Origin of the sequence: Streptomyces sp. NPDC058052 (assembly GCF_042885515.1) — a bacterium.
Taxonomy (GTDB): Bacteria; Actinomycetota; Actinomycetes; order Streptomycetales; family Streptomycetaceae; genus Streptomyces.
Genome location: NZ_JBHVRX010000006.1, coordinates 252,399 through 302,462, shown reverse-complemented (window position 1 = coordinate 302,462; position 50,064 = coordinate 252,399). Strand labels below are relative to the sequence as shown.

48 protein-coding genes, 1 tRNA gene and 1 pseudogene are annotated in these 50,064 nt (G+C 73.7%); 27 read left to right on the top strand and 23 right to left on the bottom strand.

Going from position 1 to position 50,064, the window contains the following annotated elements:
* Positions 1-363 precede the first annotated feature (363 nt).
* On the top strand, positions 364-612 hold the full coding sequence (locus ACFVU3_RS12000; protein ID WP_390065745.1) for a hypothetical protein: 249 nt from the start codon (positions 364-366) through the stop codon (positions 610-612).
* Positions 613-654: 42 nt separating this feature from the next.
* Here ACFVU3_RS12000 and ACFVU3_RS11995 read toward each other — a convergent pair whose 3' ends face one another.
* Positions 655-1,308, bottom strand: coding sequence for a hypothetical protein (locus ACFVU3_RS11995; RefSeq protein WP_390065744.1), 654 nt, complete (start codon positions 1,306-1,308; stop codon positions 655-657).
* Positions 1,309-1,591: 283 nt separating this feature from the next.
* Between ACFVU3_RS11995 and ACFVU3_RS11990 the strand changes: the two genes are divergently transcribed.
* The gene (locus ACFVU3_RS11990) at positions 1,592-2,020 is read left to right on the top strand and encodes a hypothetical protein (protein ID WP_390065743.1); all 429 of its coding nucleotides are present in this window, start codon (positions 1,592-1,594) and stop codon (positions 2,018-2,020) included.
* 2 nt (positions 2,021-2,022) lie between these two features.
* Complete coding sequence (locus ACFVU3_RS11985; RefSeq protein WP_390065742.1) at positions 2,023-6,513, top strand: caspase family protein; 4,491 nt, start codon at positions 2,023-2,025, stop codon at positions 6,511-6,513.
* A gap of 61 nt (positions 6,514-6,574) precedes the next feature.
* On the opposite strand, the gene ACFVU3_RS11980 is transcribed toward ACFVU3_RS11985, so the two are convergent.
* The 3 genes from ACFVU3_RS11980 to ACFVU3_RS11970 all read right to left on the bottom strand — a co-directional run bounded on the left by ACFVU3_RS11980 (position 6,575) and on the right by ACFVU3_RS11970 (position 8,515).
* Entirely contained in the window at positions 6,575-7,048 is a 474-nt protein-coding gene (locus ACFVU3_RS11980; protein WP_390065741.1) for a hypothetical protein, read from the bottom strand.
* Between the two features lie 100 nt (positions 7,049-7,148).
* Positions 7,149-7,757 (bottom strand): Fic family protein, encoded by a 609-nt coding sequence (locus ACFVU3_RS11975; protein WP_390065740.1) that lies wholly within the window; start codon positions 7,755-7,757, stop codon positions 7,149-7,151.
* Positions 7,712-8,515, bottom strand: coding sequence for a hypothetical protein (locus ACFVU3_RS11970; protein WP_390065739.1), 804 nt, complete (start codon positions 8,513-8,515; stop codon positions 7,712-7,714). Before ACFVU3_RS11970 ends, ACFVU3_RS11975 begins: the two co-directional genes overlap by 46 nt.
* Before the next feature lie 148 nt (positions 8,516-8,663).
* Here ACFVU3_RS11970 and ACFVU3_RS11965 point away from each other — a divergent pair, with 148 nt between their 5' ends.
* Positions 8,664-9,179 carry a GNAT family N-acetyltransferase gene (locus tag ACFVU3_RS11965; RefSeq protein WP_390065738.1) on the top strand — a complete coding sequence of 172 codons (516 nt, stop codon included), beginning with the start codon at positions 8,664-8,666 and terminating at the stop codon, positions 9,177-9,179.
* Between the two features lie 183 nt (positions 9,180-9,362).
* A complete protein-coding gene (locus ACFVU3_RS11960; RefSeq protein ID WP_390065737.1) occupies positions 9,363-11,120 on the top strand; it encodes an alpha/beta fold hydrolase in 1,758 nt (585 codons plus the stop codon).
* A gap of 208 nt (positions 11,121-11,328) precedes the next feature.
* On the opposite strand, the gene ACFVU3_RS11955 is transcribed toward ACFVU3_RS11960, so the two are convergent.
* Both ACFVU3_RS11955 and ACFVU3_RS11950 read right to left on the bottom strand, forming a co-directional pair.
* Positions 11,329-12,216 (bottom strand): alpha/beta fold hydrolase, encoded by an 888-nt coding sequence (locus ACFVU3_RS11955; RefSeq protein WP_390065736.1) that lies wholly within the window; start codon positions 12,214-12,216, stop codon positions 11,329-11,331.
* On the bottom strand, positions 12,213-12,806 hold the full coding sequence (locus ACFVU3_RS11950; protein ID WP_390065735.1) for a TetR/AcrR family transcriptional regulator: 594 nt from the start codon (positions 12,804-12,806) through the stop codon (positions 12,213-12,215). Before ACFVU3_RS11950 ends, ACFVU3_RS11955 begins: the two co-directional genes overlap by 4 nt.
* 187 nt (positions 12,807-12,993) lie before the next feature.
* On the opposite strand from ACFVU3_RS11950, the gene ACFVU3_RS11945 reads away from it, so the two are divergent.
* Positions 12,994-13,632, top strand: a complete 639-nt coding sequence (locus tag ACFVU3_RS11945) for an ArsR/SmtB family transcription factor (RefSeq protein ID WP_390065734.1) — start codon at positions 12,994-12,996, stop codon at positions 13,630-13,632.
* A complete protein-coding gene (locus tag ACFVU3_RS11940; protein WP_390065733.1) occupies positions 13,629-14,906 on the top strand; it encodes an MFS transporter in 1,278 nt (425 codons plus the stop codon). The genes ACFVU3_RS11945 and ACFVU3_RS11940 overlap by 4 nt, the downstream gene beginning before the upstream one ends.
* Before the next feature lie 274 nt (positions 14,907-15,180).
* Here the strand turns inward: ACFVU3_RS11940 and ACFVU3_RS11935 are convergent, their stop codons facing one another.
* Both ACFVU3_RS11935 and ACFVU3_RS11930 read right to left on the bottom strand, forming a co-directional pair.
* Entirely contained in the window at positions 15,181-16,761 is a 1,581-nt protein-coding gene (locus tag ACFVU3_RS11935; RefSeq protein WP_390065753.1) for an MDR family MFS transporter, read from the bottom strand.
* A gap of 166 nt (positions 16,762-16,927) precedes the next feature.
* A complete protein-coding gene (locus tag ACFVU3_RS11930; protein ID WP_390065732.1) occupies positions 16,928-17,710 on the bottom strand; it encodes a TetR family transcriptional regulator in 783 nt (260 codons plus the stop codon).
* 140 nt (positions 17,711-17,850) lie between these two features.
* On the opposite strand from ACFVU3_RS11930, the gene ACFVU3_RS11925 reads away from it, so the two are divergent.
* Positions 17,851-18,582, top strand: coding sequence for a class E sortase (locus ACFVU3_RS11925; protein ID WP_390065731.1), 732 nt, complete (start codon positions 17,851-17,853; stop codon positions 18,580-18,582).
* Positions 18,583-18,674: 92 nt separating this feature from the next.
* Here the strand turns inward: ACFVU3_RS11925 and ACFVU3_RS11920 are convergent, their stop codons facing one another.
* A complete protein-coding gene (locus ACFVU3_RS11920) occupies positions 18,675-19,247 on the bottom strand; it encodes a TetR/AcrR family transcriptional regulator (protein WP_390065730.1) in 573 nt (190 codons plus the stop codon).
* 98 nt (positions 19,248-19,345) lie between these two features.
* Between ACFVU3_RS11920 and ACFVU3_RS11915 the strand changes: the two genes are divergently transcribed.
* From ACFVU3_RS11915 to ACFVU3_RS11900, 4 genes are all read left to right on the top strand, one after another.
* The gene (locus tag ACFVU3_RS11915) at positions 19,346-19,963 is read left to right on the top strand and encodes a DUF2867 domain-containing protein (protein WP_390065729.1); all 618 of its coding nucleotides are present in this window, start codon (positions 19,346-19,348) and stop codon (positions 19,961-19,963) included.
* A 156-nt stretch (positions 19,964-20,119) separates the two neighbouring features.
* The gene (locus tag ACFVU3_RS11910; protein ID WP_390065728.1) at positions 20,120-20,557 is read left to right on the top strand and encodes a nitroreductase family deazaflavin-dependent oxidoreductase; all 438 of its coding nucleotides are present in this window, start codon (positions 20,120-20,122) and stop codon (positions 20,555-20,557) included.
* Between the two features lie 266 nt (positions 20,558-20,823).
* Positions 20,824-21,516, top strand: coding sequence for a hypothetical protein (locus tag ACFVU3_RS11905; RefSeq protein WP_390065727.1), 693 nt, complete (start codon positions 20,824-20,826; stop codon positions 21,514-21,516).
* A gap of 83 nt (positions 21,517-21,599) precedes the next feature.
* Positions 21,600-22,337 carry a VOC family protein gene (locus ACFVU3_RS11900; protein WP_390065726.1) on the top strand — a complete coding sequence of 246 codons (738 nt, stop codon included), beginning with the start codon at positions 21,600-21,602 and terminating at the stop codon, positions 22,335-22,337.
* A gap of 77 nt (positions 22,338-22,414) precedes the next feature.
* Here ACFVU3_RS11900 and ACFVU3_RS11895 read toward each other — a convergent pair whose 3' ends face one another.
* A complete protein-coding gene (locus ACFVU3_RS11895; RefSeq protein WP_390065725.1) occupies positions 22,415-22,831 on the bottom strand; it encodes a hypothetical protein in 417 nt (138 codons plus the stop codon).
* A 438-nt stretch (positions 22,832-23,269) separates the two neighbouring features.
* Here ACFVU3_RS11895 and ACFVU3_RS11890 point away from each other — a divergent pair, with 438 nt between their 5' ends.
* Positions 23,270-23,992, top strand: coding sequence for an SMI1/KNR4 family protein (locus ACFVU3_RS11890; RefSeq protein ID WP_390065724.1), 723 nt, complete (start codon positions 23,270-23,272; stop codon positions 23,990-23,992).
* Between the two features lie 123 nt (positions 23,993-24,115).
* Here the strand turns inward: ACFVU3_RS11890 and ACFVU3_RS11885 are convergent, their stop codons facing one another.
* Both ACFVU3_RS11885 and ACFVU3_RS11880 read right to left on the bottom strand, forming a co-directional pair.
* Positions 24,116-25,099, bottom strand: a complete 984-nt coding sequence (locus tag ACFVU3_RS11885; protein WP_390065723.1) for a hypothetical protein — start codon at positions 25,097-25,099, stop codon at positions 24,116-24,118.
* Positions 25,100-25,372: 273 nt separating this feature from the next.
* Positions 25,373-25,876 carry a hypothetical protein gene (locus tag ACFVU3_RS11880; RefSeq protein ID WP_390065722.1) on the bottom strand — a complete coding sequence of 168 codons (504 nt, stop codon included), beginning with the start codon at positions 25,874-25,876 and terminating at the stop codon, positions 25,373-25,375.
* A 23-nt stretch (positions 25,877-25,899) separates the two neighbouring features.
* Between ACFVU3_RS11880 and ACFVU3_RS11875 the strand changes: the two genes are divergently transcribed.
* On the top strand, positions 25,900-26,532 hold the full coding sequence (locus ACFVU3_RS11875) for a hypothetical protein (protein ID WP_390065721.1): 633 nt from the start codon (positions 25,900-25,902) through the stop codon (positions 26,530-26,532).
* 180 nt (positions 26,533-26,712) lie between these two features.
* Here ACFVU3_RS11875 and ACFVU3_RS11870 read toward each other — a convergent pair whose 3' ends face one another.
* The 3 genes from ACFVU3_RS11870 to ACFVU3_RS11860 all read right to left on the bottom strand — a co-directional run bounded on the left by ACFVU3_RS11870 (position 26,713) and on the right by ACFVU3_RS11860 (position 29,765).
* A complete protein-coding gene (locus tag ACFVU3_RS11870; protein ID WP_390065720.1) occupies positions 26,713-27,450 on the bottom strand; it encodes a hypothetical protein in 738 nt (245 codons plus the stop codon).
* Positions 27,451-27,529: 79 nt separating this feature from the next.
* The gene (locus ACFVU3_RS11865) at positions 27,530-28,516 is read right to left on the bottom strand and encodes a sigma-70 family RNA polymerase sigma factor (RefSeq protein WP_390065719.1); all 987 of its coding nucleotides are present in this window, start codon (positions 28,514-28,516) and stop codon (positions 27,530-27,532) included.
* Between the two features lie 19 nt (positions 28,517-28,535).
* Positions 28,536-29,765 (bottom strand): NAD(P)/FAD-dependent oxidoreductase, encoded by a 1,230-nt coding sequence (locus ACFVU3_RS11860; protein WP_390065718.1) that lies wholly within the window; start codon positions 29,763-29,765, stop codon positions 28,536-28,538.
* 355 nt (positions 29,766-30,120) lie between these two features.
* On the opposite strand from ACFVU3_RS11860, the gene ACFVU3_RS11855 reads away from it, so the two are divergent.
* Positions 30,121-30,651, top strand: a complete 531-nt coding sequence (locus ACFVU3_RS11855) for an RICIN domain-containing protein (RefSeq protein WP_390065717.1) — start codon at positions 30,121-30,123, stop codon at positions 30,649-30,651.
* Positions 30,652-30,737: 86 nt separating this feature from the next.
* Here the strand turns inward: ACFVU3_RS11855 and ACFVU3_RS11850 are convergent, their stop codons facing one another.
* The 4 genes and pseudogenes from ACFVU3_RS11850 to ACFVU3_RS11835 all read right to left on the bottom strand — a co-directional run bounded on the left by ACFVU3_RS11850 (position 30,738) and on the right by ACFVU3_RS11835 (position 34,549).
* Positions 30,738-31,139 carry a VOC family protein gene (locus ACFVU3_RS11850; RefSeq protein WP_390065716.1) on the bottom strand — a complete coding sequence of 134 codons (402 nt, stop codon included), beginning with the start codon at positions 31,137-31,139 and terminating at the stop codon, positions 30,738-30,740.
* Positions 31,140-31,600: 461 nt separating this feature from the next.
* Positions 31,601-31,804, bottom strand: a pseudogene (locus tag ACFVU3_RS11845) (TetR/AcrR family transcriptional regulator); the annotation flags it as partial.
* A gap of 28 nt (positions 31,805-31,832) precedes the next feature.
* Positions 31,833-33,554: an MmgE/PrpD family protein gene (locus ACFVU3_RS11840; RefSeq protein WP_390065715.1), complete on the bottom strand. Its 1,722-nt coding sequence runs from the start codon at positions 33,552-33,554 to the stop codon at positions 31,833-31,835.
* On the bottom strand, positions 33,551-34,549 hold the full coding sequence (locus tag ACFVU3_RS11835) for a diacylglycerol/lipid kinase family protein (protein WP_390065714.1): 999 nt from the start codon (positions 34,547-34,549) through the stop codon (positions 33,551-33,553). The genes ACFVU3_RS11840 and ACFVU3_RS11835 overlap by 4 nt, the downstream gene beginning before the upstream one ends.
* A gap of 454 nt (positions 34,550-35,003) precedes the next feature.
* On the opposite strand from ACFVU3_RS11835, the gene ACFVU3_RS11830 reads away from it, so the two are divergent.
* From ACFVU3_RS11830 to serS, 11 genes are all read left to right on the top strand, one after another.
* Positions 35,004-36,524, top strand: a complete 1,521-nt coding sequence (locus ACFVU3_RS11830) for an aldehyde dehydrogenase family protein (RefSeq protein ID WP_390065713.1) — start codon at positions 35,004-35,006, stop codon at positions 36,522-36,524.
* A 61-nt stretch (positions 36,525-36,585) separates the two neighbouring features.
* On the top strand, positions 36,586-37,725 hold the full coding sequence (locus ACFVU3_RS11825; RefSeq protein WP_390065712.1) for an acyl-CoA dehydrogenase family protein: 1,140 nt from the start codon (positions 36,586-36,588) through the stop codon (positions 37,723-37,725).
* 81 nt (positions 37,726-37,806) lie between these two features.
* The gene (locus ACFVU3_RS11820; protein WP_390065711.1) at positions 37,807-39,105 is read left to right on the top strand and encodes an aspartate aminotransferase family protein; all 1,299 of its coding nucleotides are present in this window, start codon (positions 37,807-37,809) and stop codon (positions 39,103-39,105) included.
* 2 nt (positions 39,106-39,107) lie between these two features.
* Positions 39,108-39,596 carry an SRPBCC family protein gene (locus ACFVU3_RS11815; protein WP_390065710.1) on the top strand — a complete coding sequence of 163 codons (489 nt, stop codon included), beginning with the start codon at positions 39,108-39,110 and terminating at the stop codon, positions 39,594-39,596.
* 26 nt (positions 39,597-39,622) lie between these two features.
* Positions 39,623-40,171 carry a hypothetical protein gene (locus ACFVU3_RS11810; protein WP_390065709.1) on the top strand — a complete coding sequence of 183 codons (549 nt, stop codon included), beginning with the start codon at positions 39,623-39,625 and terminating at the stop codon, positions 40,169-40,171.
* Entirely contained in the window at positions 40,168-40,758 is a 591-nt protein-coding gene (locus tag ACFVU3_RS11805) for a flavin reductase family protein (protein WP_390065708.1), read from the top strand. The genes ACFVU3_RS11810 and ACFVU3_RS11805 overlap by 4 nt, the downstream gene beginning before the upstream one ends.
* Positions 40,755-41,744: a VlmB-like protein gene (locus ACFVU3_RS11800; protein WP_390065707.1), complete on the top strand. Its 990-nt coding sequence runs from the start codon at positions 40,755-40,757 to the stop codon at positions 41,742-41,744. The genes ACFVU3_RS11805 and ACFVU3_RS11800 overlap by 4 nt, the downstream gene beginning before the upstream one ends.
* Complete coding sequence (locus ACFVU3_RS11795) at positions 41,741-42,769, top strand: beta-ketoacyl-ACP synthase III (RefSeq protein WP_390065706.1); 1,029 nt, start codon at positions 41,741-41,743, stop codon at positions 42,767-42,769. Before ACFVU3_RS11800 ends, ACFVU3_RS11795 begins: the two co-directional genes overlap by 4 nt.
* A 103-nt stretch (positions 42,770-42,872) precedes the next feature.
* Positions 42,873-43,103 carry an acyl carrier protein gene (locus tag ACFVU3_RS11790; protein ID WP_390065705.1) on the top strand — a complete coding sequence of 77 codons (231 nt, stop codon included), beginning with the start codon at positions 42,873-42,875 and terminating at the stop codon, positions 43,101-43,103.
* Positions 43,103-44,323, top strand: coding sequence for a beta-ketoacyl-[acyl-carrier-protein] synthase family protein (locus ACFVU3_RS11785; RefSeq protein ID WP_390065704.1), 1,221 nt, complete (start codon positions 43,103-43,105; stop codon positions 44,321-44,323). Before ACFVU3_RS11790 ends, ACFVU3_RS11785 begins: the two co-directional genes overlap by 1 nt.
* A 130-nt stretch (positions 44,324-44,453) precedes the next feature.
* The gene (gene serS / locus ACFVU3_RS11780) at positions 44,454-45,731 is read left to right on the top strand and encodes a serine--tRNA ligase (RefSeq protein WP_390065703.1); all 1,278 of its coding nucleotides are present in this window, start codon (positions 44,454-44,456) and stop codon (positions 45,729-45,731) included.
* Between the two features lie 139 nt (positions 45,732-45,870).
* Here serS and ACFVU3_RS11775 read toward each other — a convergent pair whose 3' ends face one another.
* The 3 genes from ACFVU3_RS11775 to ACFVU3_RS11765 form a co-directional block, all read right to left on the bottom strand.
* On the bottom strand, positions 45,871-46,665 hold the full coding sequence (locus tag ACFVU3_RS11775; protein WP_390065702.1) for a BTAD domain-containing putative transcriptional regulator: 795 nt from the start codon (positions 46,663-46,665) through the stop codon (positions 45,871-45,873).
* A 255-nt stretch (positions 46,666-46,920) separates the two neighbouring features.
* Positions 46,921-47,406: a hypothetical protein gene (locus tag ACFVU3_RS11770; protein WP_390065701.1), complete on the bottom strand. Its 486-nt coding sequence runs from the start codon at positions 47,404-47,406 to the stop codon at positions 46,921-46,923.
* A 40-nt stretch (positions 47,407-47,446) separates the two neighbouring features.
* Positions 47,447-49,042, bottom strand: a complete 1,596-nt coding sequence (locus ACFVU3_RS11765; protein WP_390065700.1) for an MFS transporter — start codon at positions 49,040-49,042, stop codon at positions 47,447-47,449.
* Positions 49,043-49,213: 171 nt separating this feature from the next.
* Between ACFVU3_RS11765 and ACFVU3_RS11760 the strand changes: the two genes are divergently transcribed.
* Complete coding sequence (locus ACFVU3_RS11760; protein ID WP_390065699.1) at positions 49,214-49,846, top strand: TetR/AcrR family transcriptional regulator; 633 nt, start codon at positions 49,214-49,216, stop codon at positions 49,844-49,846.
* A gap of 123 nt (positions 49,847-49,969) precedes the next feature.
* Here ACFVU3_RS11760 and ACFVU3_RS11755 read toward each other — a convergent pair.
* Positions 49,970-50,063: transfer RNA gene (locus tag ACFVU3_RS11755), tRNA-OTHER, on the bottom strand.
* Position 50,064 lies beyond the last annotated feature (1 nt).

Genomic DNA, 50,064 nt, shown 5'->3' with positions numbered 1-50,064 from the left:
CGGCCGGGCCGGGCGGCCGGGCCGGGCGGCCGGGCCGGGCGGCCGGGCCGGGCGGCCGGGCCGGGCGGCCGGGCCGTCGATCTGGCGCACCGCGTGCCGCGGATGCCATCATGGATTCCATGATGATCACCAGAAAGGCTCATGCCGCGTAAGCGACCCGGCGCGATCCGCGCCACGCTGGAGCGCCGGCCGTCCGCTTGGACGCGTGAACTGGCGCCCATCGACCGCCTGTCGCGTGAGGCGAGTGCCGTCGTCCATCTCGTGGAACACAGCCTGCACACGCATGAGGTGTGCCCCGGACGAACCGCACAGTTCCTCGCCGACTACCGGAGGTTCTTGAGGCAGCCCGGCCGGAGGCTGTGGTTGACCGCTTCGGAGTGCCCGTCCTGTCCGGGCTGCCAGTACGACGATGTCGCGGTGGTCAGGGACGCGCTGGAGCACATCTCGAACGTGCTCCCGCTCCGGGCCCGCACCGAGCTGCGACGGCTGCTCGCCCGTCTCGACGCGGAGTTCCGCCGCAGGACGCTGGCCGACCCCTGTCCGGGCCATTGGCACGACTGGAGCGGGGTGCCGTATCCGTGGTGGCACCGACGGCTGTACCAGGGGCGGTAGAGAACGGGCGGTGCCGGTCGCGGTGTGCGGTGTGCGGTGTGCTCAGTCGGTGAGGAACGCGCCTTCGCGGCATGCGCGGCAGACGAAGACGTAGCCCAGTTGGCCGCCGAGGTTCATCGCGGTCGACGAGGAGATGCCCTCCTCCAGATGGGCCGCGAACTCCATCGGGCCGGCGCAGGAGGGACATGCGGGCAGGCGGTCGTCCTCGAGGTAGGAGGGGCTGCCGCCGAGCGACCCGAGCACTTCGCGTTGCTTCCCGAACCGCTCGCCGGGTTCCCGCTGCCAGTCCGAGCGGGCGAGGTCGTAGGCATCGGGCATGACGCCGTCCTCGTCGGTCTCGTCAAACTCGTCGGTCTCGTCGAGGTCGGTCGTCACGACGTGGATGCGGATGGCAGAGGTGGCGGGCAGCAGCGTCGCTCCCGTCTTGGGCACGGTCACCGGCAGCAGCCCCTCCGAGGGGAACACGAAGACGCGGTTCGCGCCGGAGGCCGCGTCCCAGAAGTCGCATGCGCCGGGGTCGTTCTGACACACGAACACCGACAGAACGCCGTCCTCGACCGGAAGGTGGGCGAAGAACTGCAGCGGCCCTCCGCAGGAGGACCCGCACACGGGCCAGGTGAATCCCGCGGGCGCCAGCGGCACACCCCCGGTGCGCGGGACGCCGGAATCGGCCGGTGCGGCGCCGTCGTAGATCATGAGAGTCGTCTGCATGGCGGAATGTTAGGGGGCTCCCACGAACGCGGCCCCACGCGCCCCACGCGGCACACACGGCCCACGCGGCCCACGCGGCCCACGCCCCAGCAGCCCACTCAACTCACCCAGCTCACCCAGCTCACCCAGCTCACCCAGCTCACCCAGCTCACCCAGCTCACCCAGTCTGCTATCAGACCAACACCCCTGCCGAAAAAAGCCTGTTGGGCCGGGCGCATGCGTCGCTACCCTCTGATGCCCGTGCGTCACTCGTTACACGGAGGGGCCCGTGCGAATCACTCTGGATGCCGGTGGTGCGGCCGAGGCGGACGATCTGCGGCAGTGGCTGCGGCGCGATCCTCAGCTGCGGGGTCTCGTCCGGTCGGTTCCCGTGAAGGCGCCGGATCCCGGGAGCATGAGCGGTGCCGTCCAGGACCTCGTCGCCCTCGTGCTGGCTCCGGGCGGGCTGACGGCGGCCGCGGCGGCCGCGGTGGTGGCCTGGCTGCAGAGCCGGAAGGTCAATCAGACCGTGACCATCACGCGACCCGACGGGACCCAGGTGACCGTCACCTCCGAGCGGATCGACGGGCGTGCGGCCCCCAGTGCGGATGAGCTGGCGCAGCGGGTGGCCGAGGCGCTCCAGGCTCCGCCGTCCGGGGAGCCGCAGGCCGGTGGGCCGGAGGAGTCCGGGCAGGCGGGCGCGGCGGACGGCGCCTGACCGTGGCGGGCGCCCGGGGGGACCTGGCGGCGGCCGACTGCCACGCCGTCGTGGTCGGCACCGGCCGGTACGGGACGGGCGGCGCGCAGCCCCTGTCCCCGCTGCCCGGCGCCGCGCACTCGGCCGCCGATCTCGCGCGAGTGCTGCGGGAGAACTGCGGGATGGAGGACCGGGTCACCCTCGTCCTCGACCCGGAGGGGCCCACCGAGGTGCTGGCCGCCGTCCAGGACGCCATCGACGCCTCGGAGGGCGGCGTGGTGCTCTTCTGCTTCGCCGGGCACGGGCTCCTCGGGCCGGGCCGGCAGCTGTACCTCGCCACGGCGGGGACCGCGTCGGCGAGCGACACCGTCCGTGCCGTGCCGTACGACCAGATCAGCAAGCGCCTCGCGGACTCGGCCGCGACCCCGGTGGTCGTCCTCGACTGCTGCTTCAGCGGTCTCGCGCAGGCCGCGCCCCAGGAGTCGTACCGCGAACTGCTCACCTCCGCCCGCCCCGAGGGCAGCTTCCTGCTGTCCTCGGCGACGCACTACGCCGCTTCCTTCGCCCCGGCGGGGCAGCGGCACACGCTGTTCAGCGGGGAGCTGCTGCGGCTGCTGACCGAGGGCGACCCGGGCGGGCCGGCGTGGCTCACCTTCCTCGACGTCTACCGGATCCTCGACCACCGGTTCCAGGGCGGTCCGGCGCGCCCGCACTCCGAAGGCGTGGGCCTCGCCGCCGACCTCGTGATCGTCCGCAACGCGGGGCGGCCCGCCGGCGGGGAGGACCCGGACGGCGCGGTCGGGCAGAGCGAAGGCCCCTGCCCGTATCCGGGCATGCGGCCCTTCCTGCCGGAGCAGCGTCACCTCTTCTTCGGCCGCGAGGAGCTGACCCGTTCGCTCTTGGCCCGGGTGACCGGCGACGACGACCGGGGGCCGATCGTCCTCGTGGGCGCGTCCGGCGCGGGGAAGTCGTCGCTGCTGAGGGCGGGGCTGGTGGCCGGGCTGGAGCGGGAGCGGGTGCTGCTCCTGCCCGGTGTCGGCTCCCGGCCGTTCCGCACTCTGGCGGAGCGCTGGGCCGCCGCGACGGGCCGGGCCTTCTCCGAGGTGGAGGGGGAGCTCGGCGCCGGACGTTTCGGTCCGGACGGGCCGGACGTCCTGGTGGTCGACCAGCTGGAGGAGCTCTTCACCCAGTGCCAGGACGACGAGGAGCGTGAGCTGTTCCTCCGGGCGGTCACTGGGTCCTCGGCCCGGCGCCCGCGCATCGTGCTCGGTCTGCGCGCCGACTTCTACGGACAGTGCCTGGCCGACGCCCGGCTCGCCCGGGTCCTGCGGAACGGGCAGTTCACCGTCGCCGCCATGTCCGACGACGAGCTGAGGGCGGCCGTCGAGCGGCCCGCGGACCACGCCGGGCTGCGCCTGGAGGACGGGCTCGCCGAGCATCTGCTGCGTGAGCTGCGCCAGGAGCGGGCCGCCGAGGGGGACGCCGTCGCCCTGCCGTTCCTCGCCCACGCCCTCCAGGAGACCTGGGCGCGCCGCCGCGGCGACCAGCTGACCTTCGCCGGGTACCAGGCCACGGGCGGGATCCGGACCTCCGTGATCCGCACCGCCGACCAGGTCCACGACGAGCTGGACGACGACGGACGGCGCCGGCTGCGCGAACTGCTCCTGCGGATGGTCGTCCTGGTGGACGACGGCCCCCACGCGGCGCGCCGCCGGATCGCCGCGGAGAACCTGGACGGGGCCGGCGACCTCCTCGGCCGGCTGGTGGCCGCCCGCCTCGTCGTCGTCGACCGCGGCGAGGCCCAGCTGTGCCACGACTCGCTGCTGTACGGGTGGCCGAAGCTGCGGGAGTGGATCGACCAGGACCGTTCGGGGCTGGTCGAGCACCGCAGACTGGCCACGGCGGCCGATCGCTGGCACGCGGCGGGCAGACCCGACAGCGAACTGTACGAAGGGCCCCAGCTGGCCGTGGCGCGGGCCCGGCTCGCGCCAGGCCCCGGGACACCGCTGCCGCTGCGGCCCGTGGAGCGTGACTTCCTGCGGGCCGGCGCGGCCCGGCAGAACCGGCGCCGCAGGGCCTTCCGCATGGCGACAGCGGTGATCGCCGTGCTGGCCGTCCTCGCCGGCACGCTCGCCGTACTGTTCCGCGGGGCCCAGGAGGACGCGGAAGGCCGGGAGACCGTGCTCATCGCCAACCAGCTGGCCGGTCAGGCGGACGCCGTGCGGGGGCGCGACCCCCAGACGGCCCTGCGCCTGAGCCTGGCCGCCTACCGCGTGGCCGAGACGCCCCAGACCCGGTCCAGCCTCTACGCGGCGTACCTCTCCCAGGCCCCCGTGGAGCTGGCGGGCGCGGTCCGGGAGCCCGTGCTCAACATCGGGTTCAGCGCCGACGGGGACGTCCTGGCCACCAGCCAGCGCCGCGGGCGGGTGCAGCTGTGGGACATCTCCCGCAGGAACGAGCCCTCCAGGGTCGCGCACCTCGGCCTCGACGGCAGCGCGGCGATCGCCTTCCACCCGCGCGACCGGCTGCTCGCGGCCCAGACGGCGACGCGGCTCTCCCTCTGGGACGTCACGGACCCGGCGCGGCCGCGGGAGATCGCCACCCGCCCCGTCGCCGAGGGGACCACGCACACGCTGGCGTTCAGCCCGGACGGCCGGACGCTGGCGGCGGCCGGGGCGGGAGGCCGGCTGCGGCTGTGGGACGTGTCGCGGCCGTCCGCCCCGCGGCTGCGCACCGACCGTCCGGTCGCGGCGACCACGATCATCTCGCTGGCGTTCGGCCGCGACGGCCTCCTCGTCACCGGGAACGGGAGGTCGGGCGCGAAGGCGGAGGACCCGGCCGAGGTGCGGCTGTGGCGGGTGACCGACCCGGCACGGCCGGAACTGCTCGACACCGCCGCGGCGGAGTCGGTGATGGCGGTCGCCTTCCATCCGAAGCGGGACCTGGTCGTCGCGACGGGCGGGGAGTCCCGCATGGGCTGGTGGACCGTCGAGGGCGGGCGCCGGCTCGTCGCCGTCGGGCCGAAGGAGTCGTACGAGAGGACCTGGGGCTACGGCGGCAGCCTCCCGTCCCTGAGCTTCCGGCCCGACGGCGGACGGCTCGCCGCGGCGAACGCGGAGGGCGCCGGAGGGGCGTGGCTGCGGAACACCGCGGGGAGCGGCGCCGAGCCGGCGGACGGTCAGGCCGAGGAGGGGACCGTGCCGGGCGGGGAGCCGGCCCAGGCCGTGGCGTACAGCCCGGACGGGTCCCATCTCGCGGTCGGCGACGTCGGAGGGAACGTCCGCGCGTGGCCCGAGCGTGCCCCGGCGCCGCGGCTGGCCGGGAGGATCTGGGACGGCGATCCCGGGACCAGCCCGGTGAGCGAGGACGGCAGGTTCGCCCTCACCAAGGGCACGGACGCCACCCGGGTCTGGGACCTCAGCACCGCGGACACCGCCGAGGGAGCCGACCCGCGGCTCCATTTCACGCTCCCCGAGGGATGGGAGGCCCGCTACTTCCTGCCGGGCCGGGACGGTCCGCTGCTGCTGGCCCACCGGTGGACCGACGGATCGAAGGACCACGTCTTCCGGGTGTGGGACCTCGGTGGCGGTGGGCCACCGGTGCAGGGGGCTCCGTTCACGGTCACTGCCTCCGATGTGCGCAGCGCGGTCTCCGGCGACGGGCGGCTCTTCGCGGTCGGCGGCTGGACGGGCACCCTGCTGGACGTGTGGGACCTGACCGACGTACGGAATCCGGTGCGCCGCTCGCGCCTGCCCGTGACGCCGCTGGCCGAGCCGGAAAGTCTCTTCTTCCTGGGCGACCGGGCGCTGGCCGTCGTCGAAGGCGACGAGAACACCGTCGGCCGCCCGCGCGACCTGCGCGTCTGGGACCTGGGCGACCCGGAGAAGCCCCACCGGGGACCGAAGCTGGAGGGCGTGGCGGAGAGCCGGGCGGCGTACATCCCCTCGACCCGCCTGCTGATCAGCGACGACAGCGCGGAGCGGGCCCAGCTCTGGGACATGACGGACGTCCGAGCCCCCCGCAAGGCCGCGCGGCTGCCCGCCGCGTCCGGCGGCTACCAGCCCGTCGGCAGGTCCCTGCTGGCGACCACGCTCCTGGACGGCACCGTGAGGTTCTGGGACGTCGCGGACCCGTACGAGCCGAGGGAGCTGCCCAGGATGCGGTTCGACCGGTTCATCAGCAGCATCACCCCCGCGCCCGACGGCGAACGCGTCCTCACCGGCGAGCCGTACCGCATCTGGGAGACGGACGGGGACGGCCGCTGGCGCACACCGGCCGTCGCCACCCTCGAAGGCGCCAAGGAACTCCGGCTGCTCCCGGAGAAGAGCCCCTTCATGGCCGTCCTGCCGTACGACGCGGACAGCAACGCCCTCCGCGGGCAGAGCACGTACCTCCTCGACCACGACACCGACCGCGTCTACGCACGGCTGTGCCGCACCCACCCCCTCAGCGTCGAACCCGACCAGTGGCAGGCCATGCTCCCCCATCTCTCCCACCGGCGGTCCTGCGGCTGAGGCACGGACGGGGGAACCGCTCTCGTCCGGTGAGGCGGGAGCGCCGCGAGCTGTGGGTGGGTCAGATCCGGTGGTCCGGGTGCCGTGTGTTCCAGGCGCGGAGGAACGCCGCGCGCTGCGCGTCGAGCGTGACGACGTCTTCGGGCGGGGCCGGGGCGAAGATGTCGACGGTCTCCGGGCCTGTCCCCCGTACGTCGAAGAAGTCGAGGTACGCCTCACGTCCGTGGGTGAACTGGCGCAGCTGTCCGGACGGGTGGACGCCGGAGCGGGCTCCCTGGCAGCACAGCAGGCGACCGTCGCGTTCGAGCCGGCGCCGGATCTGGAGCAGGCAGTCGAGGTAGTCCGTCCCGCTGATCTCGGTGAGCGCGCCGTCGTCGAGGAGACCGACGATCGCGCGGGAGGCCGGGCCGAGGCGGAGCGTGACGGACCGCGAACGGCCGTCCGGGTCCACCGTCCGCAGGGTCACCTCTTCGGTCCACTTCAGGTGGGCAGGGTCGCTGTCCGCGGTGCTGTTCCGCTCGGGCCGTCCGTTCATGTCGGCCATGGTCACAGCGGGAAGCGCGCTCGGGAAGTGCCGGCACGGGCCGGTGCGTACGACCGTGCCGCCGCGACCGCCTCCGCGCCCGGGCTGCCCGCTACGGGCCGGGAGGCGCTGCTCTGCGCCGGGTCTCCGTGAGGTGGACGTCCAGGAAGCGGGCGAGGGCCAACGCGTCCGCGGGGTTGTCGGCCTGGAACGTGACGCGGCGGAGCAGGGTGACGCTGTCGAGCGCGACGCCTTCGCGGGCGAGGACGAAGAGCAGGGTGAGGAAGGCGGACCTGGCGTTGCCGTCGTCGAAGGGGTGGAAGAAGCAGACGTCGAGGTAGGCGCGGGCGGCGCGGGCCGTGAGGGGTACGGGACGCTCCGTGTCGGCCGCGCTCCCGGCCAGGCAGGCGTCGAGGCGGGCCCGGGTGCCGGGGCCGATGCCGTAGCGCTCCCGGCCTCCCTTGGCGAAGGCGGGGCGATCGCGGAACGGTGGTGGCTGCGGTGTGCCCAGGACGTGTTGCTGCCAGTGCTGGAGCCGTGCGAAGTCCAGGGAGGCTCCGTGTGCCGCGTCGGTCCGGAGCAGGGCCAGGGCGGCGAGCAGGCCGTCGGCGCGGTCGGGGTGCAGGGCGCCGTCGAAGGCACGGATGTCCTCCGCGGCCCCGTCGCGCGCCGGGGTCACCGGCACGTCCCCGGCGCCGTCCGGCGCTTCCTGCCAGGGCACGGTCTCACGCACCGCGAGCCAGCGCGCGAGGTGGTCCGGCGGGGGGCCGGGGGGGGTCGAACGGCGTCGGCCGGGCGGAGCGACAGCGCGAGCCGTTCCGCGACGTCGTCGACGAGCGCCGCGTCGGGGCCGGTCCAGCTGGCGAACCGTCCGCCGATCGCCTCGTCGACCAGCTCCTCCGCGACGCCGGGGGCGACGCCCCAGCGGCTGAGGAACCAGGTGAGCACCTGCCGGCAATGGCCGTACCAGCCGCTGCCGCAGCCCGTGCGGTCGGTCACCTGGAGGATCAGGTTCCGGGCGGCGCGCTCCCACAGGATCCGCTGGTCGTCCACGTCGGCCAGGGCCAGCGGGTAGGCGTCGAACCGACCGGCGAGGCTCTCCAGCCATGCGCGCCACTCGCACAGCGCCGCCGCGACACGGGCGAGCGTCTCGTCCGGGGTGGTGACCGAGTGGCTCGGGCAGCACCAGGTGCCGACGGGGCCTCCGTCGAAGTCGCCTTCGTCGTGGGCCCAGCGCCAGCCCACCGTCCAGCGTCCGTAGTGTTCGGCGAGGGCGTGCGCCATGGCGTCCGCCCAGGACTCGCCCTCGCCCCTGCTCCCGTCACGTGTCGCACCGTCGGCGGGGTCGGGGCGGCAGGGCATCCGGTGGGCGGGCCCGAGGGACCGCACCACCCGCGGCGCCGACGCGCTGTCGAAGGGATGACGAGCGGGGTCCACGTCGTCCCAGGTCAGAAGGCGGGGTGACAGCTCGACGATCACCGCGCAAGTCTGGACGTCCGTGAGGCCGCACCGCAATCGGATTACCTCGGGGCGGGATCGCGGGAAACCTACGGACGTACGGAAGCACCTCTCCGACGCCGACGCCGACGCCGACACCGACACCACCACCCGACGGAGCTGCCCGGTCATGACGCACCGCCCCGAACCGTCCTCTCCCACCGTCCCGGTCCGGCCGGCCGGACCGGCCGATGCCGGTGAGATCACCCGGCTGCGGTCCACGTACGTCCTGTCCGAACCCCTCGGGGAGGACTGGCTCGCCGTCTGCCGCGAGCAGCTCGCCGAGCGGCTCGGACCTGGGGGCGACGCGCGCGCCCATGTCGTCGACGCGCCGGCCGGCGGGCTCGCCGCCTGCGCCATGGGCCTGATCCACCGTCTCCTACCTGGCCCCCGCTACCCCGAGGGGCTGGCCGGCCGCGTCCACGTCGTGGCCACCGAGGCCGCGTACCGGCGCCGGGGGTACGCCCGGGCGGCCGTGGCCGCGCTGCTGGAACGCTTCCAGCAGGAGGGGGTCACCCTCTTCGAACTGCACGCGAGTGACGAGGCGGCGCCGCTGTACGCGGAGTTCGGGTTCGCGAGCGATCCGGCCATGATGCGGATGACCCGGCTCGTCGCTCCGGACGCTTCGCCCCGGCCAGACAGGTGACGAGGAAGCGGAACGCGTCGTCACGGCTCCGGACTCCTCGCCCGGGAGGTCGCGTTGGCGGTCAAGCCGCTGCGAGTGGAGTCACTAGTTCTGGTGAACACTTCCTCCCGAGGCGGTGCGGGGGCGGGCGCGCAGTGATCATGAAAGTGCCCCTTCTCTTTGCTCGTGTGAAAGGTGTCCCTGATGAGTACTCCCCAGGACGGCGACGTCACCCCGGTCACCCCGAACCAGCTGGCGCAGGTCCAGAGCTCCGGCATCTGGGCGTCGGGAACCTCCGTCTCCGACGACGCCGCCGGCGTGGGCCGAGCGCTGGTCGCCTCACTGTCGGGCAACGCCGAGCAGCAGGTACTGACCGCGGAGCTGCAGCAGCTGGTCGCCGACGTGCAGCGGAGCGCCACCATCGGCTTCCCGCGGATCACCGCGGACGACGGGGTGAGGCTCTCCGCGCACACCATCAAGCTCAACGGCGACGAGCCGCGGCCGGTGGTCATCGTCCCGTCCGGGTGGACGCCGTTCGGCTGGGTCCTGTTCGAGTACCTGTACCTGCGCCTCGCGCTGCGCGGCTACCACGTCCTCGCCTACACGCCGCGCGGCATCGGACAGACGTTCCCGATCCCCGGCGGCGGGTTCATCGACGCCCCGTTCACCTCCGGCGGGACCGTGGACGTGGCCGGCCCCCAGGACTGGGCCGACGGCTCCACGGTCATCGACTACGCACAGCAGCACTTCAGCCCGAGCCGGGTGGCCTTCCTCGGTGAGTCCTACGGCTCGGGCATCAGCCAGCTGGTGGCCGCCAACGACCCGGCGGCGCGGGTCGACGCTGTGGTGGCGCTGAGCACCTGGGGCGACCTTGAGGCCGCGCTGCTCGGCAACGGCACCCGGCACCTGGCCGCCGTCGACGCGCTGGTGAGGTTCACCGGCGGACCGGAGGAGCGGAAGTTCGACCCGTCCACGCGCCAGCTGCTGGACGACTTCCGCAAGGGCGAGAACCTCGACGACGTGCGCGCGTGGGCGCAGGAGCGCTCGCCGCGCTCGTACGTCGACCGGACCAACGCCCGCAGCATCCCGACGTTCTACTCCCACACCTGGCACGAGACCCTCTTCCCGGTCAACGGTGCCGTGGCCAACTTCGAGGCCCTGACCGTCCCCAAGCACCTGAACCTGTGGATCGGCGACCACGCCGCTCCCGAGGGCGCGGGGCTGACCGCCCCCGGGCCGAACGTCCCCGTGGAGGAGGCCCTCGCCTGGCTCGACCACCACATCCTCGGCACGGCCAACGAGGTGCCCGGCTGGGAGCAGGTCGTCAGCCAGGTGATGTTCGAGCCCACGGTCCGCGAGAGCAGGCCGAGTTGGGCCGACGTGACCACGGAGACCGAGAGGCTGTACCTGGGCGGTGCGAGCGGCGGCGGTCAGGACGGGTCACTCGGCGCCTCCCCGGCTGCCGGGTGGAAGGCGTCGTTCACGACCGGCGAGCTCACCGAGGCCACGGCCGTCGACGAGCTGCTGACCACGGGCCAGCAGGAGTGGAAGGGCAACCCGAAGACGTACGTCACCGGGAAGTTCGACCGCGGCTACCTGGCCACCTGGATCTCCCCCGCGGGTGCCCGCCGCGTGCGGGGAGTTCCGCGTGTCCATGTGGCCGTCACCCCCGCCGGGGTGAACGCCACGCTCGTGGCCTACCTGTTCGATGTCGCCCCCGACGGCACCGCCCGGATCATCACCCACGAGCCCTACACCCTCACCGGCGCCGAGGCCGGAAAGGCCGTCGAGGTGCACTGGGACCTCCAGGCCGCCGTCTACGACGTCGCCGCCGACCACAAGCTCATGCTCGTGATCAACGCCAAGGACAAGCTCTACTCCGACGACAACCCGGCCTTCGCCACCCTGCACCTGGGCTCCACCGCCGGCGCCGAGGCGTACCTCGACCTGCCTCTCGGCTGACCCCGCGCACCCTGCCCGCCCCGCGGCCGGTCGCGGGGCGGGCGGGTGTGCCGGATGCCTCCGACGCGTCCGACGCCTCCGGGGCCTCCGAGGCTCCGGGGCACGCTCGCTCGATCGCGGCAGCAAGGTCACCGCACGCCTCGCGGCCGTCGCCGCGACGGACGAGAAGATCGGTGTCACCCTCGACCCGCGTCGTCCCCTGGCGCCGTCAGGCGTGGAACGCCTTCCTGAGGGCTTCTCCGAACGCGGCGGGGTGGGTGGTCAGACCGGTGTGCCCGCCGGGGAAGTGGTGGAGTTCCTTGCCCAGGCGCTCGGCCAGGAACGCGGCCGGCCGGTAAGGCAGTTCGCCGCGTGAGTCCTGTCCGCAGGCGAGGACGAGCCGGTCCGACAGCGCTGCCAGCCGGTCGGTGTCCGGCGTGTAGGCCATGAAACGGGGCACGATCCGTCCGACGAAGTACGGCAGGTCGGCCATCGTCTGTTCGGCGCGCGCTGCCGCTTGCGGAGGGAGCAGGAGCCGCTCGGTCCCCGGCCCGGCACTCGGCTCGGCCTTCGGGGCGGACTCCGGCTCAGCCTGCGGGTCGGCCGTCTCGCCGCCCTTCGTCAGACCCGCCGCGAACGCGGCCATCGCCGGCATGAGTCCCTGGGTGCGGAGGGTCTCCTGCACGCGCGCGAGGAGGGCGCGGTGTTCGGCCGCGTCCGGCAGGACTTCCACCACCGGCGGCTCGTGCGCCACGAGGCGTGCGACGCGTTCGGGACGGGCCGTGAGCAGGTGCAGTGCGGCGATGGCTCCCGAGCTGGTACCGAACACCCTGGCGGGCTCTCCGGGCGACAGCCGGTCCAGCAGGCGCAGGGCGTCGTCGGCGTGCTCGGACACCCGCTGCCCGGCCTCGGCGTCGTCGAGCGGGCTGCGGTGGATGCCGCGTGGATCGTAGGTCGCGACGGTGTACTCGGCGGCCAGGTCGTCGGCGACGCCGTCGAACGCGGCCGCGCCGCCCGTTCCTCCGGGGATCAGCAGCAGGAGTGGTCCCCGGCCGCGGACTTCGTAGTGCAGGGTGGAGCCGGGGACGCGCAGGCTGCCGGTGGTCGGGGTGGTCACGCGGAGTCTCCTTCTCGGGCGGACGGCCAGTTCTCCAGGAGGACGTGCAGGGCGTCGAGGGCCCGGATCCAGGACTGCTGCGGCGCACGCCCGTGCGCGAAGCCGCGCGCCGCCTCCAGGGCGACGAAGCCGTGGAAGGTGCTGCGCAGCAGCCGGACCGCGTCGGTCAGGTCGGGTTCGGCGAGGCCGTATCCCCGCAGCATGCCGTAGGTCAGTTCGACCGCACGGCGCGGTCCGGGTGCTTCCGCCGCCAGCTCCGGGTCGATCTCCACCGGGGTCTGCGTCGCCATGTACCGGCCCGGATGCCGATGGGCGTACGCGCGCCACGCGTCCGCGAACGCGACCAGCGCGTCCTTGCCCGACCGGCCCGCGGTCGCCTCGGCGATCCGGATGGTCTTCTCGTCCGCCGCCAGCAGCGCGATCCGGCCGCGCAGGTCGTTCAGGCCGCGGACATGGGCGTAGAGGCTCGCGTCCTTCACGCCGAGCCGCCGGGCCACCTGCGCCATCGTCACCTGGTCGAGCCCGACCTCGTCCGCCAGCTCGGCGCCCGCGGCGGTCACCCGCTCCGCCGTCAGTCCCGCACGTGCCATGTCCTCCCCCTTGAACTAGGGACCCTAGGTTAAAACTAGGAACCCTAGGTTTGTCAATCGCGCAGAGGCTGAACCGAGTTCGGGCCGATCCGGTCTCCAGCGCCCGCTCACGCCGGGCGCGCTCGACAGGGGAGGATCTCTCACAACAACTCTTTCGAAACAACTGTTGTAGGTCTAACCTCAGCGCATGGCCGCTTCCCCCTTCCCCTCCCCGTCGGCTTCCTCCGGTCCGTCCGCCGGACCGCCGGGACAGGACGTCGAGCTCGGCACCGCCGCCCTGCGGGTCCTCGCGCACCCGATGCGCCTGAACGTGCTCACCCTGCTGCGCGAGCGGGGTCCGTCCACCGCCACCCGGGTCGCCGACGCGCTCGGCATCAACCCCGGCGCCGCCAGCTACCACCTGCGCCGCCTCGCGTCGGGCGGACTCATCGTGGAGGAGCCGGACCGCGGCACCGGGCGTGAGCGGTGGTGGAAGGCGGCCCATCGTCAGTCGATCCACGATCCGGCCGCCGCGCCCACCGAGCGCCGCGAGGCGGGACGCGCGTACACGCACGCGGTCGCCCTCGCCGCGGCGGACCGGCTGCGCAGGGCCGCTCACGACGTGCCGCTGCTCCCCCGGGAATGGCTCGACGTCACCACCTACGGCGACTTCCTGCTGCACCTGACCCCGGGCGAGGTGGACCGCATGCGGGCCGAGATCTTCGAGGTGATCTCGCGCTATCGGCATGCGGAGGGCGAGGCGGCCGACGGGGCCGCTCCGGTGGCGGTGCAGGTGCAGGCGTTTCCGGTGCCTGGCGGGGTGCTCCCGCCGGCCGGTGACGCGTGACCGCGCCCGGCTCGGCCACGTCCGTGCGGCCCGCGTACCGGGACGCCAACGTCCTGCGCTGGCTGGCCGCGTACACGGCCTCGGTCACGGGGGACGTCGTGTACTTCCTGGCCCTGTCCTGGGCCGCCGCGCGGGCCGGCGGGCCGTCGCAGGTGGGTCTGGTGGTCGCCGCCGGGGCTCTCCCCCGTGCGGTGTTCATGCTCGGCGGGGGCGTGGTGGCGGACCGGTTCGGGCCGCGCCGGGTCGCCGTCGTCAGCGACGCGGTGCGCTGCGCGGTGATCCTGGCCGCCGCCGCGGCCGTGACGTGGGCGGCCCCCAGCGTGGGGCTGCTGGTCGCGGTCGCGCTGCTCTTCGGCGTGGTGGACGCGGTGTTCATGCCGGCGGTGGGCGCGCTCCCGCCGCGCATCGCGGCACCCGCGCAACTCGCGCGGGTGCAGGGGATGCGCGGGTTGTCGATCCGGCTGAGCAATGCCGCCGGTCCGCTCCTGGCGGGCGCCGTCCTGGTGATCGGCGGTGCGGCGGGGGCGTTCGCGGCCGCGGGCGCGCTCTTCGCCCTCTCGCTCGTCACCCTGCTCGGTGTGCGGACGACTCCCCTGGCGGAGGCGGCCCGGGCCGGCTCCGCCCGGAGTGAGCTGGCGGACGGCTTGCGGTACGTCCGCCGTCACCGGGTGCTCGCCCCGCTGGTCACGGTGATCGGGCTGAGCGAGATGTGCTTCAGCGGTCCGGTGGCCACCGGCTTGGTGCTGCTGGCCGACGAACGCGGCTGGGGGGCCTCGGGCATGGGGTGGATCGCGAGCGCGTTCAGCGCCGGCGCCGCGGCGTCGGCGCTGCTGCTCACCGTCGCGGCCCGGGTACCGCGTGCCGGGTGGGCGATGTGCGGCTCGTTGCTCGTCACCGCCGCCGGCGCGGTCGCGCTGGGCCACGCGCCCTCCCTGCACTTCGCCGTCGTGTCCGGCGGCGTGATCGGTCTGTCCAGCGGATTCACCACCACCGTGACCGGTGCCCTGGTCCAGACGGAGACGGATCCCCGCTATCTCGGGCGGGTCACCTCGGTCACGACGCTGTGCACGCTGGGTCTCGCGCCGGTCCTCTTCCCGGCCGTCGGCGTCTCGGTGTCCCTGTGGGGAGCGGGCGTGTTCTTCCTCGGATGCGGCGCGGTCTGTCTGCTCGCCGCGGCGCTCGGCCTCGCGGTCCCCGTGCTCCGGCGCGCCGAACTCCGCCCGCCCTGCCCCTCGCCGCCGGCCGTACGGGACGGGGCAGCGCGCCCGCGATGAGGCCGGGGCGGGCCGTCCTGCCGCCGCCGGGCCCACCGGCTGGAGTCGCGCGGGACATCGGGCCCGACGGGGTGAGGCCCCACCGGCCGAGGTGCCGGTGGGTTCTCCCGATCCCGTCGTGCAGGCCGGCCGGACCCAGGTTCGGCCGGACCGCCGTTCTCCGGTGCCGCACGCACCGCGGCCTCCTCCACGCCGGGACGTGGAGGAGGCCGCTGGGGGGCGAGCCTGCCGCGGGGGCGGTGGCTCGCCGGGGGGTGCCGGACGGTGCGGCGGGCTACGCCGGAGCGTCGGCGGTCGTGCGGGGCGTGTCGCCGGAGCCGTCGCGGCCGGCGTCGCCGGCCTCCTCGGCGAGGCGCTGCATGCCGCTGGTGGTCTTCAGCGGCTTCTCCTTGACGAAGAGGACGGCGATCACGGCCAGGAGCGCGAAGGGCGTGGCGACGAGGAAGAGTTCGCCGGTGGCGACGCCGTAGGCGTGTTCCACGATCTCGCGGATCGGGCCGGGGAGGGCCGTCATGTCCGGCACCGCGCCGTGGCCGGCGGCGCCGCCCTCGGCCGGTACGCCGGCGTCCGCGAGGCCCTTGCTCATCTCGGTGGCGACGCGGCTGGCGAGGATCGCGCCGAGGACGCTGGTGCCGATGGTGCCGCCGAGGCTGCGGAAGAAGGAGAGGACGGAGGTGGCGGCGCCGAGTTCGGTGGCCGGCACGTCGTTCTGCGCGGCCAGGACCAGGTTCTGCATCAGCATGCCGACGCCGATGCCCATGACGGCCATGTAGAGGCTGAGGAGGCCGAAGTGGGTGTCGGCGCCGATCGTGGAGAGGAGGCCGAGACCGGCGGTCATCAGGATGCCGCCGGCGACGAGGTAGACCTTCCAGCGGCCGGTCTTGCTGATGATCTGTCCGGCGATGGTGGAGGAGACGAGGAGGCCGAGGATCATGGGCAGGCTCATGAGGCCGGCGACCGTCGGGGACTTGCCGAGGGAGATCTGGAAGTACTGGGAGAGGAAGACGGTGCCGCCGAACATGGCGAGGCCGACGAAGAGGCTGGCGACGGTGGTGAGGGCCACCGTGCGGTTGCGGAAGATGCCGAGCGGGATGATCGGCTCGGACACCCGGGACTCGACGAGGACCGCCGCGGCGAGCAGCACCAGGCCGCCGCCGGTCAGGGCCGCGGTCTGCCAGGACGCCCAGTCGAAGCTGTTGCCGGCCAGCGAGACCCAGATGAGGAGCGCGCTGACGCCGGCGACGATCAGGAAGGCGCCCAGGTAGTCGATCTTCGCCTCGCGGCGGACGCTCGGGAGCTTCAGGGTCCGCTGGAGCAGCACGATGGCGAGGAGCGCGAACGGGACGCCGATGAAGAAGCACCAGCGCCAGCCGAGCCACGAGGTGTCGACGAGGACGCCGCCGATGAGCGGACCGGCGACGGTGCCGACGGCGAACACGGCGCCGAAGATGCCCGCGTACTTGCCGAGCCTGCGGGGCGGGATGATCGCCGCCATCACGACCTGCGCGAGGGCGGTCAGACCGCCGGCGCCGATGCCCTGGGCCACGCGGCTGAAGATCAGCAGCCCGACATCGTGGGAGAACCCGGCCAGCAGCGAGCCGACGACGAAGAGGCCCAGGGAGATCTGGAGGAGCAGCTTCTGGTTGTAGAGGTCGGCGAGCTTGCCCCAGAGCGGCACCGTGGCCGTCATGGCCAGCAGTTCGGCGGTGACGACCCAGGTGTACGCGGACTGGCTCGCGCCCAGGTCGGCGATGATCCGGGGCAGCGCGTTGGCCACCACGGTGCCGGCGAGGATGGACACGAACATGCCCGCCATCAGGCCGGACATGGCCTGGAGTATCTGCCGGTCCGACATCGCGGTCGGTGGCGCCTCGACCGGCGCCGCTGTTGCGTTCACAGCTTCTCTCTCACGTTGTGTTCGGGGTGGGGGCCGCGCTGCGCGCGGCGGAGGCTCTCGGGGGCGCGGGGCTGCCGGTGGAGGGACCCGGTGCCCGGCAGGGGCCGGCGGCGGTGCCGTCGGGTCAGGACCGGACGGGTGGGGTGGCCGTGGTGTCCGGCGGCTCCGGCGCAGCCGGTGCGGTGGGGGCCACCGGCCCCTGCGACACGGCCGGTACGTCCGGCGCATCCGGTGCGGGCGGCGGGGGGAAGCCCGCGGCGACGTGCTCGAAGGTCTCGCGGAAGACGTCCGCGAAGCCGACCTCGCCCTGCCGGACGCACCAGTGCTCGACGGCGACGCGGACGGCCGTCGAGCCGACGGCGGCCAGGAGGCGGGGGTACAGCCCGAGTTCGCGTCGGCGCGCCTGGTCCTCGGCCGTGGAGAACGCGGGGCGTTCCGCCGCGAAGAGCGGCGACCCGGCTCCGATGCGCTCCGCGAGCGTCTCCGCGAGCCCGAGTTCGTCGGCCATGTGGGCGCCGAGGCTTCGGGCGAGCAACTGCGGTGCGGCACGCAGGACTTCGGCGTGGAGATGCCAGAGTTCGCGCTGCTTCTCGATCTCCTCCAGCTCGGCCGCCAGCGCCTCGCGCAGGGCCTCCAGCGGGGACAGCGCGCGGGGGGCGGCGAGCACGGCGCGGCGGACCCGGTCGCCGGCGTCCGCGCCGATCATGACGAAGACCTCGTCGCGGGAGTCGAAGTAGTTGAAGAACGTGCGCGCGGAGACGCCCGCCGCCGCGCTGATGGCGTCGACGGTGACGTTCTCGACCCCGTGCTCGGCCGCCAGGCGGACGGCCGCCTCCACCAGGGCCGCTCGGGTCGCCTTCTTCTTGCGCTCTCTGAGCCCGCCGCGGACGGGCACCCCCTCTGTCATGCGTGCATGCTACGCAAAAATGCAGAGCCTGCAAAAATCGACCCGCCAGGGGCGAGCGGACCGCCGGCGGGAATACGGTGCGGCGGTCCGTCGTTCCCGCCAGCACGCAGGTGCCGTCCACGCCCAGGTGGTCGAGAGCCATGACCCGAGCCCGCCGTACCCGCCACGCCGCCGCTGCCGCGACGGCGCTTCTCGCTCTGCTCGCCGGCTGTGGCGCCGCGACCTCCGGCGCGGGCGCCCCGGACCCCTCCGGCGCGGCCCCGCCGAAGCCCGCGCCCACCGCCACCGCGCCCCCGCCCGCCCGCACCACCGAGGCGCCCGAGCCCGTGGCCGCGACGCCCACCCCGCGCCCGCGCCCCGCCGAGCTGGACATCCCGTCGATCGGGGTGACGGACCTGCGCGTCGTGCCGTACGAGGGGAAGACCGACGACCGGGCGGGCACCCGCATCCAGGACCGGGGTGTGGCGGCCAGCCCGTACGGGGAGCGGGGCGGCGTCGGCCCCGGCGACGTCGGCAACTACCAGGTGACCGCGCACCGGCTCTCCGCCGGGGGCCCGCTCCGCGACCTGCCCGACGTCGGCGTCGGCGACACCGTGCGCGTCACCGCAGAAGGCACCACGTACACCTACCGGATCGTCGAGACGCGCAGCACGTCCTTCCGCTCCGACCGGTCCCTCGCCGAACAGCGGGCCGCCGTCCCCGGGGAGCCCGGCGAGCGGCCCACCCGGGCCATGATCACGCTCTCCACCTGCGCCACTCCGGAGGACGACGCGGCGGGCAACTTCTGGCGCGACGCCCAGGGCAACCCCGAGCACCGCATCGACAAGATCGGCGTCCTCACCGCGACCCGCCCGGCGTCCGGCGGCGGCTGACCGGGGCGCCCGCCGGCACCCGCGCCGGGGCACCGGGCCCGCTCGCCCTCACGGGAGGGCCCTCAGCGGTTCACGCGCCTGCGGCGCCGGCGTCAGGGCGTGCCGGGCTCCGCCAGCAGTCGCTCCCTGACCGCGGCGAGGACCTCCGCGCGGGGGCGCGGGCCGTCGTCGGCGGCGATGAGGTGGTCGCCGATGCGCAGGGAGAAGGTGATCAGGCAGCGGGCCTCGACATCGCCCTCGTCGGGGCAGAAGGCGCCGTAGAGCGCGCGGAGGTAGTCCATGCGCCGGTTGTCGGCCCGGCGGAGGCGGCCCGCGACGCCTTCGTCGCGCCGCGCCCAGTCCCGTACGGCGAGCTCGACGCCGGCGCTGGTCACGGGCGTCTCGGCCGCCCCGACGACGTCGAAGAGCCGTCCGAGCCGCTCGCGGGCGTCGCCACCGTCGCGCTCGATCCGCTCGATGACGTCCTCGGTGACCCCGCGTTCCCAGGTGTCGAGCATCTCGTCGAGGAGGGCGGCGCGATTGCGGAAGTAGCCGTAGAAGCCGCCCTTGCTGACACCGAGGGCCTGGGCCAGGACCTCGACCCGGACGGCCTCGGGGCCACCGGCCGCCAGCGCCCGCAGCCCTTCCTCGATCCACCGGATCCGCGGCGTACGGATCGCGCCCATGCCGCCCCTCCCCTCACGTTGTTCCGACCCGAGTATACGGCGCCGTATAGAACGGGGTTATGCTCGATCTATACGCCACCGTATAGACAGGGGTCGTCATGAACGCGCTGCGCCTTCCCCCGACCGACTACACGTCCCGCCCCTGGCGGGTCCACGAGATCGCCGGCGACTTCCGGCTCGAGGATCTGTGGGCGCTGCCGACGCCGGGCGGCCCGGACGATCTGCACCATCTGGTGGAACAGATGGCGGGCGGCACGAAGGGGCCGGACGGCGGCAACCCCGTGGGCCGCTTCCTCTTCGCGGTGCGCTGGAAGCTCGGCGCGCTGCTCGGCTGGGACAAGCCGGACTCGGGCGTCGGCGGCAGGGTGGCCACCCTGCGCGACCGGCTCCCGGACGACCTGCGCGAGGGGCCGCGGGGGCCCGACCTCGGCTCGGCCCCCTTCACCTCGGTCTTCCAGACGCACGACGAGTGGGCCAGCGAGTACGCCAACAAGACCATGCACGGGGTGATGCACATCGGATGGGTGCCTGACGGGAACGGCGGCTACCGCGGCCAGATGGCCGTCCTGGTGAAGCCCAACGGCCGCCTCGGCTCCCTGTACATGCTCGGCATCAAGCCGTTCCGGTACCTCGGCGTCTACCCGGCCCTGATGCGGTCGATCGGCCGGGAGTGGCACGAGAACGCGGCGCGCCGGACCGCTCGCGGAGGGATCTGACGCACGGCACGCCCGGAGCCGCCGCCTCTCCGCCCCCTCCCCCGTCGGCCGCCCCGGCGATCCCCTCTGGTGGCACCGGCGGCAGCCGTGATGGAGTGGGCGGAGCGGCGCGCTCCGGAGAGGCCGGCCGCCGCTGGACGACGAGAGGAGAACGGCATGCCGCTCGATGGAATCTACGAGCCCAGTCCGTCGCAGTGGGTACGGGACCAGGTGGAGCTGTACGAGTCGTCGGGCGGCACCGAGGGGACGACCATGCGGGGCCTGCCCGTGGTGCTCGTGACGAACGTCGGCGCGAAGAGCGGCAAGCTCCGCAAGACGCCGCTGATGCGGGTGGAGCACGAGGGCGCGTACGCGCTCGTCGCCTCCAACGGCGGCGCCGAGAAGCACCCGGTCTGGTACCACAACCTCGTCGCCTCCCCCCAGATCGTGCTGCGCGACGAGACGCGGCAGTGGGACATGAAGGTGCGCGTCGTGACCGGCGAGGAGCGCCGGATCTGGTGGGACCGGGCCGTCGCGGCCTTCGCGGACTACGCCGACTACCAGCTGCGGGCCGAGCGGGAGATCCCCGTCTTCGTCGCCGAGCCGATCGCCTGACCTGGCCGAACCGTCACCACCGGCCAGGACGACGGCGGCCCGTCACCGTCGCCCCGGACGGCGGCGGCCCCGTCACCGCCCGCCCGCCCGCTTCAGCCGCTCCGGCCGCGACGGCCGCGCGGCGCCGCCGTCGCGGGCGGTGGCGCGTCCAGGGCCATCGTGGACACCGGACCGTCCGGCGATGGCCGAATCGCACACCCCTCGGGCGGACAGGCTGCAAAAATGACCAGCTCTCCGCGAGGTTCGAGCCGGCGACGGGAGCCGCGATGACCGGACAGCCCCCACGTCCTGCACCACCGAGCCGGGCGTTCCTCGTCTCGCGCGCCCTGACCCGGGAGCACCGGCTCACCGACGCCGAGCGTGCCGCGCGCAACAGCGTCGCGCCGCCCAGGCCCCACGGGGAGACCCCGGGCGAGAGGATCGCCCGGTTCGGTCCCGTCCTTGTGGCGGCGGGGTGGCGGGTCACGGCGGACGTCCACCCGCTGCGGGCCCGGCTGGAGGGCTTCCATCCCTCCGGGGCCGTCGTCATGTTCACATCCGATGTCCGGAGCACCAAGCAGGGCAAGGTCCGCGCCTACTTCCTCCGTCCACCGGGCATCGGCTGGTGGAGACGGTTGCGCATCGGCGACGTGGACCACTTCGCCGCGCACGTCACCCTGCCGGCCGGAGCCCCCGACCACCCCGTCGTCGGCGGCAGCAAGTGCCGCTGCGGAAAGGTGCAGCACCCGACGGCCGCCCGTGCCGCGGCGGCCCTGGAGGACGTGACCGCCGTCCGTGCCGCCGAGGAGAACGGGCGGGCGCCCGAAGCCCGGTACTACCGCTGCGAGTCCGACGACCGGGTGTGGCACCTCACCAGCAAACCCACGGGATACACCCGGTCCGTTCCCCTCGCCGGCGCGTTCCCCCGGCCCCGCCCCCGGACGGGCACCGAAGCCGTTCCCGAGCGTCCGGAACGCTGACCCGTGCCGCCGGACGCGGGCGGGCGCCGGCTCCCGCCCGACCGAGAGGTCCGGCACAAGGAGCGGCTTCTACGATCGACCGCATGGCAACACGTCTCGTACAGATCAACATGAAGGCTCAGGACGACTCCGCGCTCGGCCGGTTCTGGGCGGAGGCACTCGGCTGGGGTGTCGACAGCGAGGGTCCCGGGGTGACCAACCTCGAACCGGTGGGCTTCGTCTACCCCGACCCCGTGGCCGTCTGCATCGACATCGTCGCGGACCCGACGCCCAAGACGGTGAAGAACCGGGTGCACGTCGACCTGGCCACGGTCTCGACCGCCCATCAGGCGGAGCTGGTCGCGCGTCTGAAGGACCTCGGCGCGACACTCGCCGACGTGGGTCAGGGCGACGTCCCGTGGACGGTGATGGCCGACCCGGAGGGCAACGAGTTCTGCGTCCTGGAGCCGCGCCCCGTCTACGAAGACACCGGGCCGGTCGCCGCCGTGGTGGTCGACTGCGCCGACCCGCGGGAGATGGCCCGGTTCTGGGGCCAGGCCATGGACTGGACGCCGCACGAGGTCACCGACGACCACGCGACCCTGCGCTCCGCGCAAGGCGTGGGCCCCTACCTGGAGTTCGTCCGCACCCCCGGCGCGAAGACCGTGTGGAACCGCGTCCACCTCGATGTGCGCCCCTACCCCGGTGACGACCTGGCGGCGGAAGAGGCCCGGCTGCGCGCCCTGGGCGCCACCGACCCCGGCATCGACCAGTCCGCCCTCTCCTGGTGCGTTCTGGCCGACCCGGAGGGCAACGAGTTCTGCCTCCTCACCCCCGGCTGACCGGGACGTACGCCTCCGGCCGGCTGCGGACGCGTGTGGCCGGCTCGGGCCGGCCCGGGTCCGACGACAGCCGTCGGCTACGCCACGCCGGGCCGGCGGACCGGGTAGCCGATCTCGGCGGCGTCCCCGGTCAGGTCCGAGAGTGCGATGTCCGGGCCGAGCGCGACGACCATGTCGTCCGTCAGCGGGTTCAGGTCCAGGAGGGCGCGGACGGCACCGGCGTCGACCGGTGTCTCGTGATAGTCGGACGCCCAGGCGGCGTACGCCTCCGGTGAGCGGTCGACGAGAAGCGCGAACAGGTCGTTCGCGCCGTCCGGGTCCCCGTCGCCCTCCGCGGGGAAGGCCATCGTTCCGGTCCGCCATGCGGAGTCGGACGCCCCTCGCCAGAGGCAGCACGTCACGAAGGGGACGCCGTCCTCGTCGCAGAAGGCGGGCTCGGACACGTACGGACGGAAGCCGTCCGGTACGTCGTCCAGGACTCCGGGCCAGACCATGGGCCTGTCCATGCGGGCCCACGGACTCATGGGCGACGCGTGGTCGAAGCCCCGGACGTAGGCACCGGCGGCCGAGAACACGATCGCGTACTCACCGCCGATCCCGTCGCGCAGGGACGCCAGCTGCCGCCCCTCGCCCCAGCGGGAGTCGAAGGAGTGGAACCGCCGTCCCGTTCCGGGCTGAGCACGGCGTCCAGCATCGCCAGGCCGCGGCAGTGCGCGCGGAGGTCCTCGATGCCCGGCAGGGCCCGGGCCACGTCGTGTGCGGTCACGCGACCATTCCACCGCACTCCTCGGGCGGTCGACGGGACGGGGTGGCACCGCCGGTGGCCCGCCAAGGGGCCGCCGAGGGGTCTGCCGGAGGGACTGTCGCAGGGCCTGTCGCGGGCCCATCGGGGTGCGGGGAGAGCGGCGGGCCGTGGCCGCTATCGTCCTGGCATGACTCAAGAGTTTGATCTTGCTGCGTCGCTGGCCAGAGGCGTCGAGGGCCGCGACGGCGCATGGAGCTTCGTCCGGGACTTCGCCGCGCACTGGGCCGGCGCCGCGCTGGTCGGCGACGACGGCTGGACGGAGGACGATCTCGCCGCCGCCGAGAAGAGGCTGGGGTTCCGGCTGCCGACGGCGTTGCGCGAGGCGTATCTGCTCTTCGGACGCCGGCGGGACCTCACCTGCCACCACGATGTGCTGCTCGACCCCGCCGAGCTGTACGTCGACGACGCGGGCGAGGCCCTGGTCTTCCGTCACGAGAACCAGGGAACCGCCATCTGGGGCATCCTCCTCGACAGCCTCCAGGACGACGATCCCGCGGTGTTCGTCCGGCTCGACCTCGCCGACAAGAGCGCCGAGCGGTGGGAGGACTGGCTGGGGCGCCTGTCCCTCGGCTTCGTCGAGATCGTCCTGTCGGAGTCCGTCCAGGCCGACGAGGACGTCTGCGACTTCCTCGAACCGGACGGCGAGGACCTCGCGCTGATGGAGGCCCACTCCGTCCGGCTGCCGTTCCCCGCGTACCCCCCGGGCGGGGCGATCCGGTGGTTCCTGGGCCGGGACGTCCTGCTGCGCGACGACGACGGCGCGGCCGTCCTGGCCCGCGGCCGGACGGCAGCGGACCTCGACCGGCTCCGCGACCTGATCCCGGGCGACTGGCTCCACGACCCCCGGTGATCCCGGGGCCCCTCGACCGGGCACGCGCGCCACGGGGCGGAACGCACCCGGCGCCAGGGGCGGACGTCACCCGACCCCGGCGCCAGGGGCGGGAGTCGTCCACCCCCGCGGGACGGAAGTCGTCTACCGGCCGCGTCCCGCCCCTCCCTCCGTCCCCTCCTCCGGCGGCGGTGCCGCGGCGGCCGCCCTGCGCCGCCACGCCCGCGCCTGGCGGGTGAGCCCCTGCCGCTCCGAGAGCTCGGCCAGCTGGGTCATCGCACCCACGTGGCCGGCCGCGGCGGCCTTCTCGTACCAGCCCTGCGCCACGTACAGGTCACCCCGCAGCTCATGGGCCCGCCCCAGGGCCAGGAAGGCGTTGACGTCCCCCTTCCGGGCACGTTCGGTCAGCCAGTTCTCCAGCTCGGCGAGCAACTCGGCGCCGCTGAGCAGCGAGGCGAGCCGGCGCCCGCCCTCGTCGTCACCCGCGGCGGCCGCCTTGCGGTACCAGGACTTCGCCGCCTCCCTGTCCCCCTGCTCCAGGGACCGGGCCCCGAGGGTGTTCATCGCGGCGGTGGAACCCCCGGCCGCGGCCCGGCGGATCCAGCGGTCGGCGTCGGCGGCCTCGCCCCGCTGGGACAGCGAGTGCCCGAGGGCGTAGGCGGCGTCGGCCAGACCCGCCTCGGCAGCGCGGCGGTACCAGCCCTCGGCCTCCTCGGTGGCACCCCGCTCGTGGCACAGGGACCCGAGCACGGCCATCGCGTGCGGATGGCCGCCCTCGGCCGAACGCCGGTACCAGAGGAGCGCCTCGGCATGCTCCCCCCGCGACCGCAGCAGATACCCGACGATCTCCATCGCCCGCACGTGCCCGGCGCCGGCGGCCCGGCGCAGCAGCGGCTCCGCCTCGGCGGGCCTGCCCCACTCGTGGAGCAGCACGCCGAGCGTGACGGTCGCCTCGGGATGCCCCTGCTCGGCCGCACGGCGCAGCCACCGTTCGCCGCCCGTCCTGTCGTCGTGCGTCCCCAGATACAGGCCGTACCGGAACGCCGCGGCGACGTCCCCCGCCTCCGCGGCCTCCTGGAGACGTCCGGCCCCGTCGCCGCGTCCCTCGTTCCTCGCACTCCCCCGCACGCGCTTCCCCCTTCGAGTCGCTCGTACGGGGCCGTACCCCGCCGGCGCGTGACCATGCCGTACGGGGCGGGGACGCGGCGGCGCCGGTACGAGGATCCGGCCGGTCGATCACGCTGTGGAAGGACGGCGCCCATGATCGCCGGTGGCGGTGGTGGGAGGCGGAGTTGACCTGCTCCTGCTGCGGTGCGGGGTGGGCCCGGGACACGCTGCACAAGGCGCTGTCCCTGCCGCCGCGGAAGGCCGGGATGCGGCCGGGCGCGGGGGGCCGGCGGCTCAGACCCCGAGTTCGTCGCACAGGGCCACGTAGGCGCGCAGGTACTCCGGGTTGCCGCGGAACGTTCCCAGGCCGATCGTGTCGAACTCGTCCGTCGTGGCGGTCGCCCGCACGCCGAGTGCCGCCAGTGCCTGGTTGACCGTCGCCCCGTCGGGCGTCAGTCGTGCCTCGCCGTCGAAGGCGGCCGCCCATTGTCCGCCCGTGCCGGCGACGTACTCGGTCTGGACGACGGCGAACAGCGGCCTGTCCCTGCCGCTCACCTCGCGGGCGAGGTCGTGCAGCACGGCCTCGCCCGGGAACGTCACGCTCTCGGAGACGATCCCGTCGGGCAGGTCGAGCGATGCGGGGTTGCCCCGCACCGCGGCCCAATAGGCCGAGAAGTAGTGGTCGATCGGGAACACGCTGACGTCCTCGTACGTGAGTCTCGCGTGCAGTCCCACGGACCGGGCCCTCGTGGTGTCGACCTGACCGGCCACGACGAGCGCGCACATGGAGTGGGACATGCGGGCATCGTATCCAGGGGCGCGTGCGGACCGGGAGGGAGTCGGAGGTGGACGTGGGCGGGGAGACGGCCGGTGCGGCGGAGGAGTTCGAGCGCGCAGCGAACTGGTTGCGGGCCGAGGTGACGGCGGTGCTGGTGGCCGTCGTCGGTCTCGGGTCGGAACCGGAGACGGAGGAGTGGACCCGGGAACGGCGCACGACGCGCGGGGCCATGGGCCGTCAGTACGCGGTGCGGCTGAGCCTGCCGGGCGTCGTCCTCCCGGCGGACGTGACCGCCGCCGCCGACGCGATGCGTGCCTCGGGCTGGGGAGTCGAGGCCGGCGAGGACGCCCGGGGGCCTCGGTTCCGTGCGTGGCGGGACGGGTTCGAGGCCGGCCTCTTCTGCCCGCAGCCCGGCCGGCTGAGCGCGTGGGGCACGGCCCCCACCGTCTGGTTCCGCGCCCAGTGGCTACGGCCGCCGCGCGCGGCCACAGCGGAGACGGTGGGGGCCGGCTACGAACTGTGCGGCATGTGCGACGGCTGGGGCAGCTGCTTCGTATGCGAGGGGCTGGGTTTCCTGGACGGCCGGCCGTGCGGGGAGTGCGGTCTCGGCATGGACTGCTCGTACTGCCGGGGCTCCGGCCGCCGGAGCGTCGCTCCGCCGCAGCCTCCGTCCTAGCCTGCCCGGGGCAACGCAGCCTCCGTCCTGGCCCTGCCCGGGGCAACGCAGCCTCCGTCCTGGCCCTGCCCGGGGCGTCGCAGCCTCCGTCCTGGCCCTGCCCGGGGCGTGGGGATTGTCCGGGCACGGACGCCTGAGCGCTTCCTGCGGGCGGCGGCGCCTCGGCGTGCGCGGGGCCGGTCAGGGGCGCTGGGCGTTCCGCAGCCGGTCCACCTGCCGGGCGATCAGTTCCGCGGGGAAGGACAGCTCGCTGCCCACGCTCAGTTCGGAGAAGACGGCGAGGGCGCCGCCCGTGCGCACCACGGTGAACTGTTCGCTGCGGAATCCGCCCATGTCCGCTCCCACGAGGATGGTCTCCCTGAAGGCGATCGCCTCGTCCCCGACCGCCGGCGGCTTCTCCTCCTCGACGGTGACCTCGAACTTCCCGGCGTATCCCTCGCCCTCGTAGGAGCGGCAGTCGGCGAGGGCCTTCCTCAGCTCCGCGAAGCGCCGCTGGGCCCGGTCCCCCTCGTAGGAGGCGAGGAGGGAGGCTCCGCCCATGATGTTCTTCTTCCAGTTGAAGATCTGGTGGACGCGGGCGTGCGCGTCCTCGCTGTCGCGGACGTCGACGAGCGGCCGGCAGGCGGGCACGGAGACGGGCCGCGGAGTCCGCCCCTCCGCGTCCGGCCGGGGCTCCCGCGCCTCCAGCGGTCCGCGGTCCTGCGGGACCTCCCCGACCTTGAAGACGAGGCTCTTGAGCTGGGCCGCGCTCAAGGGGGCCGCGGCGACCGCGGTGGGCGAGGTCGCGGAGGGAGAGGGCCTGGACGCCGCTCCGCCGGCCGGCCCGGACTGCCGCTCGGGGCCGCAGCCCGACACCAGGAGCAGGCCGGCGAGAGCCACGATGTGTGCCGTCGCCAGAACGCTCGTACGCGTGCGCATGCCAGTCCCCCCGGACCGATGTGATCAAGACGCCGAACGGTAGCGGCACGACCGTCCGGAAGGCCATGGGATTCTCCGGTCACCCTTGCTGAGCGAGCCCCTGAACGGTGTCGGAGGACCATCGGTCGAGGAGCGGGGTGTCCGGTTCGCGTCGCTGCCAGGTCCTGGCGAGGCGGGCGAGACGGTGGGGGGCGGCGATGCCGCGCACGGTCGCGATCCGGCCTCCCGCGAGGTCGAACATCACGGCGCCGATCACCCGGTCGCCGACGGCGAAGAGGATGGCCGGCGCCCTGTTGACGAGGACGTAGTGGACGGCGGGGGTGCCGCCGGCGAAGCGGTGCTTGGCCGGAGTCGGCTTGAAGCCGGCGCGTACGACGGCGGCGACGCGCTCCGGGGTGTCGAACAGCAGCAGCCGCCTGGCCAGGCCCGCGCCGTCGGAGATCGCGGTGGCGTCGTCGGTCAGCAGCGCCACCAGTCGTTCGGTGCGGCCCGACGCCGCGGCGGCGAGGAACGCCTCGACGATCCTGCGGGCGGCCGCCGGATCGGCCTCGCCGCCCCGGCGCGCGGTGGTGACGCGGCGCCGGGCCCGGTGGAGGTGCTGCTGGCTGGCGGACTCGGCGATGTCGAGGATGCCGGCGATCTCGGCATGGCTGTAGGAGAACGCCTCGCGCAGGACGTACACGGCCCGTTCGAGGGGCGAGAGGCGTTCCATGAGGGTGAGGACGGCCAGGGAGACGGATTCGCGCTGTTCGAAGGTGTCGGCCGGGCCGAGCATCGGGTCGCCTTCGAGGAGGGGTTCGGGGAGCGAGGTGCCGGCGGCGCGTTCCCTGCGGGTCCGTGCCGAGCGGAGCCGGTCGAGGCAGAGGTTGGTGACGACCTTGGTCAGCCATGCCTCCGGGACTCTGATCCGGTGCCGGTCGGCGGCCTGCCATTGCAGGAAGGCGTCCTGGACGGCGTCCTCGGCGTCGGAGGCGGAGCCCAGCATGCGGTAGGCGAGCGAGGCCAGCCGGTTCCGGTCGGCCTCGAACCGGCTGGTGTCGAAGAGGTCGGTGGTCGCCGCGTTCACGGTGATCGTCCCGGGGCGGTTACGCGGCCGCCCGGCCGGCGGACGCGCCCGGCGTGTGCGAGGCGAGCGCCCGCGCCTCCGGTACGGCGGTCAGCCGGCGCTTCCGGTGGGGCAGGCCGAACGTGGGGTGCGAGGTGGCCCACAGCGACATCGCGAGGACGGCCGCCTTGATCCGCGCCGCGTTCCCTCCGCCCAGGTGCTTCGGCTTCGGCCGCGCCTCGTCGTCGACCAGCTGCACGATGCCGTCCCGCCGGCCGAGGCTGACGTGGTTGCCCACGTAGAAGAGCTTGACGTGCGGGACCTTGCCGCCCGTCAGACGTCCGACGATCGCGGCCGTGGCCTGCATGCCGGTGAGGCCGGCCGAGGCGCAGGACATCGGCAGCGGCAGGCCGTTGTCCCCGACGGCGACGGCGCTGTCGCCGACGGCGTACACGTTCGGGTGCGAGACCGACCGCATGGTGCGGTCGACGACGATCCGGCCGTGCTCGGTGACCTCCAGGCCGGCCGCGGCGGCGATCGGCTGGACCGCGAACCCGGCCGCCCACACGGTCGCGTCGGAGTCCAGGACCGTACCGTCCGCGCACAGCGCCCGCGTCGCTTCGACGGCCTCGACGCCGGTGTGCTCCACCACGGTGATGCCGAGACGGCCGCACGCCCGGCGCAGGTGGCGGCGGGCTCCGGCGGAGAGCGGGGCTCCCAGCTCGCCGCGGGCGACCAGGGTCACCCGGAGACCGGGCCGGGACTCGGCGATCTCGGTGGCGGCCTCGATGCCCGTCAGGCCGTCACCGACGACCAGGACCCTTCCGCCCCCGGCCCGCCGGCTCAAGCCGTCCAGGCGTGCGCGCAGCCTCAGCGCCGCCGGCCGGGTGGTGACGTCGAAGGCGTGCTCGGCCACGCCGGGGACGGCGCGGTCGGCGGCGTGGCTGCCGAGGGCGTAGAGCAGGGTGTCGTAGCCGAGGTCGCCGCCGCCGCCGGCGTCGGCCACGGTGACGACCCGCCGCTCGGGGTCGACCGCGGTGACGCGGGCGAGGCGCAGCCGTACCCCGGTGCCCGCGAAGACGTCCGCGAGCCGCGGCGCCTCGATGTCCTGGCCGGCCGCGAGCTGGTGCAGCCGCAGCCGCTGGACGAAGTCGGGTTCGGCGTTGACCACGGTGATGTCGGCCTCCGCCGGGGACAGCCGGCGCGCCAGCGTTCCGGCGGCGAAGGCCCCCGCGTAGCCGGCGCCGAGGACGACGATGCGGTGCTTCATGACGTACTCCCGTCTCTTTCGTTCGGTCTCGGCGACTTGAACGGGACAGCGCTCCGATTGCTGACAGGTTTCCCCTGTGACCTGGCTCACGGCCGTCGCGCGGCCGGGTCCGGCGGTGGCGCGCCAGGTCCGCCGGTCGTACGGCCGGGTCCGGTGGTCGCACGGCCGGGTCCGGTGGTCACCCGGCCGTACGGCCGGGGCAGGTGGTTCGACACGTGCACGAACGACCAGGCGGGCATGCTCGCGTCATGATCTAATGCGCTGACTTCCCGGGCCGCCGGGGCGTGCCGGCCGTCGCGCCGGCCCGGCCTCCGGCGACGCCCGTGGAGGGAGCGAACACACAACAGGGGGATCGGTGCGCACGAATCGCACACAGCTCATCGCCGGCCTGACCGCGGCCTTCGGCCTGCTCGTCACGCTGATGTCCGCGTCGCCCGCGTCGGCGCAGGCGTACGGAACCAGGATCAAGAACAACCACAGCAGCTGGTGCCTGGAGATCGGCGGCTGGCGGACCGACAACGGCGCGCCGGCCGACCAGTGGGGGTGCACCGGCGGCGACAACCAGGTCTGGGTGATCGAGCGGACCGCCGAGCCGGGGCTCGCGCGGATCGTCAACGGCCACAGCGGCAAGTGCCTGGAGGTCGCCGACTGGCGCAAGGACAACGGCGCTCCCGTGCGTCAGTGGGACTGCACGGGCGGGCTCAACCAGCGCTGGATCGTGCCCACTTCGGACAGCATCACCTACGCCCCGAACGAGATCAGGAACGCCAACAGCGGACTGTGCCTGGAGATCGGCGGCTGGTCGACGGCCTGGGGCACGGCGGCCAACCAGTGGCAGTGCCACGGCGGCGCCAGCCAGAAGTGGAACTACTTCCACTTCGTGTAGGCGTCACGGCCGAATCCCCCCGGGCCCTCGGGCTCGGGGGGATTCGGCGTTTCCTGGCGCGTTTCCTGGCGCGGTGCGCCGGGAGGTCAGGGCTGGACGGTGAGGCGGTAGAACTCGAGCTGGATGCCGTCCGGGTCGAGGAAGGCGATGGCGTCGCCGGTGGGCTGCTCGACGATGCCGCTGTGCGGGACGTCCAGGTCGGTCAGTTTCCGGAGCTGGGCGCGGAGTTCCTCGGGCGAGTCGACGGCGAACGACAGGTGGTCGAGGCCGGTGCGGCGCGGGGAGAACGGGGCGGGGTCCTGCTCGTCGTGGCGGATGAGGCCGATCAGGGTGCCGGCGGGCGTCTTCAGGTAGCGGAAGGCGAAGCCGTGTTCGTCGTTGGTGCCGTCGAGGACGCGGGTGGCGTCCAGGAGCCTGGAGTACCACTTCTCCGAACGGTCGAGGTCGCTGACGCTGAGGTCGACGTGGGAGAGGGCGTATCCGGACATGGAGGAGCCTTTCGTACGGGGTGCGGGTCGGGCGGAGGCGAGGCCGGTCCGGCGTCGCCGAGGGTGCGGTGGGCCGATTCCAGGACGCTGCGGACGAGCGGCCGCGCGTCGGCGGGGGCGGGGGCGGAGATCTGGTCGCGGAGGAGTGCGTCGGTGGCCCGGTAGAGCATGCGGCCGGCCCAGTGCGGGTGGCTCGTGCGGAAGGCGCCGTCCTGGGCCCCCCGGGTGACGAAGTCCGCCAGGACGGCGATGACGTGCTCGTCGGACGCGCGGCAGATCCGGAGCGCGCGGGCGTTGGCCGAGCGGTAGACGATGCGGCGGAGCGCGGTGTGCTCCAGGGCGTGGTGGATGATCCGGGCGAGCAGGCGGTCGAGCGTGTCCCACCAGGGGGCGCCGTCGCCGAGGATGACCTCGGCGCGGACGAGCAGCGCGTCGACGGACCGCTGCCAGAGGGCGCCGAGGACGTGGTCCTTGGAGTCGAAGTAGAGGTAGAAGGTGCCTTTGGCGATGCCCGACCGCCGCGTGATGTCCTCGACGGTGGCCTCGTCGAAGCCGAGGGCGCCGAAGACGGCGAGGCCGCTCTCCAGGATCTCGGCGCGCCGGTCGTGCGGGCTCCTTCTGCCGGTGCCGGCCGCGGTGCGGCGCGGGCGGTCGTGGAGGGTCATCGGGTCGGCTCCGGGTCGTGGCGGTCGGTCAGCTCAGGGCCGCCTCGGTCCAGGAGCGGAGGGCGGCGGGGGGCATCGTCCCTATCTCCCCGACGGCTTCGGCCACGTGGTCCGGTCCGCCGAGGCCGGTGAACTTCCGGCGCATCAGACGGGCGTGGTTCCGGCGGGTGTGGGGGCCCGCGGCGCCGTGCGGGATCAGGCGTTCCCTGGCCGCGGTCCGGCCGTCGGTGAGGCGTACGGTCACGCGGGCACCGGTGGCCTTGTGCGCCGCGGCGAAGCCGTCCTCGGTCCGGTCGGGCCGTGCGGTGGCTGCCATGGCGACGAGGTCGGGGCCGCCGAAGCCTTCGAGCCAGGCCGCGGCGTCCGGTCCCGCCCGGCGGATCGCTTCCCCGAAGGGCGCCTCCGAGGCGAGCAGGGCCCGGGTCATGGCGGGGTCGTGGGCGAGCCGGACCCGTCGTGCGGTCCGCCAGCGGGCCTCCTCGTCGCGTGCGGGCGCGGTGAAGTCGGCGACGGTGAGGTCGCCGGTGAGGAGCGCGGTGGCGACGGTGTACGGGGTGTGGAGGACGAGCGCGCCGAGCGGGGCGCCGGGGCCGTGGACGTAACGTTCCGCCGTGCGCTGGGCGGTGAGCGTGTAGAGCGACGTCTCGACGACGACCTCCTCGATCGCGTCCGCGGCGTCGAGGCGGCCGAGGGCGAGGTCGTGGTGCAGGTCGAGCGCGCAGTCGATGGCCGCGTCCACCCCGGGGCCGCCCGGATGCATCTTGAACGAGAGGGTGTCGGTGTGCCATCGCTCGCCCAGGCCGTCGGTGACGGCGTCGGCGAGGGGCACGGTGGCGAAGCGCGCGAGGAAGCCGTCGGGGTGCTCCAGCAGGTCGGGCGGGCCGTGGAAGCCGGCGGCCGCCGCGTCGCAGGCGTCCATGGCGGTACGGACCGGGGCGAAGGTGCTGAACAGGCGGGCGTCGCTCGCCAGGAAGGCCCGCAGGAGCGGCCACGGGGGCTGTGCGAGGGCGAGCCCGAGGGCATCGGCCCAGGTGTCCGCGGTGGCGCCCTCGCAGTGGAGGCGCCCGGCGACGGCGCCCACGAGGTGGGTGTGCAGGGCGCTCTGGCCGCGCAGCGGGCCCAGGGTCGCGGCGGCGGTGACGCGCGCGGCGCACTCGTTGGCCGCGACGATCGCGGTGAGGAGCGCGGCTCCGTCCAGGCCCAGGTGGTGGGCGTAGGCCAGCGGGACGGCGACGGTGGAGGGGGACAGGTGTCCGGCGTAGGCGGTGTCGTCGAGGTTGAGCCAGGAGCCGAGGCCCGCCAGGACGCACGCGGAGGTGCGCGGGTCGTCCTGGAACGGCGGGCCGAACGCCTCGACCATGCGCGCGCCCAGGGGTTGCGCGGCGCCCGCCCGGATGGCCGCCAGCTGGGAGAGCAGCTGGCTGGCGGCGAGGGAGAGCACCCGCTCGGGCACCTGCTCGGGACGGAGCGCGGCGGCCCAGCGGGCCAGTGTGACCAGCGCGGGAGGCCCGCCGGGAGCGGTCCCGCGCCGTACTGCCGCGGCGGGCGCGGCAGGCTCGGCGGGCGCGGCGGACTGATCGGGCGGGATCGAGGGGCCGGGCCCGGGAGCCCGGCGCGACGGGATCGAGGGGCCGGGCGCGTCCGGCACCGCCGGCCGGCCCGGGACGGTCCCCCGCCCGGCCGACCTGTCCGCCGCCGAGGGCTGCTGCGGGACGGTCACCCGGCCGGGTATGTGCGCGTGGGCGCTCATGCGGCGGGCGTCAGTTCGGGGACGGGGGCGCCCCATACGGGGATCATCGCGGGCAGGACGCGCAGGGTCATCGCGGTTCCTCCGGCCGGCTGGAGTTCGCCGTCGTGCTCGAAGCAGAGCGGGTGGCCGTCGAGGCGTTCGACGCGGATGGTGCGGCCGCGCGCGTAGACGACGCCCTGGCGGTTCATGTGGGCGCCGTTCAGGGTCAGTCTGGCCACTTCGGAGGGGAGCACGTCGGCTCCGAGCACGCAGACGTCGAGCAGGCCGTCGTCGGGGACCGACCAGGGCAGGACGACGTACTGGCCGCCGCGGATGCGTCCGCCGCCGACGTTGGCGAAGACGGTGCCGCCCTCGTGGACGACCGAGCCGTCGACGGTGACGCGGCCGGGGTAGGCGGTGAACGTGCGGGCGGTCTCGGCCAGGGCCTCGGCGTAGCGGGCGGGTCCGGTCAGAGGGATGCCTCGGGCGGTCTCCAGGGCCTGGGCGATGACGCCGCTGCACGCGCCGAGGACGACGAGGGCACCCGTCTCGACGAGGAGCGCCAGGTCGATGCGGCGGGTGGCGGCGCCGGACGCGGGGCCGTCGAGGGCGGCGCGGAGGGCGTCCTGCCAGGGGAGGTCGCCCCAGAGCATGCGGTAGCCGGAGTTTCCGGTGCCGGCCGGGACGGTGACGAGTCCGGCGGTGGCGGGCCGGTGGCCGACGGTCATGCCGGCGATCACTTCGCCGACGGTGCCGTCGCCTCCGACGGCGACGACGAGGTCGGGGTCCTCACCCGGGGGGCGTCGCAGCGCCGCGCTCACGGCGGCGCGGGCGTCTCCCCTGTACCGGGTGATGTGGACGTCGACCCGTTCGAGGCGCTCTCGGCACAGGTCGGTGGTTTCGGCCAGGATCTCGGGGGCCATGGTGCCGGCCGTCGGGTTGGCGACGACGAGGGCCCTGCGGGGGCCGGCTGCCTGCGGTGCGGTCCGGGCCGGCACCTGGGGGTCGTTGGGCATGGCGTCCTCACACGTGGGCGGGAACGGAACGGGAAGCCTGCCGCGGAGCGGCGGGTGATCTTCCTCTCCAATCGACCGTAACAACCGGACCGACCGTCGGTCAATCAGCCCGGAAGGGTCGCCGGCCCCTCCCCCGTCCGCCGTCCCGGACGGCCGGCACCCGCGCTCCGGGGGCCCGCGGGGACTCCGGAGGGAAAGCATCAGCTCGGTGTCAGAACCAGGTCAGAGCAGGCTGTCACGATCGAATCCCGGCTCCCCTCGCTCCCGTGTGCCGGTCAGCACCGGGACCCATCCGGAAAGGCCAACCATGCTCTCGGACGGAACAACAGAGGAGAAATCCTCCGTACGTTCTGCCTCTTCTGGCCGTGCGGCAGAAGAACGCCAGGCACCTCTGCGCAGCTACAAGCTCTACGTCGCCGGCAAGGACGTCGAAGGCGACGGCTGGGTCTACACCGTGAGCGGCAGATCCCTCCTGGAGGACGTGTTCACCAGCGTGACGCTCAAGCGGACGCTGGAGAAGGACCCCGAGTCGGACGCCGCCCAGCACCCCTACGTGGTGGGCCGCTGCGCCATCGCGAGCGACGACGCCCTGGGCCTGGCGAGCGAGGCCGCCGCGGCCGCCGCGCCCGGCTGGGCCGCCTTCCCGCTGGAGCGCCGCATGGCCCTCGGCCACCGCTTCCGCGAGGAACTCGAGCGGCGCCGGGACGAGTTCGTCGACATGCTGATCGCGGAGGCCCACCCCGCCAAGCTCGCCCGCTGGGAGTACAGCTCGCTCCTCCAGATCTTCAGCGAGGAGAGCCTCGGCTGGTACCAGGAGCAGATGCACACCGAGTTCCGGCACGGGGACCGCCGCCTCATCGTGCGCCGCCAGCCCGACGGCGTCGTCGCCTTCAACCCGCCGCAGAACGCCCCGCTGCCCAGCGCCGCCCTCGGCGTGCTGTGCCTGATGTCCGGCAACGCGGTCGTCATGCGCGCCCCGCGCAGCATCGCCCTCAGCACCATGTGGCTGATGCGGGACGTGGTCGCGCCGATCCTGGACGAGCTCGGCGCGCCGCCCGGCACGCTCAACGCCCTGTGCGCCAATCCCAAGCAGACCATGGACCGCTGGATCGACGACCCGCTCATCGACGACATCTTCTACATCGGCGGCAGCCAGGAGGGCCTGCGCCTGGAGCGGAACTGCGTCGAGAAGGGCAAGAAGGCCATCCTCGAACTGGCCGGCAACGACTGCGTCGTCGTCTGGTCCGACGCCGACGTGCCCAAGGCCGTCGAGGCCATCACCGAGGCGTTCTACGGCTCCGGCCAGATCTGCATGGTCCCCAACGGCGTCCTCGTGCACCCCGCCGTCGCCGACGAGCTCCTGGCCGAACTCCAGGAGCAGGTCAAGCGGATCCGGCCCGGCTACCCGGAGGAGGAGGACGTCCTGCTCTCCCCGGTCCGGCGCAGCGAGCGGTTCTTCCGCCTGCTCAACCAGGCACTGGACCAGGGCGGGACGCTCGTCACCGGCGGGCGGCGCATGGAGGTGGACGGCACCCCGTCCGACACGGGCGTGTTCCTCCAGCCCACCGTCGTCCGGGTCGACGGGCTGGCGCGGGCCCGCGAGTTCGACATCGTCCGCGAGGAGACGTTCTTCCCCCTCATCCCCGTGGTCGTCGCCGAGCCCGCCGCCGACCAGGAACTGCTCAGCCGGTTCGTCGACTTCACCAACGCCAACCCGTACGGGCTGCGCAACTCGCTGTGGACCGGGTCCGACGAGGTCATCGACACCTTCGTGCGCCAGGTCGTCAACGGCGGACTGCTGAAGATCAACGACTCGCACATGGGCTGCGTGCCCTACCTGCCCACCCACGGCGGCACCGGTCTGACCGGCGGAGCCTTCGGCGAGGCCAACTACCCGATGCTCAAGACCTCCCATCTGCAGGGCGTCAGCATCGCCAGCGGCGTCAGCCCGTACGAGGCGGTCTTCGGCGCCTGAGCGCGCCACCCCCCACACCCTCCGCCCCGAACCCCTCTCCCTTCTCCCACCGGAGGTACCCGTGCGCTCCCTCGACCGTGCCCGCGCCGTCTGCGAGCAGTACCACCCGGGGCTCCTCAAGGCCCTGGAGGAGATCCCCTTCGACCAGCGCGAGCAGCCCGGCAGCGCCGCCATCGACCTGTTCCGCGCCCACGGCGGCGTCGGGCTGCTCATCCCCGCCGCGTTCGGCGGCGCGGGGGCCTCCCCGCTGGAGGCCGTCCGCGTGCAGGAGGCCCTCGGCGCGGTGTCGCCGTCGCTGGCCGCCGCCACGACCATGCACCACTTCACCGCGGCCATGCTCTACGCGCTGGCCGAGCGGGAGGACCGGCTGACCGCCGCCCAGCTGGACCTGCTGCACCGGATCGTGCCGGAGCAGAAGCTCATGGCGTCCGGCTGGGCCGAGGGGCGGACCCAGCAGAACGTCCTCGCACCGACCGTCACCGCGGAGGTCGTCGAGGGCGGCTACCGCCTGCGGGGCTCGAAGAAGCCGTGCAGCCTGTCGTCCTCGATGGACCTGCTGACGGCCAGCATCTCCGTGCCGGGCTCCGACGGCGCGCCCGAGCTCGCCGTCGCCCTCGTGCCGGCGGACTCCCCCGGACTGAGCGTGCACCCGTTCTGGGGCACCGGCCTGCTGGCCGGCGCCGAGAGCGACGAGGTCCGCCTGGAGGACGTGTTCGTGCCCGAGGAGCTGGTGGTACGGACCTCGGCCGACGACCCGAGCCGGCTGGACGACCTGCAGACGGCCGGCTTCATCTGGTTCGTCCTGCTCATCTCCGCCGGGTACACGGGAGCCACCGCCGCCCTCGTGGAGGAGGTCGTGACGCGCGAGCGGGGCAACCCCGCCGAGCGCGCGTCCCTCGCGATCGGCCACGAGGCCGCCGTCGCCCTGCTCGAAGGCGCCGCACGCGCCCTGGAGACCGGGGTCGACGGCGAGGAGGCGGTGGCCGGCGCCCTGGTCGCCCGCTACACCGTCCAGGAAGCCCTCGTCACCCACGCGAACCGGGCGCTGGAGCTCCTCGGCGGCATCGACTTCATCAAGGGGTCCCCGAACGCGACCATCGCCGCCTCCGTACGCCCCCTCGCCTTCCACCCTCCGGCCCGGCCCGCCGCGGCCGAACCGCTGCTGAGCTGGTTCGCCGGCGGCTCCCTCGAACTGGCCTGAGGCCCTTCGCGGCGGCCGTCCCCCGCGGCCGCCGGCCTCCGTTCCCCCGTTCCGTCCCGCAAGTCATAGGAGTGACGACTCGTGACCGTGGTCCAGGACTCCCCCGCCGGCGCCGCGCCGCCGAGCGCGGAGGAAGAGATCCTCCGGCTCTACCGAGCCCACCTCAGCAAGGGCCGCGCCACGCTGGCCGAGCTGTTCGGCAGCCACATGGAGGTGGACTCCTCCGGAGCGTGGCTGACCACCAGCGACGGCGAGCGCTTCCTCAACGCCGGGGGGTACGGGGTCTTCATCATGGGCGCCCGCCACCCCCGGGTGGTCGAGGCCGTCCAGCGCCAGCTGCACACCCACCCCGCCGCGACCCGGATCCTGCTGGAGCCGACCGCGGCCCGGGCCGCCGAGGCCCTCGTGTCGGTCATGCCCGAGGGGCTGGACCGCGTCCACTTCGCCCTGTCGGGCGCGGAGGCCGTGGAGACCGGTCTCAAGCTCGCCCGGGCGAACGGGTTCCGCCGCACCGTCTCCATGAACGGCGGCTACCACGGCAAGACCCTCGGCGCGCTGTCCGCCACCGCCAAGGACGTCTATCAGCAGCCGTTCCGGCCGCTGGTGCCCGACTTCCTCCACCTGCCGTTCGGCGACGCGGACGCGCTGGAGGCCGAGCTGTCGGCCCATCCCGGCGAGGTGTGCGTCATCCTCGAACCCGTCCAGGGCGAGGGCGGCGTGATCATCCCGCCGAAGGGCTACCTGAAGCGGGTCGAGGAACTGGTCCGCCAGTACGAGGGCTTCCTCGTCATCGACGAGATCCAGTCCGGTCTCGGCCGGCTCGGCGAGTGGTGGGGCGTGGACATCGACGGTGTCGTGCCCGACGTCATGCTGACGGGCAAGGCGCTGGGCGGCGGTGTGCTGCCCGTCTCCGCCGCCGTCGCCACCCGCAAGGCGTTCCGGCCCTTCGACAAGGACCCCTTCCTCCACACCGCGACGTTCTCGGGGCAGCCGCTGCTCATGGCCGCCGTCCAGGCGTCCATCGAGACGATCAAGGAGGAGCGGCTCGTCACCAAGGCCGTCGAGCTCGGTGCCGTCCTGCTGCGGGAGCTCACCGAGATCGCCCGCCGCAACATCCCCGACCAGCTGGTGGAGGTCCGGGGGCGCGGTCTGCTGATCGGCGTCGAGCTGGTCGAGGCCGGGCTCGCCGGCGAGCTGCTGATCGAGCTGTTCAACCACGGAGTCGTCGCCAACCACTCGATGAACGGCAGCGCGGTGGTGCGCTTCACGCCGCCCGCCACCCTGACCGGCGCCGAGGTGCGGATCCTCCTCGACTCCTTCGACAAGGCCACCCGCGACCTGATCCGGGGCGCGGCCACGATGCCGGAAGGCGGTAACTGACCGTGCGACACGTAGAGATCAAGGTGCTGGTCCCCGCACAGGAGGCCCGGACCGTCTTCGAGTCCATCATCCGCTGGGAGCGGTACCCCGATCTCGCCCCCCACGTGCACACCACGACCGTGCACGGCACCCTGCCGTCGGACGACTGCAGTTCGAGCTGGGAGCTGCACTTCCGCAGCGGTCTGCTGCGCTGGACGGAGCGGGACGAGTTCTCCCTGGAGGACCTGACGGCCCGCTTCGAGCAGATCGACGGCGACTTCGACAGCTTCGAGGGCGTGTGGACGCTGCGCCAGGAGGGCGCGGACGTCGCCGTCGACTTCGAGGCCGACTTCGACTTCGGCATCCCCAGTCTTGAGGGGATCCTCGACCCCATCGCCGAGCGCGTCATCAAGGAGAGCGTGGCCTGGGCCGTCACCGGCATGTTCCCGGGCACCAAGCTGCTCGGCGACGCCAACCTCAGCGACACCCGCCCGGAGACGGCCGCGGCGTGACCCGCCGCCCCGACAGGAGCTGAACCGTGGATCAGGCCAACCCCTTCGAAACACCACGCACCTACTCGCTCCACCGGGCCGAGTACCTCGTCGGTCTGGCGGTGACCACCGGTCTCCTCATCGCCCATCTGGACGAGATCAGATGGGTGCCGGCGATCGCGCTCTTCCTCTACATCGACCTCATCGGGTACATCCCCGGCGCCATCGCCTTCCGGCGGAGCGGCGGCCGCCCGATCGCGAAGACGTACTACGTGCTCTACAACGTGATGCACAGCCTCATCACGCAGGCCGCCGTCGTGGCCCTGTGGTGCTGGCTCATCGGCCCCGAGTGGGCGCTGCTGGTGATCCCCTTCCACCTCTTCGGGGACCGGGGTCTCTTCGGCAACTTCATGAAGTCCTTCGCGCTGCCCTTCGAGCCGGTGCGCCAGCCCGGCTACCTGCGGCTCCTGGACGACCTCGGCATCAAGCACCCCAAGCCGGTGGGCCACGTCTCCGACCCGGCGCCCGTCGGGCACGTCCCCGCCGCGCGGACCGCCGCGCCCGGCGGACGGGTCCGTCAGGAGGCGGCGCGATGAGCACCGCGCTCCGCCCGCGCACCGGGCCGGCGGCCGGGCACCGCAGCCCCGAGGGCCGGCTGCGCCGGCGCCGGGCGCTGTACCACCTCGCCGCCCCGGTGGCGGTGCTGACCGTGCGTCACGGTGACGTGCTCCACGGCACCACGGTCAGCACGGTGTCCACCGTCTCCCGGGAGCCGCTGCTGCTCGGCGCCTCCCTGCGGCGGGGGTCGCAGTTCGCCGAACTGGCGGCGGCCGCCGGCCGCTACGCGGTGAACGTCCTCGCGGGGGACCAGGCCGATCTGGCCCGGTACTTCGCCGACGGCTCGCGTCCCGAGGGGGCGGCGCAGTTCGCCGGCCTGGCCTGGGAGCCCGGCCCGTACGCGCAGGCGCCGCTCCTCGACGGCGCGCTGGCGCACTACACGTGCCGGCTCTTCGGCGCCACTCCGCTGGGCGGCCAGGAGGTGCTCATCGGGCATGTGACGCACGCCGTCGTCGGCGAGGGCGACCCCCTGCTCAGTTACGCGGGCGGGCTCTTCAGCGGGCCGCTCACCCCCGTCCGGGACCCCGGACCGGGCAGCCAGACCAGGAAGGACACCACCGCATGACCGAGTCCGTGGCCCCCGAGGCCGACTGGGACAAGGCCCCCGGCCTGCTCGACGGGGCGAAGGAGCTGACCCTCGGGCCCGAGGAGTGCGACCTCTCGTACTGGTTCACGTCCGTGGCACAGGGCACCCTGCGGGACCGCGGCGACACCGGGCACCACGCCGACGCGGTCGTCCCCGGCTTCCTCAAGGAGCCCGGCCCGCTCCGGGACGCGCTCACCCTGGAGTTCGGCTTCCGGGCCCTGTCGGAGGAGATGGCCACCCGGATCCTCGGCCGCTACGTGACCATCGCCCCGGGCATCCCGGAGATGGAGTTCTACGCGACCCAGCTGATCGACGAGGCCCGGCACGCCCGGGTGTTCCGCAACCACCTCGTCGAGCTCGGTCACCCCGCGGACAGCCTGCTGCGGGACGTGGACGAGATGGCCGCCGACTACCGGCGCCGCGTGCTGGAGCCGGTGAAGGAGTTCACCGACGACATCGTCACCGGCCAGTCCGACTTCATCGGCGGGGTCGCCGTCTTCGCCATCGTCATCGAGGGCGTGCTCGCGCCGGCGGCCGAGCTGAGCGAGCGCAAGTGGACGCCGCTGTCGCCCGCCACCGGCGAGATCTCCCGCGGCACCGCCATCGACGAGATCCGCCACCTGACCGTGGCGAGCACGATCCTCCGCGACCACGTCGCCAAGCACCCCGAGTACCGGCCGCGGCTGCTGGAGATCCTGCGCTCCGGCGTCCGGCTCTGGGACGAACTGCCCGACCGCGAGTACGTCCTGCCGCGCGAGGAGATGTTCCAGAAGGGCATGCAGGAGCACGCCGACCTGATCCGCGACTACGAGATCTGGCCCGGGGTGCGGATGCTGGACACCACCCCCGAGCAGCGCTACGACATGGCCGAGCAGTGGACCGACGAGATGGCCGAGGCCCGCATGGCCTACATGGGCCTGCCCGTCGAGGTCCTGGCGAGCGGCCAGGCGGGCGGCGAGGGATGACGGCACCGTCCCGGCCCCTGGCCACGGGGCGCGCCGCGGTCATCGCGGGCATCGGGTCGTACGTGCCGCCGGACGTGGTGACCAACGAGGACCTGACCCGCCGGCTCGACACCTCGGACGAGTGGATCCGCAGCCGCACCGGCATCGCGACGCGCCACGTGGTCTCCCCCGGGACGGCCACCTCCGACCTGGCGGTCGAGGCCGGGGCGCGGGCCCTGAAGTCCGCGGGCGGCGAGGACGCCGACGCCGTGGTGCTCGCCACCACGACGCCGGACCACACGTGCCCCGCCACCGCGCCCGCCGTGGCCGCGCGCCTCGGCCTGACCGGGGTGCCGGCCTTCGACGTGGCGGCGGTGTGCACCGGGTTCCTCTACGGTCTGGCCAGCGCGTCCGGGCTGATCGCGGCGGGCATCGCGGACCGGGTGCTGCTGGTGGCGGCCGACGCGTTCACCACCATCATCGATCCCGGGGACCGCACGACCGCCGTGATCTTCGCCGACGGGGCGGGTGCCGTCGTGCTCCGCGCCGGCGACCCCGGTGAGCCCGGCGCGGTGGGCCCGCTCGTCCTGGGCAGCGACGGCGGGCGGAGCGATCTCATCGAGGTGCCGGCCGGCGGATCGCGGCAGCGGTCCTCCGGGCGCGCCGCCGGTCCGGAGGAGCACTACTTCCGGATGCAGGGGCGCGACACGTACCGGCACGCGGTCGAGCGCATGACCGCGGCCTCCGTGGAGGCGGTGGAACGCCGCGGCTGGACGATGGACGGCGTCGACCGCTTCGCCGCCCACCAGGCCAACGCCCGCATCCTGGCGGCGGTCGCGGACCGGCTGGAGATCCCCGACGAGCGGCGGCTGTCCAACATCGAGCACGTCGGCAACACCGGCGGCGCGTCCCTGCCGCTGCTGCTCTCCCAGGCGGCCCAGGACGGCCGGCTGACCACGGGCCAGAAGGTCCTGCTCACCGCGTTCGGCGGCGGCCTCGCCTGGGGCGCCACCGCCCTGCACTGGCCGGAGCTCGATCCGCTCTGAGCCCCGCCCACACACACATCCCCACCTCCCCCCACATCCCCACACCCCCTTCCCACCCCGCAGTGATCACCCCGCGCCCCGTGCGCACGACCGGAGGAACATCATGTTCGAGCAGCTCAAGAGCATCCTCGTCGACAAGCTGAAGGTCTCGCCCGAGGCCGTCACCCCCGAGGCCACCCGGGAGGAGATCGAGCTCGACTCCCTGGCCGTCGTGGAGCTGTCCCTCATGCTGGAGTCCGAGCTGGGGCTCAAGATCAGCGACGACGAGCTGGTGGAGGCGCCCACCGTCGGCGACATCGTGGCGCTCATGGAACAGCGGGGCGCGAAGATCTGATGGCGGGCATCGATGTGGCCGTCACCGGCCTCGGCCTCGTCACCCCGGCCGGCATCGGGGTGGGGCCGAGCTGGGAGACGGTCCGCTCAGGGCGATCCACGGCCGCCTTCGACCCCGTCCTGGAGTCGAACCCGGTGAGGATCTCGTGCCGCGTCCCCGGGTTCGACGCCGATGCCCTGCTGGGGGCCAGGCGTGCCCTGCGCCTGGACCCGTTCGTACAGTTCGCCCTGGTCGCCGCCCGTGAGGCGCTGGCCGATGCCGGGCTGGACCCGCAGACCTGGGACGGCGCCCGCGTCGGCGTGGTCCTGGGCAACGGCGACGGCGGGCCCACCACGGTGGAGGCCCAGCACCGGGTGCTCCTGTCGTCGGGCGCCGCCAAGGTGTCCCCGCTGCTGCTGCCCATGCAGCTGCCCAACATGCTGGCGGGCCAGGCGGCCATCGAGTTCGGGGCCACCGGTCCCAACCTCGTGGTCTCCACCGCCTGCGCCTCGGGCACGACCGCCGTGGGGGTCGCGCGCGACCTGCTGCTCCTCGACCGGTGCGACGTGGTCCTGACCGGCGGCAGCGAGGCCCTGATCACCCCGCTGGCCATGGCGGGCTTCGCGCAGATGGGCGCCCTGTCCCGGCGCGAGGACGACCCCGCCGCCGCTTCGCGTCCCTTCGACGCGGACCGGGACGGGTTCGTCGCCGGGGAGGGCGCCGGCATCCTGGTCCTCGAACGGCTGGCGGACGCCCGCGCCCGCGGTGCCCGGGTACGGGCCCGTGTGGCGGGGTACGGGGCGTCCGCCGACGCGCACCACATGACGTCCCCTCATCCGGCGGGCGCCGGCATCGAGTCGGCCGTCCGCGAGGCGCTGCGGGACGCGGGAGCCGGGCCGGGCGACGTGGCGCACGTCAACGCGCACGGCACGTCGACGCCCCTGAACGACCTGGCCGAGGCCACCATGCTGAAGCGGACGCTCACGAGCGACCCGCTCGTCACCTCCACCAAGGGCGTGACGGGGCACCTGCTGGGAGCGGCGGGTGCCGTGGAGGCGGTCTTCACGGTGCTGTCGGTGGAACAGGGCATCGTGCCTCCCACCGCCAACCTCACCCGTCCCGATCCGCGCATCGAGATCAAGGTCGCGGCGACGGAGACGCGAGTCCCCGTCGACCTGGCGCTGAGCAACTCCCTCGGCTTCGGCGGACAGAACGCGGTGCTCGCCGTCGCCGCAGCCTGACCGTCACCGCCGTCCGGGGCAGTCGACCCTCACCGGGTCGGCTGCCCCTGCCCATACCCCCCTTCGGCCCGACCGGGCCGGCACGTGCGCGGCCGGGGTCCGCGGCCGCACCGGAAAGAGGAGACCCGCCGTGCACGACGTACGCGAACTGATCGCGCTGGGGCCCGAGGCCGTCCGGCGCCTGGCGCGACGCGATCACCCCCTCGACCTCGACGTCCTGGAAGCGGCCTCCCGCAGGCGGACCGCCGCCGAGGAGCGGGTGAGCCGGCTGCGGGCGGAGCTGAAGGCAGCGGCGCGCGGGGGCACGCGCGGCGCCCCGGGCGAGGAGGAGCGTGCGGCGGCACGCGCCCTGCGGGACCGGGTGCAGGAGGCCGAGGCGGAGGCGCGGACGGCGGGCGCGGAGCTGACGGAGCGCCTGCGGACGATCCCCAACCTTCCGCTCGACGAGGTGCCGGACGGCCGCTCCGAGAAGGAGGCGGTGGAGGTACGCCGGGGCGGGCCGCCCGTCACCGGGGAGGCCGGGGGGCCGCACCACGCCGACCTCGGCGAGCGGCTCGGTCTCTTCGACGGCGCCCGCGCCGCGCGTCTGTCGGGGGCCCGGTTCCACGTCTCCCGCGGGGCGGGGGCGCGGCTGGAGCGGGCGGTCGGCGACTTCCTGCTCGATCTGCACGTCGCGCACCACGGCTACACCGAGTACTCCGTCCCCTTCCTGGTCAACCGGGAGACGATGACGGGCACCGGTCAGCTCCCGAAGTTCGAGGAGGACCTCTTCGCCACGCGGGTCGGCGACCGCGAGCTCTTCCTGATCCCCACCGCCGAGGTGCCGCTGACGAACCTGGTGGCCGGGGAGACGCTCACCGACGCAGAGCTGCCGCTCGCGTTCACCGCCCGCACGCCCTGTTTCCGCTCCGAGGCCGGTTCCCACGGGCGGGACACCCGCGGGCTGCTGCGGCTGCACCAGTTCGAGAAGGTGGAGCTGGTACGGGTCTGCGCGCCGGCGGACGCCCCCGCGCAGCTGGAGCTGATGGTGGGGCACGTCGAGGAGTGCCTGCGGCGGCTGGAGCTGTCGTACCGCGTGGTCCTGCTGCCCGCGGGCGACATGGGCTTCTCCGCGCGGATGACCTACGACATCGAGGTGTGGCTGCCGGGCAGCGGTGACTTCCGGGAGATCTCCTCCGTCTCGGACTGCGGCACCTTCCAGGCCCGGCGGGCGGGGATCCGCCACCGCGACGCCGCGGGCCGGAAGGGCCCCGCCGCGACGCTCAACGGGTCGGCGCTGCCGATCGGGCGGACGGTCGCGGCCCTCCTCGAACAGGGCTGCCGGCCCGACGGCAGTGTGGTCCTGCCGGAGGCCCTCGTCCCCTACGCCGGGTTCCGCACGCTCCTGCCCGGGGGCCGTACCGCCTGAGGAGCGGGCCCGGGCCCGTTCCGCCCGGGACACGGCGAGCGGGCCCGTTCCGCCGCGGGCGGCGGAACGGGCCCGCTCATGTGTCCTGGGGACGTTCGGGACGGTCAGCGTCCGCGCGGCGTCACGGGGAGGGGGTCCGTCACGCGATGCGAAGGAGCGTGGGGGCGCTGGTCAGGGCGAGGGACGGGTCGTGGGAGAGGATCGCGTGTTCCACGTTGCGCAGGGACGGGGAGGGAAGCACGCCGATCTCCTCGGAGAGGCGCTGCCACATGCGGCGGTACGTGTCCAGCGCGTCGGCCTGCCGGCCGGAGCGGTAGAGGGCGATCATGAGCTGCTCGCAGAAGCGCTCGCGGAGCGGGTTGTTGACATGGGCGTCGCAGAGTTCGGGCAGGATGCTCGCGTGGCGGCCCGCGCCGAGCTCGGCGTCGAACAGCAACTCCCTTGCCCTCAGGCGGTGTTCCTCGTAGAGGGAGCCGGCGAGACGGCAGACCGACCCGCCGGGGAGGGGTCCGAAGACGGGGCCTCTCCACATGGACAGGGCGGAGCGGAGGAGGCGGGCGGCTTCGGCGGGGTGGGCGGTGAAGAGGTCCTCCGCCCGGCGGACCTTGCGGAGGAACTGGGCGGCGTCGAACTCGTCCTCGCCCACGGCCAGCCGGTAGCCGGACGGGTGGACGGTCAGGCGCGACACGGTCCGCTGCGGCTCCATCGATTTCAGCCGGCGCCTCAGTCGGCTGATGTGCGCCTGGAGGGCGTTCGCCTGGTTGTCCGGGGCCGACTCCCCCCACATCTCGTCGACGAGGGTCTCGCCGGAGACCGCCTGTCCCTCGCTGACGAGGAGCACCTGTAAGAGTGTGCGTTGCAGGTCGCCCGGTATCTCGACCTGACCTGTTGCGGTATGTACCTCTAACGACCCGAGAATCGAGAAACTCAGCACATCGTCCTCCGTTGCCGTATGTGTGGGGTGCACATGAAGACGAACACGGCGCCGTCGCGGACTCCCGATTATTTCAGGTCGGGTGACTTATTTTCGACGGTATTCCGTGTCGTCATCTCCACGAACAGCCTTGCGCTTTAGTTCGATTCGATCCTCCCACAATAGGATTCACTGTGAACTTACTTTTACGAATGTTTACCGTGAATCCCGGCCGTCGAGACGGCCGGGTGCCGGACCGGCACCCGGCCGGTGTCCCTACGAACCGATATGCGCGCCTCCCCGGGCCCTCAGCGTGGCCGCGTGTCCGGGAATGTGCTCCCTCGCGCGGACCCGCACCAGGTCTCCCCACTTGAGGTCCTGGTCGAAGACCACGGACCCCTCACGGTCGACGAGGCGGGCCCGGACGGTCGCCTCCGCCGCCTCCTCGGGGGTGCGGGCCAGCAGGTCGATGAGCTCCATCGCGTTCCTGCGGACCAGCTCCGCCCGCTCGGCGTGGGTCGTCGAGCCGAGGATCCGGCCGATCTCGGACTTCGACATGGCCTGCGCGTTGTCCAGGCGGGCCGCCCGGCCGGCGAGGACATCACGCCCCGCGCCGGCCAGGGCCCGGTCGCTCAGGGCGATGTGCGCCAGGATCCAGTCGATCTGGGCCCGGTCGGACTCGGCGAGGGGCGAGGTGTCGGTGATGCGCTCCGCCGCCTCCAGCAGGTGCCGGTAGGCCGTGAGGAGTTCGTCGGTTTCCACGGTGCCTCCGTATCAGGTGCGTGAGCAGTGACGGCCGCGGTCACACGGAGGCGGCACGGGAGGGGTCGGCGGCGGGCCCGGCGGCCGCGGCGGCGGCCGCCGCCCTGGCCTCGGCCATCTTCTTCCGGCTGGGCAGGACCACCAGCGCCAGCAGGCCGCCGACGATGGTGCCGAGGGCGGCGGCGGTGAAGCCGATCTGGAGGCCGTCCGTGAAGATCGGGGCCACCGCGTCCCGCACCGGTCCCCGCACCTGCTCCGGCAGTCCGGAGATGACGCTCAGGTCGCCCGAGGAGAGCGGGCCGGTCAGCTCGCCCCGCGCCGCCGGATCCAGCTGCACGCCCTTCAGCGCGTCCGGGACCTCGCCGTGCAGGTGCTGGATCAGCAGCGTGCCCGTCAGGGCCACGCCGAACACGCTGCCGACCTGGCGGAACGTGTTGGACACGCCCGACGCGGTGCCGGCCTGCTCCGGGCGGACCGAGGAGAGCAGCGCGACGGTCGCCGGCGCTCCCACCAGGGAGACGCCCGCGCCGAGCAGCGCCATCGCCCACCAGTAGGAGCCGAATCCGCTGCCCGGCTCCAGCAGGGACAGCTCGAAGAGGCCGACCGCGCTCGCCAGCGAGCCGATCAGGATCGGGACCTTCGGGCCGAACTTGGCGGCGGCCACGCTGGCCACGTACGAGAAGACCATGATCGACACGTTGAGGGCGAGGAACCGGACGCCGGCCTCGGTGGTGGACAGGCCGTTGACCTGCTGGAGGTAGAAGGTCAGCAGGAAGATGCTGCCGTACAGGCCGAACAGACCGAGGAAGTTGACGCCTCCGGCGACGACGAGGACGGGGTTGCGGAAGAGGTTCATCGGCAGCATCGGGTCCTCGCTGCGCAGCTCCCAGGCGATGAAAGCGGCCAGGGCGACGGCGGCGACGGCGAAGGAGCCGAGGATGACGGGGTCGCCCCAGCCCCGCGCGCTGGCCTCGATCAGGCCGTAGACGAGGGTGGCCATGGCCACGACGAAGAGGACCTGTCCGGCGATGTCGGCGCGGCGGCGGTTCGGCGCCTTGCTCTCGGCGAGCCGGCCGGCCAGGACGATCAGCGCGGCCACGCCGAAGGGCAGGTTGACCCAGAAGATCGACTGCCAGCCGAAGGCGTCCACGAGGATGCCGCCGAGCACCGGTCCGGCGGCGAGGGCGAGCCCGCCGATGCCGGCCCAGATGCCGATGGCGCGGGCCCTGGCGGCGGGCTGCGGGTAGGTGGTGGAGACGAGGGCCAGCGAGACCGGGATCATGATGGATCCCGCGGCGCCCTGGAGCACCCGCGCGACCAGCAGGAACTCGTAGTTCGGCGCGAGCGCGCAGAGCACCGACGCGGCGAGGAAGCCCACCAGCCCGCCGAGGAAGATGCGCTTGCGTCCGAAGATGTCGCCGAGCGTCCCCGCCGTGAGCAGGAGGCAGGCGACGACGAGGGCGTAGGCGTTGATGACCCACTGGAGCTGGGTCATGTCCGCCGAGAGGTCCGCCTGGATCTCCGGCAGGGCCACGTTCACGATGGTGGAGTCGAGGTACACCATGAAGACGCCCACGCAGATGAAGGTCAGGAGCAGACCTTTTCCTCGGGTGGCGTCCGGGGTCGTTTGTGTCATGTCTTCCTCATGTTCACGCGGAAATGGAGGGTCCCCGAACTGCGCGCAGCAGGGGGCCCTGCGGAGCCTGAGCACGAGAAACGCTAACTGACCGACGGTCGGTCCGACAAGCGACCGGCGGTCGGTCATGTAGCCTCGACACAGAGACCCCGAGCAAGGAGGGCTGCAGTGATGGCTCAGACCGCGACCCCGAGGAAGCGCAAGCGCGTCGTCAAGACCCCCGAGGCGCGCCGGGCCGACATCCTGAGGGCCAGCCGGGAGGTGTTCGGGACGGCCGGCTTCGCCGACGCGACCATCGCGGACATCGCGACGGCCGCGGGCATGGGCAAGGGCAGCTTCTACATGTACTTCGAGACCAAGGACCACGTCCTGGCCGCTCTGTGGGAGCAGTACGTCAGCGCCTTCTACGACACCACCCAGGAGATCCTGGGGCGGGGCCAGGCATGGTGGCCCACCATGGACGAGCTGCTGCGCAGGCTCCTGGACCACGCCATCGAGAACGCGGAACTGCACCGCCTGGTCTACGGATCGGCGAACGCGAAGGCGCTGGAACTGTGCAAGGAGTCCAACGCCCGCGTGGTGGACACGATCTGCGACTTCGTCCGGCGCGGCGCGGTGGCCGGCGCGTTCCGCAGCGCCAACCCCGAGTGGGCGTTCCGCATGATCTACCACGCCGCGGACGGCCTGCTGGACGACCTGATCGCTGACGGTTCGCCGATCGACGCCGAGGAGATCGGTCGCAGCGTCCTGGAGATGGCCCACCGGACGCTCGGGGACCCGGACCTCGCCCCGGCCGGCCGCTGACGCGCCGCCCGGCCCGCCCCCGGGCCGGGCACGCGCGGAGCCCGCTCCGGAAGACGCCGGGAAGGCCGTCCGGAGCGGGCTCCTCCGGGGGGCGAGACCCCCGGTGATCGTGCGTGTCCTCTGCGGAGAGGGCAGGATTCGAACCTGCGCGGGCCCGATGGACCCGACCGTGGAGCCGAGGCTCCGGTCCCCGATAAACCACTCCGGGCACCTCTCCC

Bases quoted from the DNA above. Each gene is read 5' to 3' on its own strand.
- ACFVU3_RS11995 (WP_390065744.1), bottom strand. From the start codon at position 1,308: ATGATCTACGACGGCGCCGCACCGGCCGATTCCGGCGTCCCGCGCACC.
- ACFVU3_RS11980 (WP_390065741.1), bottom strand. From the start codon at position 7,048: ATGAACGGACGGCCCGAGCGGAACAGCACCGCGGACAGCGACCCTGCC.
- ACFVU3_RS11965 (WP_390065738.1), top strand. From the start codon at position 8,664: ATGACGCACCGCCCCGAACCGTCCTCTCCCACCGTCCCGGTCCGGCCG.
- ACFVU3_RS11960 (WP_390065737.1), top strand. From the start codon at position 9,363: ATGAGTACTCCCCAGGACGGCGACGTCACCCCGGTCACCCCGAACCAG.
- ACFVU3_RS11950 (WP_390065735.1), bottom strand. From the start codon at position 12,806: ATGGCACGTGCGGGACTGACGGCGGAGCGGGTGACCGCCGCGGGCGCC.
- ACFVU3_RS11945 (WP_390065734.1), top strand. From the start codon at position 12,994: ATGGCCGCTTCCCCCTTCCCCTCCCCGTCGGCTTCCTCCGGTCCGTCC.
- ACFVU3_RS11935 (WP_390065753.1), bottom strand. From the start codon at position 16,761: ATGTCGGACCGGCAGATACTCCAGGCCATGTCCGGCCTGATGGCGGGC.
- ACFVU3_RS11930 (WP_390065732.1), bottom strand. From the start codon at position 17,710: ATGACAGAGGGGGTGCCCGTCCGCGGCGGGCTCAGAGAGCGCAAGAAG.
- ACFVU3_RS11925 (WP_390065731.1), top strand. From the start codon at position 17,851: ATGACCCGAGCCCGCCGTACCCGCCACGCCGCCGCTGCCGCGACGGCG.
- ACFVU3_RS11920 (WP_390065730.1), bottom strand. From the start codon at position 19,247: ATGGGCGCGATCCGTACGCCGCGGATCCGGTGGATCGAGGAAGGGCTG.
- ACFVU3_RS11915 (WP_390065729.1), top strand. From the start codon at position 19,346: ATGAACGCGCTGCGCCTTCCCCCGACCGACTACACGTCCCGCCCCTGG.
- ACFVU3_RS11910 (WP_390065728.1), top strand. From the start codon at position 20,120: ATGCCGCTCGATGGAATCTACGAGCCCAGTCCGTCGCAGTGGGTACGG.
- ACFVU3_RS11905 (WP_390065727.1), top strand. From the start codon at position 20,824: ATGACCGGACAGCCCCCACGTCCTGCACCACCGAGCCGGGCGTTCCTC.
- ACFVU3_RS11900 (WP_390065726.1), top strand. From the start codon at position 21,600: ATGGCAACACGTCTCGTACAGATCAACATGAAGGCTCAGGACGACTCC.
- ACFVU3_RS11895 (WP_390065725.1), bottom strand. From the start codon at position 22,831: ATGGTCTGGCCCGGAGTCCTGGACGACGTACCGGACGGCTTCCGTCCG.
- ACFVU3_RS11890 (WP_390065724.1), top strand. From the start codon at position 23,270: ATGACTCAAGAGTTTGATCTTGCTGCGTCGCTGGCCAGAGGCGTCGAG.
- ACFVU3_RS11880 (WP_390065722.1), bottom strand. From the start codon at position 25,876: ATGTCCCACTCCATGTGCGCGCTCGTCGTGGCCGGTCAGGTCGACACC.
- ACFVU3_RS11870 (WP_390065720.1), bottom strand. From the start codon at position 27,450: ATGCGCACGCGTACGAGCGTTCTGGCGACGGCACACATCGTGGCTCTC.
- ACFVU3_RS11860 (WP_390065718.1), bottom strand. From the start codon at position 29,765: ATGAAGCACCGCATCGTCGTCCTCGGCGCCGGCTACGCGGGGGCCTTC.
- ACFVU3_RS11850 (WP_390065716.1), bottom strand. From the start codon at position 31,139: ATGTCCGGATACGCCCTCTCCCACGTCGACCTCAGCGTCAGCGACCTC.
- ACFVU3_RS11840 (WP_390065715.1), bottom strand. From the start codon at position 33,554: ATGAGCGCCCACGCGCACATACCCGGCCGGGTGACCGTCCCGCAGCAG.
- ACFVU3_RS11835 (WP_390065714.1), bottom strand. From the start codon at position 34,549: ATGCCCAACGACCCCCAGGTGCCGGCCCGGACCGCACCGCAGGCAGCC.
- ACFVU3_RS11805 (WP_390065708.1), top strand. From the start codon at position 40,168: ATGAGCACCGCGCTCCGCCCGCGCACCGGGCCGGCGGCCGGGCACCGC.
- ACFVU3_RS11800 (WP_390065707.1), top strand. From the start codon at position 40,755: ATGACCGAGTCCGTGGCCCCCGAGGCCGACTGGGACAAGGCCCCCGGC.
- ACFVU3_RS11795 (WP_390065706.1), top strand. From the start codon at position 41,741: ATGACGGCACCGTCCCGGCCCCTGGCCACGGGGCGCGCCGCGGTCATC.
- ACFVU3_RS11790 (WP_390065705.1), top strand. From the start codon at position 42,873: ATGTTCGAGCAGCTCAAGAGCATCCTCGTCGACAAGCTGAAGGTCTCG.
- ACFVU3_RS11785 (WP_390065704.1), top strand. From the start codon at position 43,103: ATGGCGGGCATCGATGTGGCCGTCACCGGCCTCGGCCTCGTCACCCCG.
- ACFVU3_RS11765 (WP_390065700.1), bottom strand. From the start codon at position 49,042: ATGACACAAACGACCCCGGACGCCACCCGAGGAAAAGGTCTGCTCCTG.
- ACFVU3_RS11760 (WP_390065699.1), top strand. From the start codon at position 49,214: ATGGCTCAGACCGCGACCCCGAGGAAGCGCAAGCGCGTCGTCAAGACC.